Origin of the sequence: Sharpea porci, assembly GCF_009695655.1 — a bacterium.
Classification (GTDB): domain Bacteria; phylum Bacillota_I; class Bacilli_A; order Erysipelotrichales; family Coprobacillaceae; genus Sharpea; species Sharpea porci.
On sequence record NZ_VUNM01000018.1, the window covers coordinates 1 to 48,425 of the forward strand.

General features: G+C 36.5%; 46 protein-coding genes, 3 tRNA genes, 1 rRNA gene, 1 pseudogene and 1 riboswitch. Of the genes and pseudogenes, 17 read left to right on the top strand and 34 right to left on the bottom strand.

Annotation, left to right across the window (positions count from 1 at the left end):
• From FYJ79_RS08025 to FYJ79_RS08050, 6 genes are all read right to left on the bottom strand, one after another.
• A partial coding sequence (locus FYJ79_RS08025) for an Hsp20 family protein (protein WP_154516575.1) occupies positions 1-265 on the bottom strand: 265 nt, incomplete at its 3' end.
• A 37-nt stretch (positions 266-302) separates the two neighbouring features.
• Positions 303-710 carry an Hsp20/alpha crystallin family protein gene (locus tag FYJ79_RS08030; RefSeq protein WP_154516579.1) on the bottom strand — a complete coding sequence of 136 codons (408 nt, stop codon included), beginning with the start codon at positions 708-710 and terminating at the stop codon, positions 303-305.
• A 158-nt stretch (positions 711-868) separates the two neighbouring features.
• The gene (locus tag FYJ79_RS08035; protein ID WP_154516582.1) at positions 869-2,023 is read right to left on the bottom strand and encodes an alanyl-tRNA editing protein; all 1,155 of its coding nucleotides are present in this window, start codon (positions 2,021-2,023) and stop codon (positions 869-871) included.
• Positions 2,007-2,402 carry a metal-dependent transcriptional regulator gene (locus tag FYJ79_RS08040; protein WP_154516585.1) on the bottom strand — a complete coding sequence of 132 codons (396 nt, stop codon included), beginning with the start codon at positions 2,400-2,402 and terminating at the stop codon, positions 2,007-2,009. The genes FYJ79_RS08035 and FYJ79_RS08040 overlap by 17 nt, the downstream gene beginning before the upstream one ends.
• Positions 2,403-2,404: 2 nt before the next feature.
• Positions 2,405-3,562, bottom strand: coding sequence for a nickel pincer cofactor biosynthesis protein LarC (gene larC, locus FYJ79_RS08045; RefSeq protein WP_154516588.1), 1,158 nt, complete (start codon positions 3,560-3,562; stop codon positions 2,405-2,407).
• A gap of 93 nt (positions 3,563-3,655) precedes the next feature.
• A complete protein-coding gene (locus FYJ79_RS08050) occupies positions 3,656-3,934 on the bottom strand; it encodes a hypothetical protein (RefSeq protein WP_154516591.1) in 279 nt (92 codons plus the stop codon).
• A gap of 65 nt (positions 3,935-3,999) precedes the next feature.
• Positions 4,000-4,099, top strand: a riboswitch (TPP riboswitch).
• A gap of 66 nt (positions 4,100-4,165) precedes the next feature.
• Here FYJ79_RS08050 and FYJ79_RS08055 point away from each other — a divergent pair.
• Positions 4,166-4,678 carry an ECF transporter S component gene (locus FYJ79_RS08055; RefSeq protein WP_154516594.1) on the top strand — a complete coding sequence of 171 codons (513 nt, stop codon included), beginning with the start codon at positions 4,166-4,168 and terminating at the stop codon, positions 4,676-4,678.
• A 38-nt stretch (positions 4,679-4,716) separates the two neighbouring features.
• Here the strand turns inward: FYJ79_RS08055 and FYJ79_RS08060 are convergent, their stop codons facing one another.
• A complete protein-coding gene (locus FYJ79_RS08060) occupies positions 4,717-5,718 on the bottom strand; it encodes an SPFH domain-containing protein (RefSeq protein WP_154516598.1) in 1,002 nt (333 codons plus the stop codon).
• A gap of 118 nt (positions 5,719-5,836) precedes the next feature.
• Between FYJ79_RS08060 and FYJ79_RS08065 the strand changes: the two genes are divergently transcribed.
• Positions 5,837-6,295, top strand: coding sequence for a hypothetical protein (locus FYJ79_RS08065; protein WP_154516601.1), 459 nt, complete (start codon positions 5,837-5,839; stop codon positions 6,293-6,295).
• A 30-nt stretch (positions 6,296-6,325) separates the two neighbouring features.
• Here the strand turns inward: FYJ79_RS08065 and FYJ79_RS08070 are convergent, their stop codons facing one another.
• Positions 6,326-7,744, bottom strand: a complete 1,419-nt coding sequence (locus FYJ79_RS08070) for a radical SAM protein (RefSeq protein ID WP_154516604.1) — start codon at positions 7,742-7,744, stop codon at positions 6,326-6,328.
• A gap of 388 nt (positions 7,745-8,132) precedes the next feature.
• On the opposite strand from FYJ79_RS08070, the gene nrdD (FYJ79_RS08075) reads away from it, so the two are divergent.
• The 3 genes from nrdD (FYJ79_RS08075) to FYJ79_RS08085 all read left to right on the top strand — a co-directional run bounded on the left by nrdD (FYJ79_RS08075) (position 8,133) and on the right by FYJ79_RS08085 (position 11,685).
• Complete coding sequence (nrdD, locus tag FYJ79_RS08075) at positions 8,133-10,298, top strand: anaerobic ribonucleoside-triphosphate reductase (protein WP_154516607.1); 2,166 nt, start codon at positions 8,133-8,135, stop codon at positions 10,296-10,298.
• Between the two features lie 388 nt (positions 10,299-10,686).
• A complete protein-coding gene (locus FYJ79_RS12880) occupies positions 10,687-11,097 on the top strand; it encodes a transposase (RefSeq protein WP_456114924.1) in 411 nt (136 codons plus the stop codon).
• 45 nt (positions 11,098-11,142) lie between these two features.
• Positions 11,143-11,685 (top strand): transposase, encoded by a 543-nt coding sequence (locus tag FYJ79_RS08085; RefSeq protein ID WP_195837044.1) that lies wholly within the window; start codon positions 11,143-11,145, stop codon positions 11,683-11,685.
• Between the two features lie 68 nt (positions 11,686-11,753).
• On the opposite strand, the gene FYJ79_RS12835 is transcribed toward FYJ79_RS08085, so the two are convergent.
• Positions 11,754-11,933 (bottom strand): helix-turn-helix domain-containing protein, encoded by a 180-nt coding sequence (locus FYJ79_RS12835; protein WP_407695592.1) that lies wholly within the window; start codon positions 11,931-11,933, stop codon positions 11,754-11,756.
• 160 nt (positions 11,934-12,093) lie between these two features.
• Between FYJ79_RS12835 and FYJ79_RS08095 the strand changes: the two genes are divergently transcribed.
• The 6 genes and pseudogenes from FYJ79_RS08095 (at position 12,094) to FYJ79_RS08115 (ending at position 15,463) form a co-directional block, all read left to right on the top strand.
• Positions 12,094-12,345, top strand: coding sequence for a helix-turn-helix domain-containing protein (locus FYJ79_RS08095; RefSeq protein WP_195837045.1), 252 nt, complete (start codon positions 12,094-12,096; stop codon positions 12,343-12,345).
• 110 nt (positions 12,346-12,455) lie between these two features.
• On the top strand, positions 12,456-13,526 hold the full coding sequence (locus FYJ79_RS08100) for a type I restriction endonuclease (RefSeq protein WP_154516620.1): 1,071 nt from the start codon (positions 12,456-12,458) through the stop codon (positions 13,524-13,526).
• 166 nt (positions 13,527-13,692) lie between these two features.
• Positions 13,693-14,658 carry an Abi family protein gene (locus tag FYJ79_RS08105; RefSeq protein ID WP_154516623.1) on the top strand — a complete coding sequence of 322 codons (966 nt, stop codon included), beginning with the start codon at positions 13,693-13,695 and terminating at the stop codon, positions 14,656-14,658.
• An 80-nt stretch (positions 14,659-14,738) separates the two neighbouring features.
• Positions 14,739-14,921: pseudogene (locus tag FYJ79_RS12705) on the top strand (tyrosine-type recombinase/integrase); the annotation flags it as partial.
• On the top strand, positions 14,915-15,082 hold the full coding sequence (gene nrdD, locus FYJ79_RS12595) for an anaerobic ribonucleoside-triphosphate reductase (protein ID WP_407695593.1): 168 nt from the start codon (positions 14,915-14,917) through the stop codon (positions 15,080-15,082). The pseudogene FYJ79_RS12705 and the gene nrdD (FYJ79_RS12595), both read left to right, overlap by 7 nt.
• Positions 15,083-15,250: 168 nt before the next feature.
• The gene (locus FYJ79_RS08115; RefSeq protein ID WP_154516629.1) at positions 15,251-15,463 is read left to right on the top strand and encodes a hypothetical protein; all 213 of its coding nucleotides are present in this window, start codon (positions 15,251-15,253) and stop codon (positions 15,461-15,463) included.
• 449 nt (positions 15,464-15,912) lie between these two features.
• Here FYJ79_RS08115 and FYJ79_RS08120 read toward each other — a convergent pair whose 3' ends face one another.
• The 9 genes from FYJ79_RS08120 to FYJ79_RS08160 all read right to left on the bottom strand — a co-directional run bounded on the left by FYJ79_RS08120 (position 15,913) and on the right by FYJ79_RS08160 (position 32,086).
• Positions 15,913-20,580 carry an EAL domain-containing protein gene (locus FYJ79_RS08120; protein ID WP_195837046.1) on the bottom strand — a complete coding sequence of 1,556 codons (4,668 nt, stop codon included), beginning with the start codon at positions 20,578-20,580 and terminating at the stop codon, positions 15,913-15,915.
• A 22-nt stretch (positions 20,581-20,602) separates the two neighbouring features.
• The gene (locus FYJ79_RS08125; RefSeq protein WP_154516638.1) at positions 20,603-21,091 is read right to left on the bottom strand and encodes a hypothetical protein; all 489 of its coding nucleotides are present in this window, start codon (positions 21,089-21,091) and stop codon (positions 20,603-20,605) included.
• Positions 21,092-21,137: 46 nt separating this feature from the next.
• Positions 21,138-21,950, bottom strand: a complete 813-nt coding sequence (locus FYJ79_RS08130; protein WP_154516641.1) for a class C sortase — start codon at positions 21,948-21,950, stop codon at positions 21,138-21,140.
• Positions 21,950-22,444: a signal peptidase I gene (gene lepB, locus FYJ79_RS08135; protein ID WP_154516644.1), complete on the bottom strand. Its 495-nt coding sequence runs from the start codon at positions 22,442-22,444 to the stop codon at positions 21,950-21,952. The genes FYJ79_RS08130 and lepB overlap by 1 nt, the downstream gene beginning before the upstream one ends.
• Positions 22,445-22,484: 40 nt before the next feature.
• Entirely contained in the window at positions 22,485-23,204 is a 720-nt protein-coding gene (locus tag FYJ79_RS08140) for a Cna B-type domain-containing protein (protein WP_195837047.1), read from the bottom strand.
• Positions 23,205-23,316: 112 nt separating this feature from the next.
• Positions 23,317-24,813 carry an isopeptide-forming domain-containing fimbrial protein gene (locus FYJ79_RS08145; protein WP_154516650.1) on the bottom strand — a complete coding sequence of 499 codons (1,497 nt, stop codon included), beginning with the start codon at positions 24,811-24,813 and terminating at the stop codon, positions 23,317-23,319.
• 55 nt (positions 24,814-24,868) lie between these two features.
• Positions 24,869-28,516 (bottom strand): SpaA isopeptide-forming pilin-related protein, encoded by a 3,648-nt coding sequence (locus FYJ79_RS08150; RefSeq protein ID WP_154516654.1) that lies wholly within the window; start codon positions 28,514-28,516, stop codon positions 24,869-24,871.
• Between the two features lie 231 nt (positions 28,517-28,747).
• Positions 28,748-29,488, bottom strand: a complete 741-nt coding sequence (locus FYJ79_RS08155) for an SWIM zinc finger family protein (protein WP_154516657.1) — start codon at positions 29,486-29,488, stop codon at positions 28,748-28,750.
• Between the two features lie 3 nt (positions 29,489-29,491).
• Positions 29,492-32,086, bottom strand: a complete 2,595-nt coding sequence (locus FYJ79_RS08160; RefSeq protein ID WP_154516660.1) for a DEAD/DEAH box helicase — start codon at positions 32,084-32,086, stop codon at positions 29,492-29,494.
• A 265-nt stretch (positions 32,087-32,351) separates the two neighbouring features.
• On the opposite strand from FYJ79_RS08160, the gene nrdG reads away from it, so the two are divergent.
• Both nrdG and FYJ79_RS08170 read left to right on the top strand, forming a co-directional pair.
• Positions 32,352-32,888, top strand: a complete 537-nt coding sequence (gene nrdG / locus FYJ79_RS08165) for an anaerobic ribonucleoside-triphosphate reductase activating protein (RefSeq protein ID WP_154516663.1) — start codon at positions 32,352-32,354, stop codon at positions 32,886-32,888.
• The gene (locus FYJ79_RS08170; RefSeq protein ID WP_154516666.1) at positions 32,875-33,342 is read left to right on the top strand and encodes an S-ribosylhomocysteine lyase; all 468 of its coding nucleotides are present in this window, start codon (positions 32,875-32,877) and stop codon (positions 33,340-33,342) included. The genes nrdG and FYJ79_RS08170 overlap by 14 nt, the downstream gene beginning before the upstream one ends.
• A 26-nt stretch (positions 33,343-33,368) precedes the next feature.
• On the opposite strand, the gene FYJ79_RS08175 is transcribed toward FYJ79_RS08170, so the two are convergent.
• Positions 33,369-34,526, bottom strand: coding sequence for a hypothetical protein (locus FYJ79_RS08175; protein WP_154516670.1), 1,158 nt, complete (start codon positions 34,524-34,526; stop codon positions 33,369-33,371).
• A gap of 231 nt (positions 34,527-34,757) precedes the next feature.
• On the opposite strand from FYJ79_RS08175, the gene FYJ79_RS08180 reads away from it, so the two are divergent.
• On the top strand, positions 34,758-36,074 hold the full coding sequence (locus FYJ79_RS08180; protein ID WP_195837048.1) for a L,D-transpeptidase family protein: 1,317 nt from the start codon (positions 34,758-34,760) through the stop codon (positions 36,072-36,074).
• Positions 36,075-36,133: 59 nt separating this feature from the next.
• On the opposite strand, the gene FYJ79_RS08185 is transcribed toward FYJ79_RS08180, so the two are convergent.
• From FYJ79_RS08185 to FYJ79_RS08210, 6 genes are all read right to left on the bottom strand, one after another.
• Complete coding sequence (locus FYJ79_RS08185; protein WP_154516676.1) at positions 36,134-37,153, bottom strand: hypothetical protein; 1,020 nt, start codon at positions 37,151-37,153, stop codon at positions 36,134-36,136.
• A gap of 9 nt (positions 37,154-37,162) precedes the next feature.
• Positions 37,163-38,740, bottom strand: a complete 1,578-nt coding sequence (locus FYJ79_RS08190; RefSeq protein WP_154516679.1) for an MBOAT family O-acyltransferase — start codon at positions 38,738-38,740, stop codon at positions 37,163-37,165.
• The gene (locus FYJ79_RS08195) at positions 38,740-38,967 is read right to left on the bottom strand and encodes a phosphopantetheine-binding protein (RefSeq protein WP_033163658.1); all 228 of its coding nucleotides are present in this window, start codon (positions 38,965-38,967) and stop codon (positions 38,740-38,742) included. Before FYJ79_RS08195 ends, FYJ79_RS08190 begins: the two co-directional genes overlap by 1 nt.
• Before the next feature lie 2 nt (positions 38,968-38,969).
• Positions 38,970-40,088: a diaminopimelate decarboxylase family protein gene (locus FYJ79_RS08200; RefSeq protein ID WP_154516682.1), complete on the bottom strand. Its 1,119-nt coding sequence runs from the start codon at positions 40,086-40,088 to the stop codon at positions 38,970-38,972.
• The gene (locus FYJ79_RS08205; RefSeq protein ID WP_229771401.1) at positions 40,066-41,580 is read right to left on the bottom strand and encodes an AMP-binding protein; all 1,515 of its coding nucleotides are present in this window, start codon (positions 41,578-41,580) and stop codon (positions 40,066-40,068) included. The genes FYJ79_RS08200 and FYJ79_RS08205 overlap by 23 nt, the downstream gene beginning before the upstream one ends.
• Before the next feature lie 385 nt (positions 41,581-41,965).
• Positions 41,966-42,048 (bottom strand) — tRNA-Leu (locus FYJ79_RS08210).
• A gap of 268 nt (positions 42,049-42,316) precedes the next feature.
• Here FYJ79_RS08210 and FYJ79_RS08215 point away from each other — a divergent pair.
• A complete protein-coding gene (locus FYJ79_RS08215; RefSeq protein WP_154516689.1) occupies positions 42,317-43,312 on the top strand; it encodes a methionine ABC transporter ATP-binding protein in 996 nt (331 codons plus the stop codon).
• Positions 43,312-43,977 (top strand): methionine ABC transporter permease, encoded by a 666-nt coding sequence (locus FYJ79_RS08220; RefSeq protein WP_229771405.1) that lies wholly within the window; start codon positions 43,312-43,314, stop codon positions 43,975-43,977. Before FYJ79_RS08215 ends, FYJ79_RS08220 begins: the two co-directional genes overlap by 1 nt.
• A 25-nt stretch (positions 43,978-44,002) precedes the next feature.
• On the opposite strand, the gene FYJ79_RS08225 is transcribed toward FYJ79_RS08220, so the two are convergent.
• Both FYJ79_RS08225 and FYJ79_RS08230 read right to left on the bottom strand, forming a co-directional pair.
• A complete protein-coding gene (locus FYJ79_RS08225; protein ID WP_154516692.1) occupies positions 44,003-44,332 on the bottom strand; it encodes a putative quinol monooxygenase in 330 nt (109 codons plus the stop codon).
• Positions 44,333-44,342: 10 nt separating this feature from the next.
• Entirely contained in the window at positions 44,343-44,756 is a 414-nt protein-coding gene (locus tag FYJ79_RS08230) for a hypothetical protein (protein ID WP_154516695.1), read from the bottom strand.
• 266 nt (positions 44,757-45,022) lie between these two features.
• On the opposite strand from FYJ79_RS08230, the gene FYJ79_RS08235 reads away from it, so the two are divergent.
• Entirely contained in the window at positions 45,023-45,817 is a 795-nt protein-coding gene (locus FYJ79_RS08235; protein ID WP_195837049.1) for a hypothetical protein, read from the top strand.
• A gap of 7 nt (positions 45,818-45,824) precedes the next feature.
• Here the strand turns inward: FYJ79_RS08235 and FYJ79_RS08240 are convergent, their stop codons facing one another.
• From FYJ79_RS08240 to rrf, 7 genes are all read right to left on the bottom strand, one after another.
• The gene (locus FYJ79_RS08240) at positions 45,825-46,529 is read right to left on the bottom strand and encodes a DUF554 domain-containing protein (protein WP_154516702.1); all 705 of its coding nucleotides are present in this window, start codon (positions 46,527-46,529) and stop codon (positions 45,825-45,827) included.
• Position 46,530: 1 nt separating this feature from the next.
• Positions 46,531-46,938, bottom strand: coding sequence for a GNAT family N-acetyltransferase (locus tag FYJ79_RS08245; RefSeq protein WP_154516706.1), 408 nt, complete (start codon positions 46,936-46,938; stop codon positions 46,531-46,533).
• Between the two features lie 11 nt (positions 46,939-46,949).
• The gene (locus tag FYJ79_RS08250) at positions 46,950-47,357 is read right to left on the bottom strand and encodes a PTS sugar transporter subunit IIB (RefSeq protein ID WP_154516709.1); all 408 of its coding nucleotides are present in this window, start codon (positions 47,355-47,357) and stop codon (positions 46,950-46,952) included.
• 1 nt (position 47,358) lies between these two features.
• Positions 47,359-47,937: a sugar O-acetyltransferase gene (locus FYJ79_RS08255; protein ID WP_154516712.1), complete on the bottom strand. Its 579-nt coding sequence runs from the start codon at positions 47,935-47,937 to the stop codon at positions 47,359-47,361.
• A 53-nt stretch (positions 47,938-47,990) separates the two neighbouring features.
• Positions 47,991-48,073, bottom strand: a tRNA-Leu gene (locus tag FYJ79_RS08260).
• A 6-nt stretch (positions 48,074-48,079) separates the two neighbouring features.
• Positions 48,080-48,155, bottom strand: a tRNA-Lys gene (locus FYJ79_RS08265).
• Between the two features lie 167 nt (positions 48,156-48,322).
• A 5S ribosomal RNA gene (gene rrf, locus FYJ79_RS08270) occupies positions 48,323-48,425 on the bottom strand; the annotation flags it as partial.

Genomic DNA, 48,425 nt, shown 5'->3' on the forward strand with positions numbered 1-48,425 from the left:
GATATCTTTCACTACGAATCATATGGCCCTTCTTGTCTTTTTCTTCCCTGTCGTCCTGATGCACTGCCGATACATTCAGATAGCCATCTTTCAAGCTGACCTTGACATCTTCTTTATTGAATCCAGGCAATTCCATATTTAAGACATAACTGTTATCCTTTTCGGAAATATCTGTACGCATTGTATTGATACCCTTTGCAGGTGTTAAGAAATCAGAATCAAATATATCATCAAACAAATTATCTAATGTAGGTAAGTAACGCATAATAACATCTCCTTTTCATTGCTTGTCTTTTCATGCATTAACCAATTGGAATAAAGTGTTTCTCTTCAACAGCTTTTTCATCAGCCTTTGGTAAGGTGATGATCAATTCACCATTATCGAATTTCGCATTGATATCACTTTCCTTGATGCCATCACCAACATAGAAGCTACGGCTGCAAGTGCCATGATATCTTTCACTACGAATCATATGGCCCTTCTTGTCTTTTTCTTCCCTGTCGTCCTGATGCACTGCCGATACATTCAGATAGCCATCTTTCAAGCTGACCTTGACATCTTCTTTATTGAATCCAGGTAGCTCCATGTTTAAGACATAACTGTTATCCTTTTCGGCTATATCAGTGCGCATAGCATTGGTACTAGGGGCAAAGAATCTGTCATCAAAGAAATCATCAAATACATCATTCATTCTAGGTAATAACCTCATAAATAACATCTCCTTTTTCCTAATCAACTATCTTTCTTGTAATCCTTTCTTTTTTGATTACACCTACATTATAGCCCTTCTTTTAGCAATGTCAATAGGTGAGTGCTAATTTTTAGCATTTTCTTTATTAGAGTGCTAAAACAGAAAAATCAGCAGATTTACTGCTGACTTTTTATAATATCTTCAATTGTATCTCGGGTTGCTTTCAAATAGCCCTGTACCATTAAGGCATTACCGCCACCTTTTGCCCCAAGTTCTTTTAATTTATCAAAGAGCTTGGTTGTATCATCGGTGTGGGAAGCAAGAATGAAACGGTAACCTGCTTGATCATTACCAACAAAGACTCCGACATATCCCCCAACCCTTTCTGCAAGACTATTGACCATTTCTCTTTGTAAATTCTTATCAAGCTCTTCGATGAAGAAATAACGATGGCTGTCATCAGCTTCTTCAATAAGCCTTTGTATTTCTTTTTTGTTAAGATGGAAAATTTCTTGTTTTAGGGCATTATTGGTATCAATGAGTTGTTGGACATATTTCACAACTGAAGTATCATTGGCTGAAAGCATATGATAGATGGCATTCATGTTGTCATCCAGCTTTAAGACATAGTCAAGAGCTCTTTGCCCACAGAGAATAAAGATACGTACACCACCCTTATAATTCATCATATGAACAGCCTTAAAGAGTCCTACTTCTCCTGTATGCATGACATGTGGTGCACAACACGCACAGACATCGCAATCTTCTATTTCGACAATTCGTAATGGTGCATCGACTTCTTTCTTTGAACGATATTCCAGTGTCGCAAGTTCTTCATCACCTGGATAATAAGCACGAATAACTCTATTTTCATAGATAACTTGATTGACTTCTTTTTCTATTCTTATTAGATTGCTTTCATCAATCGGTCCGTTAAAATCCACACTCACAACATCCTTGCCTAGATGAAAGCCAACATTATCATAACCATATTCTCTATGCACTATGCCAGAAAAGATATGTTCCCCAGAATGATTCTGCATATTACTAAAACGCAAGGCCCAGTCTATTTCTCCTTGTACTTCATGACCGACTTCTAGCTTGACATAGCCCTTGAGGATATGCTTAATGACACCTTGTGAGATCTGAACATCAATAACTTCATGTCCATTGATTGTTCCTCCATCGGCACATTGTCCCCCTTCTTCAGGAAAGAATAATGTCTGATCAAGTATCAGTGTTGTATTCTTATCATATTCAATAGCTTGTATGGTAGCACAGAAAGTTGTGTCATAGGGATGGAGATCATAGAGCTTAACTGTTTCCATCATTTCTACCTCTTACATAATTCACAATCTTATGAAAAGTGTCATTGCACATGGCATGTTCCATACGACAGGCATCATCATAGGCTTGTTCTTCTTCCACGCCTAAAGACCTTAGCCAGTTCAAGAAGAAGTTATGACGTTCAAGTATATCATTCGCAAGTCTTGATCCTTCTTCCGTTAGTTCCAACATGCCATCTTCTTCTTTAATCACATAGCCTTCATGAGTCAGTTTAGAGATGGCAATGGACACACTTGATTTCTTAAAATCCAATCTCTTCGCAATATCAATAGAACGACAATATCCTTTCTCCTGTTTAATCATGAGAATGGCTTCTAGATAGTCTTCTGTTGACTGATACATTTTCATTTCATGTTTAGACATACTTACACTTCCCTTTGGAATCTCTTATATAGTTCCTTTAATGGAATTCTTGTTTCTTCAGATAAGCTCTTCAAGCTTTCATATTCAGGATAAATATAGCTCTCCTGTTCAAAGTCAACCTTCTTTCCTTTTACAACACCTTCCGGTAACTTCACATCAACAATTTCTCGATTTAAAACATGACGTTTCTCTTTGCGGTAACGAAATCCTATTGTCGTTGTATTAAGGAAAAGCAGTTCTTCCATTCGTTTCATATGTTCTTCATCCGTCACAACTGTAATACGATAAGCAGGACGGTTCTTTTTCATGAAGATTGGTGTAAAGAAGACATCACGTGCTCCTTCATGCATCATTTTCTCCATCACAAAGCCAAGCATTTCCCCAGTACAATCATCTACATTGCTTTCCATGATAATGACTTCATCAGGATGCTGTGCTATTTCGCCCAATGTCACCTTTAAGACATTAGGTATCTTCAGCTGCTTTGTCCCAATGCCCCAGCCAATCTTGTTGACTTTCATTGCCGGCATAGGACCATAACTATCGGCAAGCTGGGCAATAATAGCAGCACCAGTAGGAGTCACTAGTTCTGTATTGATATCAATTTGTCGCATAATGGCATCACTTGAAGCAAAGATTTCACTTGTTGCAGGAACGGGTACAGGGATAATCCCATGAGCACATTCAATAAAACCATAGCCATCATTGACAACGGAAGAATAGATTGCATCAGGATGTAAATAATCCACAAGCAAAGCAACACCAATAATATCAATGATACTATCTACTGCTCCTACTTCGTGAAAATGCACATCTTCAATCATCATATTATGGACTTTCGCTTCAGCTTTCGCTATGCGGTAAAAGATGGCTTTGGCAAGCGTCTTAGCATGTTCTGGTATTTGTGCTTCTTCTATAATTTTATAGATATCACTTAAATGTCTTTCTGGCTGAACCATCTCTTCGTCAACCTCAACATCAAAATATGTCCCCGAAATACCATTACGTATTTCCTTGGAAATATGAATTGTACAATGCGTTAGCGGTAAAGCCAGCATGCACTCATAGAACCATTTCTGATCATCACATAATTCCAACAGAGCACCAATTGTCATATTCCCAGAAATACCACTCATGCAATCAAAATATAAAACGTTCATATTAGCTCCTTTCCGAAGTTACTTTACTTTATCTTACCACGCTCCAAACCAAAAATCATAATTAATGACCAACATGACAAAAAAGCACCAAGTTTATCTTGATGCTTCCTTAATATTGTTGATTTGTATATTGAGAGATTCAATCTTTTCTTTATGCTCATCTATTTCACGTACTAAATCCTTAACTTCATCAGGCATATCACGCCCTTGTAAAGCAACATCATAATAGTACTTACCAATCTTCGCATAAGCCCTATTCATATCTCTTTCTTCAAGAACAACTTCACCCTTAAGTTTCGTTGCCTCAAGCGTATCTTTACCTAGTTTACCAGCTGTATTCGCAGCTGTCTTTAAATCATCCAAAAAAGCCATAACCTACCCTCCATCCCCATTATACCATATTTTTCTTGCATAAAGACAGATATCGTTTATACTTATAGTTAAGCCAGGGGTGCGTAATGCTGAGATAGGTTTCACCTAGTCCCTTATCATCTGAACTGGGTAATGCCAGCGTAGAGAGAGCATGATAGAAACAATAAAGGCTTCTTCCTAAAGGAAGGAGTCTTTTTATTCCCACTGGCAATTTATTATGGGAGGATTTTTATGTTTGAATTTCATTTGAATGTCAAGACCATGACATACATGGCCATGTTTGCCGCACTGCAGCTTGTCCTTGAATTTTTAACGCAGTTTACCCCAAGCATGCCACAGGGAGGCAATGTTGCTTTTTCATTAATTGCTATCTTCTTGTGTAGTTATTTGATGGGGCCTCTTTATGGTGTCATTGTCGGACTTGTATGTTGTGGACTGCATTTTGCCTTAGGCTTCGCGACATTCTATGGTCCATTGTCTGTGATTTTTGACTATGTTTTGCCTTTAGGTGTTTGTGGACTTGCCGGAATGTTTAAGGACATCAAGAAGTTTCCAATTGGCATCGTGATCTGTATGGTCATCAAGACAATCAGTCATTTAATTTCTGGCTGGTATGCATTCCATACACCATTAGCTGGTAACCTTGCTTACAACTTACCTTATAATATAGCGACATGCGTAGCTTGTGTTATTCTCTATCTATTGATTAAACCAAGTCTCTCTAAAGCTATTCATCTTCAATAAGAAAAAGTTCTTCCTGGGGATTCCCAAGAAGAACTTTTTTATTTCTTTTCAACATGTGCATAATAATCATGTGTTTTAGGATTGTGGGCACTTGGTGTCCCTGCTTCAGGCTTTTCTACTTGATAAATATCAATTTCTGGATCCTGAGGTGTTTCTGTTAAGATTTCCTTAGCACTTGCTAAAGTGCCAGCTAGTGAAGAAAGATTACTTGGAACAATAATCTTTGTCGAACGTCCATCAGCCAGCTTCTCAAGAGCCTTAAAGCCCTCAAGTTCAACATAGGGCTGACTTGGATTTGCATCATTAATCATCTTAATAGAAGCTGCTCTTGCTTCATTGAGAAGCTTTACAGCCTGTGCCTGACCTTCAGCCTTGGCAATAGCTGATTCTTTTTCGGCATTGGCACGAAGAATCATCGTCTCCTTTTCACCTTCAGCACGTAAGATAGAAGACTGTTTTTCTCCTTCGGCAACAAGAATAGCTTCACGCTTCTGACGTTCAGCACGCATCTGTTTTTCCATGGCTTCCTGAATATCACGTGGAGGAATAATATTTTTAACTTCCACACGATTGACTTTAATACCCCAGGCATCCGTTGCTTCATCAATAATGGACTTCATCTGAGCATTAATAGTATCTCTTGATGTCAATGTATCATCAAGATTAAGATCACCAATAATATTACGTAATGTTGTTGAAGTTAATGAATCCACGGCATTAATCGGATTCACAACACCATAGGTAAAGAGTTTAGGATCAAAGACTTTAAAATAAACAACCGTATCAATCTGCATTGTTACATTGTCTTTTGTGATAACAGGCTGAGGATCAAAGTCCATCACCTGTTCCTTTAAAGAAACACGATTTGCGACCCTTTCCACAAAAGGCACTAAAATATGCAGACCTACATCAAGTGTACGATTATAAGCCCCTAGACGTTCAATGACAAAAGCCTCTGACTGTGGAACAATCTTCACAAAACTGCTTATAAAAAGCACCAACACTACAACAAAAATAATAAACATTAGAATACCGGCCATATCAATACCTCCCCTTTATTTTATTATAGCAGTTATAATTTTGACAATCAAACCAATTGTGTAAACTTGAGTTTCATAAGAAGAAAATGATATAATAGGAAGGAAATGGAGTGATGCTATGTTTAAAAAGTTTATCAGTGTAGTTGGGGCTCTTCTTCTTGTTGTGGCCATCACGCTCACAGTCTTTACCAATGCATCACCAATGGCATTACTCAACAACTACCAACTCAATTACAATCTCACTCATCCTAAACACGACACCATCTCCATCAACAACGTTATCCCTTTCCAATGGGATCATGCCTATTACTTCTCACCCTATGTAGAACTTAGTGATATCAAGAAGCAAATCAATGTCAAACACTTCCCTGATAAGCTCTATAATGATGATCAAGCCCATATCATCTATGTTTATAAAGGGCATGTTGAATCGATTGTGAACGGGTTAGGAAGAAGCCGTGGATATTGGTTCTATTTTAGCCTTTCTCAGGTTTACAGTTTCACGCCTCAAGATGATCTCTCATTTACAGTTCGTAAACAAACGAATGGTATATATGAATATGTCCTTAAATCCTAAAGAAAAACGATGCTTGCGCATCGTTTTTCTTTAAATATCACGTTTTTGTGGAGCGTAGTTTTCATAAGAAGGCTTTGAATGCTTTTCTTCAGCCCATAACTTATCAGCTACTGGTTTCCATTCCTTAGCATAATCAACTGTCTTGCTGATTAAATGTTCTGCTGATTCTTCTGATTCATAGTTTGTACCATGAGCATGAGTTTCATGAACCATTCTAGTTAAATAAGCTGGATTTTCAAGCATTGGACAAGGACGTAAATGGTTCTTGTTGAAAGGCTGTTCGTTATGATAAGCCATGAATAATGGTGACTGGAGCATTTCTAGGATAGAATGATCCTTGATATTAGTGTTGGAATAATGAATGAATACACATGGTTCTGCATCACCAGTTGCATTGATATGGAAGTAGTTTCTACCACCAGCAATACATCCACCAACATATTCACCATCGTTCTGGAAGTCCATTGGGAAGAATTTAATATTCTGGTCACCACGTACTTCTCTAATACGATGAACCATTTTAGCTCTCTGTTCTACTGTAGGCATTAATTCAGGAGCAGCATTGTTTCCTACTGGCATATAGTGGAAGTAGAAGCCAAAACGAGCACCTTTTTCATCAAGTAATTTGAAGAAGTCATCACTTGTAACAGCTTCAATATTCGCTCTTGTATAGCAAATAGATGTCCCAAAGATAATACCATATTTCTTAAGTAAATCCATTGCTCTCATAACATTGGCATAGTGACCTTCGCCACGTCTTGCATCATTTGTATCAGGTGTACCTTCAATAGAAAGCATGAATGTGATATTACCAAGACGTAATACTTCCTTACATAATTCATCATCAATAAGAGTAGAGTTTGTATAAAGAGCAAAGAAACAATCATTATGCTTTTCTGCAAGCTTTAAGATATCTTTCTTTCTTACAAGTGGTTCCCCACCAGTCATCATATAAAGATAAGCACCTAATTCCTTACCTTCAGTAACAATCTTATCCATCTCTTCGAATGATAAATTATGTTTATGTCCATAAGTACCACTCCAACAACCTACACAATGCATATTACATGCATCAGTTGGATCAAATAAGATTAACCAAGGAATATTACAGTTATACTTTTCACGATTAGCACGAATTGTCTTTGTGCCACGTAAGAAAGCTTCATAACCTAAGTTCAATGCCATCTTTTTCGCATAACCAGGATCAGTTTCATCAATAACACTATTGATGATTTTCATCCATTTGTTGTTAGGATCTTTAATACCAGCACGAGCAGCATCATATTGTTCATCAGTAAAGCCAGAGCCATAGAACTGCTGAGCAAGATCCACTAATTTCAAATACTCTCCTTCACGATCCTTATCAAGATCTTTCAGTACTTTGTCAATCATTGCACCCATAGCCTTACGCTGTACTGCATGGGTCATATTTGTTAAGGTCTTATTCATACTTTTATCTCCCTCTTTTCAAGTAAGAACAAGATAGTTATCCGCCTACCTAACTATCTTTTTCTCAAAGTTCATTCTAACGCTAGAATGACCAACAGTCAATAATTGTGCGTTATCAAAACTGTAGAGCTATTCTCATTTCTTTGAACATCAATATAGCCTTGACTTCCCCATTATAGCACTCCTCAATTCTTTTTAAAACGTTTATTTTCTCTTGACATAAGAAATTATATTGATGTTTAGATAATAATTTAAGTTTTTTATTTTTGAAAGCTAATTTAGTTGGACTTTCAACTATTTTTGCATATAATGGATTTAGACCTCCTTTGGGAGGCTTAATTATTGTTATATTTAATTTTTAAATAAAATATATTTTGGAGGAAGAAAAATGCAGGTTAAGAAAAGAGATGGCTCTTTAGTACCATTTGATGCAGGTAAGATTGAAAATGCGATTTTAAAAGCCATGAAGAATGGTAGTGGTATCGTTCATGAAGAAGTAGCTTATAAGATTGCAAAGGAAATCAAGGATTGGCATGAATGGAATGGTGATCAGACTGTTTCTATTTATCGTATTGAAGGACAGGTCTTTGAAAAGCTCATTGATAAGGGAGAAGTGCTAACTGCAAAGGCATATGAGGGTTATCGTAAAGTAAGAGAATTCCAGCGTGAAACAAATACAATTGATAGTGAAATCTATGGTATTGTCAAACAGACTAATAAAGAAGCTATGGATGAAAACTCTAATAAGGATGCTGCCGTACTTGCGACACAGCGTGATTTAATTGCTGGTGAATTCTCAAGAGACTACTGTCGTCGTTTGATGTTGCCTCCTAAGATTGTACAGGCTCATGATGAAGGACTTATTCATTTCCATGATATGGATTATTTCATTCAGAAAATGTTTAACTGCTGTCTTGTCAATCTGAAGGATATGCTTGCGAACGGTACAGTTATTAACGGTAAGCTTATTGAAAGACCTAAGTCATTCCAGACAGCTGCAACAATCGCTACACAGATTGTTCAGCAGATTGCCTGTGGTCAATATGGTGGACAAACCATCTCTATCGCTCACCTCGCACCTTTCGTTAGAATCTCCTATAATAAACATAAAGATGCTGTACGTAAGGAAGGCCAGGAAGTGGGTATTGATTATACTGATGCCCAGGTTGAAAAGATTGCTAGAAGTCGTTTAAAGAAAGAAATTGAAGCCGGTGTACAGACAATCCAGTATCAGATCAATACATTCTCTACAACAAATGGACAGGCTCCATTCCTTTCTGTCTTCATGTATTTAAATGAAGAACCTGAATACACACATGAAACTGCCATGTTGATTGAAGAAATCTTAAAACAGCGTTATTTAGGTATGAAGAATCCTGTTGGCGCCTATATTACACCAGCCTTCCCTAAATTACTTTATGTCTTAGACGAGAATAATGTACCTGATGATTCAGAATATCGCTATTTAACTGATTTAGCTGTTAAATGTGTATCTAAGCGTATGATGCCTGACTTTATCTCTGCTAAGAAGATGAAAGAAAACTATGAAGGCAATGTCTTCCCTTGTATGGGTTGTCGTTCATTCCTTATGCCTTGGCAGGATGAAGAAGGCAATTATAAGTGGTATGGTCGTTTCAACCAGGGTGTTGTAACATTGAATTTAACTGATGTTGGTTTATCAGCTAATAAGGATATGGATGCTTTCTGGAAGATTCTTGATGAGAGATTACAATTATGTTATGAAGCATTAATGTTAAGACATGAAAGCTTAAAAGGGACTTTATCCGATGTATCTCCTATTCATTGGCAGTATGGTGGTATTGCTAGATTAAAGCCTGGGGAAACAATTGATAAGTTATTATATGGCAACTATTCAACAATCTCTTTAGGCTATATCGGACTATATGAATGTGTTGTTGCCCTTACAGGTAAATCTCATACTGATCCTGAAAATGAAGCTCTTGCAAGAAAGATCATGCAGAAGCTTAAAGACCAGTGTGCAATCTGGAGAGAAAAAACAAACATCGGCTTCTCAGTCTATGGTACGCCTGCAGAATCTACAACATATACATTAGCACGTGCTCTTAAGAGAAGATTTGGCGAAGTGCCTGGCGTAACAGATCATGATTACATTACAAACTCATATCATGTCAATGTACGTGAAGAAATCGATGCCTTCTCTAAGTTAAAGTTTGAAAGTCAGTTCCAGGATCTTTCTACTGGCGGGGCAATCTCTTATGTTGAAGTCACAAATATGACAAATAACTTTGAAGCAATGAAAGAACTCATCAATTACATGTATGACACAATTCAGTATGCTGAAATCAATACAAAATCAGACTATTGTCAGGTATGTGGTTTCGATGGTGAAATCTTACTTGATGACAATGGTGAATGGTATTGTCCAAACTGTGGCAATAGAAACCACAAGACACTCAATGTATGTCGTCGTACATGTGGCTACCTTGGAGATAACTTTTGGAATAAAGGCCGCACTCAGGAGATCAAAGAAAGATTTGTTCACTTAGATAACAGAGTGTATAACGATAAATAGATGAAATTAAAAAGTTAATATTTAAATTCAAAAGTTTACATTTATAAGAATCAGTGGCATTAAACGCCACTTTTTCTTTTAATTCAAAAGTTTATATTAAATCAATTTTAATCTTTCAAGTTTGAGTATTGCAATGTTACACGATAAGGACTGATTCAAGTTTAATTAAAAAGAACTGATTCTTGATAAATAGAAAGACGGGTTATAAGTCCCGCCTTACTATTTAACAAATATTTTTAAAAATAAATCCCCATTTGCACAGTAGTTCTATATGCTATAGAATAATTATGCATGTAATGCAATTATGCTTTGGTGGGTGACTGTGCTATTGTGATTTTGGCGATCCTCTGTATGGTTATCCACCAAAGCAAAGAGGATCGCCAACCTTATGAAGAAAACTAAATATTTTGCATCTAGACGAGAGACACCTTGGGACTCGACTCTACGTGATAACGTCCAGGAATTCATAAGAAATGAATATCTGGACGATTATTATGAGAAGCATCCTGCCCTGAGCGATTCCAATGAAGCTAGTCTCCTGAACGCATTTGTTCCTGTATGCTGTCCGAACTGCAGGTCATTGCGGTTTACCAGAAAAGGATTTACTTCCAACGGAATTCAGCGATACTGCTGCAGGGACTGTGGAAAGAGGTTCAACATACTTACTGGCACGCTGCTTGACAACCACAAGATTTCCATCAGTGAATGGATTGGATTCTGCCTCAACCTTTTCAGGCATGACATCTTCTCATCAACGTCGGCTAATAACAAGAACAGCACAACAACTACTGCGTACTGAACAAAAAAGCTTTTTTTGCTTCTTGAGGACTATACGGAAGGCATAGTGCTAACGGGAAATGTGTACATTGACGAGACGTACTACAATGAAAAAGCCTTGAATCGTACCCTCAGAAATGGAAAGGAGCTCCGTGGAATCTCCAAAAACAAGTACTGCATAGCTATGGACTTTGATAGAGAGAATGTCTATGCATTCCTTGAGGGGATGGCAAAGCCAACACGGGAAAGGACGCGTGATGCCTTTAAGGATCACATAGCAAGGGGCTCGCACCTCATTCATGACAGGGAGAAGAGTCATAAAGTCCTTGCGGAGGAACTGGAGCTTAGCGAGGAAAGATACGATGCCCGTGAGATTGAAAAACTGCCAGAAAAGAAGAATCCGCTTGCGCCTATAAACCGCCAGTGCTTCATGCTTAAGGATCTCCTCAACGCTCATCCAGGATTTAACAGAAAGGACCTGCAGGGAGTCCTCAATCTCTTCTGTTTTATGCAGAACCCGCCTCATGATAAGCTTGAGAAGGTTGAAATGCTTTTGCGAGCGATAGTGTATTCGCAAAAGACGCTAAAATATCGAGATGCATGGAAGTGAAACGTTGAAATATCAACGTTTTTTTCTTCTTATATGGGTCCACTGTGCAAAAGGGGATTTTAAAAAAATTAGCTTTTAACTGCAATATTTTCATATGGAATATTAAACACTTTATGAATTGCAATAAATTCAACAGCCAACATTTTTGATGACCCAGTTGCAATTCTGTTATATCTATCTACTGAAATCCCTAACAATTTAGCTGTTTCTTCTCTAGATTTTCCAGCATTAATGCGTATAGCTTCGATATAAAGTTTTTTCCATTTTTATCCCTCCTAGTCCTGTAATTTAGGGATGTTCCTATCATATAGGACTTTATTGTATACTGCAAGCTATTTTTACAATATTATAGGATTTATTACTAGACTTTGGGAAATTTTCATTTAAAATATGATTAAGGAGGAAAATATGACCTTAAACGAAAGAATTGGCTATGAATTACGAAGTCAAAGATTATTAAGAAGAATGACGATTCAACAAGTTGCCAATAAATTAGGCAAAAGTAAAAATACTGTCTCATATTATGAACTTGGAAAAATCAAAATTACTATTAATGATTTAATTGATTATTGTAATGTCGTCGGATGTGACTATATTGAAATATTAAAAAAAGCTAATGGTGAATGGGATAACACCATTCACCAAGATATAAAAGAATAAGAGCATATATTTTAACATCAAATCCAATAACTAATAACCCTTAATCAATAATCAATAAATCACTAATTAGACAAAATGTATGTCATTGAATGCAAAAAAAGGAGTTAATCATGGAATTACAAGAGAAAATGTATCAATTGAGTGAAAGAATCAAATCATTAAAGGACAATATCGAAACAGAAGAAGCAACCAAACAATCATTTATTCTTCCGTTTTTTCAAGTCTTAGGTTATGACGTTTTTAATCCACTTGAATTTGTGCCTGAATTTACAGCTGATGTAGGCATCAAGAAACATGAAAAAGTTGATTATGCAATACTGAGGGATGGTCAACCAATAATTTTAATTGAAGCAAAATCATGTAATGAAAAACTTGAGAAACATGATTCTCAGCTTTTTAGATATTTCGGTACAACAAAATCTAGATTTGCTATTTTGACCAACGGTATTGAATATAAATTTTACAGTGATCTTGATCAGCCAAATGTAATGGATTCCAAACCATTTTATATTCTGAACATGGAACAGTTGAATGACCAATCGATTGATTATTTAAAGAATTTTATAAAGGATAATCTTGATATTGATAGTATCCTAGGAACAGCCTCAGATTTAAAGTATATGGGGTTATTAAAATCTGCATTTAAAGACATAATAGAAAATCCAACTGATGATTTTGTTAGGATGATTTTAAATGATGGAGTATATGATGGTTTAAAGAATCAGCGTGTACTAGATAAATTTAAACCGCTAACGAAAAAAGCCATCAATCAATATATAAATGAACGAATGTCTAACAAATTTAAAGAAACGCTTGCTAATTCTGAAAGTGAATCGAATTCTGATACTGATGAAACCGTTGATGATAATGAAATAGAACAAGAAACTAGTAAGATTATCACTACCTATGATGAGCTCAATGCTTTTGCTATTGTGAAAGCGATACTCAGAAAAAATGTGTCTGTTGATCGTATCGCCTATAAAGACACTGAAAGTTATTTTGGTGTATTGCTTGATAAAAACACACGTAAATGGATATGCAGAATTAATTTGGATTCTAGAAAAAAGCATATATTGATTTCAGACGAAAATAAGAAACCTGTTCGATATGATATCAATACACTTGATGATATCTATGATCTAGAAGATAAATTAATAGAATCATTACAAAAGTACCTATAAACGATAGACGAAACGCCCTTATATAACGCCCTTATATATGTTAAGGCGGTAGCCTTACAGAGCAACGTAAAATAAGGGGGGGAGGGGAAAATGGATGAAATAATAACTATTAGCGTTATTTAATATGGGTATGATAAAAAACCTATTGAATAAAGGGTGTGGATAAATGAAAACTAAATTTACAATTGACGAACAGATTGAACACATGAAAAAGAAAGGTGTAAAATTTGAATTATTTATAGCAGATCAAGCAAAACAATTTTTGCAATACAATACATACTATTTCAAATTTAAGTCTTACGCTAAATCATTTGAGCGAAAAAAAGACGGAACATTTGTAAATCTTGATTTTGCCTACTTAGTTGAATTGTCAAAACTAGATGCTCATTTACGCTATTTTATAATTCATTTAAGTTTAGATATTGAACATATGTTAAAAACAAAATTGATATGTGATGTTACTAATAATCGAGATTGTGATGGATACCATGTCACTGAATTATTTTTAGAAAGGTATCCATTAATTAATCAAAGTATTAAACGAAAAATGAATGATTCAGCTAGTGCCGATTTGATTTATAAATACGATAATCAATGGCCTATATGGGCATTGATTGAAGTGCTATCATTTGGAGAGTTTATAAAATTGTACTCAATGTATTATGAAATCTATAAAGATGGAGCGTCAAAAGAAATAATAAGTTTATTAATTCCGCTGAAGTTTCTAAGAAATGCCGCGGCTCATAATAATTGTCTGCTCAATTCTTTAAGAATTCCATATGAACATACTCATTTAAAAGATATAAAAACAATAAATAAAACAAGGGTCCTAACAGAAAAGGTTTCTAAGATAAAGAGCATTGGAAAAGCTTCCAGAAAAAAGAAACTTACTAATCCAATCATTCATGATTTTGTTGCATCACTATTTTTGTTTGATCAAATATGCACAAGTATTCCCATTAAAAGAGATACTTATACTAGGCTTGACAAACTATTCAGAGCACGAATGATTCAGCATAAAGAATATTTTTCAAAGGATTTAATATTTACGTCAACTTATGATTTTATGATTAAAATAATTGATTTCCTAGAAAGTGGCATGTATAATACCGTTAGTGAACAAAAACAATAGTTTTTAGCGGAGTACAATGCCTGCGTTGTACTCCGCTTTTTTATCAAATATCCAAAGAAAAAAGATAACCCCAGGCGCATATGAGCCGTACTCGTCTAGCACGCAAGCTTGAAATGTATATCAATATATCCGGAGTTAAACGTATTACTCCTCATGGCTTTCGACATAGCCATGCATCGTTTCTTATAATGAACGGTATTGATGACAGTCTGATTGCAGAACGGCTTGGTCATACGGTCGCAGAGCTAAGGAAAACATATGCTCATGTATACAAATCAATGCGTCAAAACATGAAATCGATACACTCAATGTATGTCGTCGTACATGTGGCTACCTTGGAGACAACTTTTGGAATAAAGGCCGCACTCAGGAGATCAAAGAAAGATTTGTTCACTTAGATAACAGAGTGTATAACGATAAATAGATGAAATTAAAAAGTTAATATTTAATTTAAAAACTTAATATCTATAAAATGAGGCATAAAAAGCCTCATTTTTTGTTATATTTAAAAACGTAATATTCGTTCCACCTATAGCATCTTATATGATACAATTAAGTTGTAATGCAGAGCTCTTACACATGGAGGTAAAACATGAAAATTTTTAATCATTTTTGCTTAAGCCAAAAGACTTTAACTAAGTTAAAAGGCTTAACAATAGCTGTTGCAGTCTATATGATTTTTCGAATCATATTAGGAAGCAAGCATCTACTTTTAGATTTTCTTCTTTGTACTATCGGAGCAGTGCTTATTGAGACAATAAAAGCGTTGATACGAAAGAAAACGGAAGGTAATTCAAAAGATTAGTTTTAAATACCATATAGATAAAATGGATAAGTTAATATATGTTCTATTTGTAGTATCCTATATGATACAATTTAGAAGCAATTATTACTTAAAGCAGGTGAACAAATGAAAATCCAAAATTTCTTAAACAAAGATACCTTAAAAAAATTTAAAAATTATACAACTATGATTTTGCTTCTCATGATAGGTCGAGTCATAGTTGGCAGCCATAATCTACTATTAGATTTCGTATCCTTCGTTGTCATGACCATGATTTATGAAATTTTAGTATTCTTGGCAAGAAAATTCAGACAAAGAAAATCAGAAAGCTATTCAAAAGATTAGTTTTAAATACCATATAGATAAGTGATGAGCATATTTCAATAGTGTGGCTCATCACTTTTTCATATACTGGAGCCAAAATTAAAAAGAGGATACCAAAGGTATCCTCAAACAGCTTCAAAGTGTATTTATTCGTCACTACGTCTTCTACGGAAGCTATGTCCTTTATCCTGATACATATTGAAATCTGCCTTCGTAAGAAGTGTATCAAAGTTCGTAACTTTACCACGTGTCCAGGCAAAGCCAATAGCCATACTAATACCATTAATATTAGCACTATCACGCATATGTTGGATCAAGAGATGGATATCTCGTTCTTCAAGTTCTTCAGTAAGCACGATGAATTCATCTCCACCTGTTCTAAAGACATAATTCTCTCCTGCACATTCCATAAGTATTCTTGCAGTTTCATGTATCATCATATCACCCGCATGATGACCTTTTGTGTCATTGGTATTTTTCAAGCCATTCAAATCGATGGAAATAACACCAAGTACACCATCACCCTGCCATTGACTAATACGTTGTTCTAATGCACGACGGTTGCCTGCACCAGTCAGCTGATCTATCATACTTTGTTTTTCTAGCTCAAGCAAAATATTTCTATTTCTTACCATTACAGCAATAAAATCTGTAAGTGTCGAATAGATTACACTGCCTCTTGAAAAGCTTTCTTCAGACGGGTTGATGACGAGGGTAAAGCCCTCTGTTTGATTCTGTAATAATAGCTGCCCAGATATAAAGCTATGGACACCATGTATTCCAAGCTTGAAATCTGGATGTTCTTTTTGAAATGCATCCATATCATGAATCATAACGAGATGTTCTGATATGAACCTTTCGTAGAGTGCTCGTAATTCTGTTTTTGAAATGCTTTGTAGTTCTTCTTTAAGTGGTACTACACCTGGCATTGTCCATTCATAAGTGGCACTGACAGTATTATCATCTCGTTCTTCAAAAATAAGGAAGCGTTCTGGCTGCATATCTTCAGAAATACTAGATATCGTCTGTTCAATAGCTTTCTCTGGATCAGCTTCCTGCATACCACGGGATATAGCATCATTAGCACGTATTTCATTATAAAAGAATTCATGATTACCCGCCATTGTTTCAATATACTCATTGATATCAAAGGCAATGGTAACCTTCAATATACGTTTATCCCATGTCATTAAAAATGATCGTACGATAAAGTTTTTTCCTTTTTTATGACTCTTATGTTTTGCCCCAAATACACGATCCATACGCAACATCAGATTAGGGCAATCTTTGCATGGTTCATTGAACCCTTCAAGCATTTTATAACACTTGCATCCCTTTAAGCTAAACTTTTCATCAATACCAAGATCTTTTCTTGCAGATTGATTCAAATAGACTAATTCATATGTCTTTGGATCACTGATAATTACATGTTCTGGAAGAGTATTCAAGATCTCCTTACTAACATAAATACGATCTTCTGTATATGGCTTTTCACCATAAGCTTCTTTTTCTGCACTATTCATTCTACGAATCAAAAGCTGCAGCATTTCATCAAGACTTAATACTTCTGATCCATAAGCTACAGCATGCATCATTGCAGAATTTGTATGAATGCCAAGCTGTCTCCATAATACCGGAAGAACTCCAGATACTGCTGAAAGCTGTTCTTCAATACGATCTGCATTCTCTCTTTGACAGAAACAAAGAAAACAGCATAAGCCAATTCTTGCAATAGACCAGCCGAGTGTAAATGTATTTTTCACTGCTTCCGAGAATTTCATCAATATCGCTCTCGCATTTTCTCCACTCTCTTGCATTACTTCAGCATAAGCAGGAACATCAATAAGAACACCAACATAATCTATCTTATTTGAACGATATTGATCAGAGAAAAGCAAGCCCGCTTCAATCGCACCACGGAAACTCAAAAGACCAGTATCAGGATCTATTAACCCCAATCTTGATTCCTCATTATTGTCTTCCATCTTTTTTGTGTTGATCATGGCAAGTGTGCCTGCCAATTCTTTTTCTAGATACCATGGTTTACGTTCAATACTCAGCTCGCTCACCCTGCCTTTTGACAATACGAGTTCTTCTTGAATATTGACATGTCGTGGTTTTATTTCATCATTCGCAAAATGAGTGCCAATTTCCTTCTCTGTTTTCCCTATAAATTCTGACGGATCTTTGACTCTTTCTTGTGCCTGAAGGCTTTTGCTGGCTCCAAGAATATGTCCTTTTTGATCTTCCCAATAGAATAAATAAGGGGAATCTTCGCACAATGTACGAAAGAGACTACTTTCAGCTTGGGTTTCAGGCTGAATGGCGTTATATCCTGATATTCCAAAAGATCGACAAAATACTGGTAGAAGTGCATCTCTGTCACTCTTTCTTTCCCAGATATCTTCTCGCTCACAAAGCAAGATATTCTTTGTTGTACTTTTATAAATAATTAATGCTTCAAAGACTTCCCAGCGATATGTTCCATCAACATTTTTTATACGAAAAAGTTCAGACTGAGAAACACCATTCATTTTTGTTTTTCTTTCGATGTTTTCAGGATGAATAAAGGTAAAAAAGCGTTCTCTGTCATCTGGATAAACAAGATTATCCGCAAAAAAAGCAATAAAGTCATTGATTTTATGAGGAATCTTCTTTTGATTGAGTTCAGGATGGCTGGATTGTAGAATTGTTACTTCCTTTTTCCCACGTTCAAACATATAGAAGCCTTCATAGAACTGAAAGATATCACGTAATGTATTATCCAGTGTCTTCGCCTGATTAATTTCCTCATTGTTGCTGATATTGTAGATATGTGCTTCTCCAATCCAATAACTTTCATCTCCCGCAATCCATTTAGCACTCACTCTCATGTACTGCCCATTATCCACATAAGTCATTGTCTCTTGTGCCTTTGATTGAAAAGACTTGATCATGAAGCGTTGGAATCTTCCACGGAATGGATATCCTGAATCACCAAGATTCTTATTAGCTTCAGCCATTCCCTGTGTTCCTGTGCTTCTCAATTCTCTTTTATAGGCATCATTTTCAATAAGAAGGGTAATATTTGAACCATCAAAACTGAAAAGAGCTGTTGGGGAATCAGAAACAACATTAACACGCTCAGCTATATTCATTAAATGTGCTTCTTCAGGCGTTTCAAATCGGAAATTCTTGCCATGTATAAAGGAAAATGTATCTACATAACGCATGGGCTTACCATAGTAATAACCTTGAATACGTCCACAACCAATTTTCTTTAAAAAAGAAACCTGTTCCTTTGTCTCCACACCTTCTGCTAAAGTCTTTACGCCTAGCATTCTTGCCATTGTAACGACGGAAGTAATAATCTGTCGGCTTCGATCATCGAAGTGGCTAAAAAATCCCATATCAATTTTAATGACATCAAAGTGATAATTATGAAGTGAATTCAATGAAGAATACTCACTCCCAAAATCATCCATCCAAACCTCATAACCAGCCTGCTGAAACGCATGAACAGTATTGGCCATACTCATATGATTTGAAAACATGACACGTTCAGTAATTTCAAAATGTAATACTGTTCTTGGAATATTATAACGTTTCACCATCTTTTCAATAGTATCCAACGGATTAGAAACATCAAAATCATAAGCCGAAAGATTCAATGATACTGATACTATAGGTAAGCCATTATCAATACGATCCCGCAACATCTGACAAACCTGTTCTAGCACATAGCAATCAAGACGATTAATAAGTTGTGCATCTTCAAGCACTGGAATAAAGACATCAGGATAAATCATGCCTTTCACAGGATCTTCCCAACGTGCTAATGCTTCAAAGCCACTAAGCTTACCTGTTAATGTTCGAATAACAGGCTGATAATAAACTTTAATATAATGTTTTTCCATTGCTTGGGTGAAATGACGTAAGACATAGGACTTATCGGCAATGGTTTCTCCCATTGATGTACAGTAAATAGCAATACTGCGATTACCATCTTCCTTGATGCTATCACAGGCAATTTTGGCTGCATCAAAAGCATGTCGTAAACTATCAAGAGTATCCTTCTCGGTTGGTTTATAAATACCTACCTTCATTCGTATACCATCATCATTGATATAGTGATTCACTTCATTACAGACATGTTCTAGCTTTACTTCTAAGTCTTTAGAAGGCAGAAGTGCTACAAAACGATCTGCTGTCAAATGTCCTATAAGTGCCCCAGGAAAGTGTGTTGTGATCGTTGTAGCTATTTTCTTTATACACAAATTTCCCTGATGCATTCCATACAATCGGTTATATTCCTTAAAACTCGTTAAATCAAAAATCACCGGACAAAATGAACGAATATCATAGCGTGCCACACGTTTTTCTGCTTGTTTAAGTGCTAGTTTTAAGAAATCATGCATACCTAGCACGCCTGTTTGGTCCTTTGTCCGCATATCACTTGAAATTTGTTCTACTGAAAAAAGTAAAAGCACATAAGCTTTCCCAAATCGTGTATCTTTCAGTGTACCAATTCCCTGAGCTCTACGAAAATGCCCATTTTTCGTCTGGTAATCAAAAGAAATAGGAATATGATTCAAATGACCATTACCTAGTGCAGAAAGAGGCTGATAGTCTTCCTCCTCCATAAGGTTACGATAGTTTGCAGAACAAAACTGCATGAACATTTCAACAGTATCACATTCATATAATGCTGCAATTTTCTTATTTGCGAAAACAATGCGTTCACTACCATCTGCAAGAACAAAACAAACACCACCTTCAATAAGATCAAAATCTTCTTTGTATTGTTCTTGTCCATTCATATCATCTTGCTTCATGTGAATCCCCTCCCCTGGTTCATCAAATCGAGCCATACATCTCCCCGACTCTTTTTGCATTGATATAAAAACATGTTTGTCCATAAGTACAGATCACAAGATCTGCATGCGTTATGTTGTCATAAGGTAATGTCCCTATATCAACGATTTGATAATATTGGATCTCTCCTGATGTCAGATGCAGTTGCAGTACTTCATCAATATTAAGTGCTTGCAGGTCTTTTTTAAATGCATCATCAACCTTGATCACATGATCATTATAGAACGGTAGAGGTTGTTTTCCAAATGCAAGTTTAAAATGCTTACCTGTGATGACACCTTTGACTTGTCTATCATCAATAACAAGATAGCCATCCGTTCCCATATAAGTCTTAGGAAAAAGCTTGTATGCTTGGTTGTAGATGGATAGGTTATTTTGACGTATTTGATATTGTTGGTAGAAAGCATAGCCCTGCATACATCCAGCTATAATAATCAAAACACATCCTAATCCCATAACAAGCTTCTTCATAAATATATCACCTGTTACTATTTTAACACATGATTAAATAACAAGACTAGTTCTTTTCCCTAAGCTTACTTTTCTTCAACTGATGAATACCTAAAAGCAATAACACAACCGCAACAACACCCCAACAAATATCCCATATAACTGGATCAGCTGTTGTTAAATCAGGAGCAACACGTACAGATTGATTAGGAACACGATGACCTCTTACAAGTAAACGATGTGTATTGACACCATAAGGTGTACATGTGACAAGTGTACAATAGTCTTGGTAAGGATCTATCTGCATTTTAGATGTATCTTGTGGAAGAACCGTACTGATTTGATCAACCTTGTAAGTCAATGTATTATCCATAACTTGAAGCATGAAGAGATCACCTTTTTTCAATTGATCAATATCGGTAAAGAGTCGCGCACTAGGAAGACCACGGTGGCCAGAAAGCACACAATGCGTTCCCTTGCCTCCAACAGGTAATGAAGTTCCAGGAATATGTCCAATCGCAATCTGAAGTATGGATTGTTCATCGCCATGGTAAATAGGTAAAGACACATTAATCTTAGGGATTTCAACATAACCCATAATGCCTGTATTGGTGATATCAAGAACCTTTTTATACTGCTTTTCTTCTTCATGATCTAAGCTAAAGGTATTAACATGATGTTCTGCATTATATTTTTTAGCATCCTGCCATAAATGTTTATATTCTTTTTCACTTAAAGAGGCCACCTTCTTCTCATAAGAAGCAATAGCTTGTGAACGATGCTGCTGGTTCCACCAGTTAGAAAATGATGGATAAACAAGTAATCCTACTCCCACAACAAAGATGACAGCAACAACTATATTCAGCAATTTCTTCACCATTAGGAAACACCTCCCAAACGCTGTAGCGGCCACACTCTCATTTTCACCACACCAATAATATCCTTCCTCTTGACAACACCAAAATGCTTTCTTCTCGAATCAACACTAGCTGATCGTTGATCACCAAGCACAAAATAACAATCTTCACTTACTTTATAGGGATAGACAATATCATGATGATCATCATATCTATCTTTGACATAATCTTCTTTCAAGAGCTTGTTGTTGATGTAGACTGTTCCTTTTGAAGTAATTGTCACAACATCATTGCCTGAAGCAACAATACGTCTAACTAAGATCTTGTTGTTGTAATAGAAGGCAATAACATCCCCTTGATGAACATCTTTTGTCTTATGCACATAGACAAGATCATTGTCCTTTAAGCCATTCTCCATTGCCTTACCATGCATGAAGTAGAAAGACCCAAATGTCCCTACAACCATCATCACAATACAAACAACAATTCCAATCCCATAACCAACAATTCTCTTCATAAAAATCCCCCTAACAAGAAAAATGGTACATGAAGCACCATTATTTCTCAAGTCTCTTTCCTATCAAGATAAGTGCAAGACCACTTAAAGCTAATAAGAAAATATAAATTGTAATATGTGTAGAATCTCCACTCTTGACTACTGGTGGCTGTTCTTGATTCTTTGTGTTAGTCAGCACAATTGTCACTAAGCCATCATTTTGAGCCATACTTACTGTATTCTTATAGCCTTCAACATGATGTTCAACAACACTATAATCCTTATAGCCATCCGTTTCCCAGCTATATGTATAGTTCTTTTCTTTTTCAAGAACCACACTACGCTCTATTTTCCCATTAACATAAAGGTCTACGGTAATACGATCAGGCGGATTAGAAGTCCCATTCCATTGTTTAATCAGCTTATAATCAAAATACTCATCATCAACACGTTTCGTCAATGATATTGTCTTTGCATCATTCATATCAATAAGAATAGGACTGTATTTCCAGAGTCTACGACCTTCACGATAATTATCAACCACCAACAAATATAAACCATTACTCAAATGTTCGTATTTCACAACATCCCCATCAGCAATCCGATGATCATTTTCTTTATTAACGGCATATCCTTTTAAGGTTGTTGCAGCAATCAGTGTTTCATTCGCATTTTGAAGTTTGTTGATATTGATATTGGCATTTATAGCATCCTGGAAAGCTTCAGTATACTTATAGCTACCAAACTTTCCCTCAGCAATCTTATACAAGTGAAGACTCATTCCACTCCCACAATGATCAATTGTAAGAGGGAATGACTCTTGAGCATGGACAGCACTGTTATCCATGATTAGCAGCAAGGAAAGAATAATAACGCATACTTGAAATAACTTATTAAGCTTTTTCATGTTTCTTTGTATAGATGACATAAGCTGCTGCTAAAGCTACTAATACACCACCTAATACATATAATACCGTAGTACCCATACCACCAGTTTCAGGTAATATAGAACCTGGTTTATTGACAACATTAGTAGTTAATGAACCAGCACCTTTATCAGCCGTGAATGTAGCTTCACCAGCTGTTTTATTACCAGATAAGGTCAGTAACTGAGGATCATCTGATGTTTCATTATGTGTAGCTGAAATTGTGAATTCGATTGGAGTAATTCTGTTATATCCAGCTGGAGTTGTTGATTCGATTAACTTATAGTCACCATCATCTAAGCCTGTGAATTCGAAAGTTGTAGTATCGCCAGCAGTGAGTGATTTAACATTTGTGTATGCACCATTAACTTTCTTCTGTAATGTGAAGCCTGCACCTTTTAATGGAGTTTTACCATTCTGATCTACTTTGTTAACAACTGTCTTGTAAGTGAAGACGATATTCTTGTCATCTGGAGTCTTACCAGTGTCACCTTCGCCGCCCTTGTTAGGGTTGTTAGAATAAGTCAAGTTCACTGTATTAGGGTTACCTGCAGAACCGATAACTGCATTCTCATTTAACTTAGCAGTGTAATTTACAACAACTGTTGTATTAGCATCAAGAGTAACACCTTCAATACCTTTTAAGTTGGCACATGTCCATGTTACAACTGTAGAACCATCATCCTTTTCTGTAACTGATTTCTCGAATGAGCCTGTTACAACTGTATCACCAATTTTGATTGTTGCATCATCATTGAATGTTAAGCCTTTGCTCATTGTATCAGTGAAGATATATTTGTAAGATTTGTAGTTGGCAATGTTAGCTGGCATAGAACCTGTGATCTGGTAAGGAATTTCATCACCGATATCATAGTCAGCTGAATCCTGCCAACCAGAAGTTTCACCATTTGAATCATTTGTATCTTGAACTTTCTTTTCAACAGTAGGAATATCTAATTTAGTAGTTGCTGTAGTGTCTTTTACAACTTTTAAGATATATGAAGTATAAGCACCCTCTGTTTTGTTCTGAGAGTCAGCTTTATCTTTTACTAAATAGTAACCAGCAGCTAAACCTTCAATGTATGCAGAATCATTTGCTGCAACTTCTTTTTCAGTACCATTTTGAAGGTATTTCTGTAAATCTTCAGCAAAAGTCTTAACAGGTAAAGAGTTGTCAGTTGATTTTGCTAAATCTTCAGCTTTTTTAGCAGCATCACCAAGAGCAGTCTTACCTTCTTCTGAAACACCATTACCCCAGTGAACGTTTGATAATATACCTTCACTTAAATCACCAGTGAAGATCTGATAAACTTCAAAAGTATGCGTTGTTTTACCTTTGTTTTGTAATGAAAGTTGGTATGTCTTTGCGTTTGCTGCATTAACAGCACCACCGGCAAAGGCAGTTAATGTGAAGATCATTGCGATCGCAACGATATAACTGAATAATTTCTTAGTTAAATTCATAGTTTTCCCCTTTTTCTTTAGTATGTTTTATGAGTGTTGTATGTCGAATGTTTGTCTATTCCACAACCCTCCTTTTGATATAGCGTACTAATATTACTAGCAAGCCTAATGCTATTAAAACAAAAGCTGCTTGGTAAAATTGCTCTATACCACTGCCACCAGTATCAGGCAGTTTGTACTTGATTGATGTATTCGTTATTTCTGTAATGAATACATTATCATTTTTATCATTTTTTTCTAATTCTTTTTCTTTTCCATTTCCTTCTTTAACAAATGTATGAGAGTCATTTCTTGTCAGAGTTGTTGTATTTTCATTCTCTGTACAGTCTGCATCATAGAACTTAGCTGTTCCAGCTTTATTGACTCCAGCTTTATTGACTTTTATAACCCAAGGACCAGATGTTTTATATTGATCCGGTGCTTTTGTTTCTTTCAAATAATAGAGTTGTCCACCTCTTAATGAGGTAAATGTCAACTTACCATCATTATTTGTTGTCAGTGTTGCAACTTCACTAATATCGATTGAGTTGATACTTGTATCCTCATAGTTATCATCGAATTGATAGAGCTTAAATTCTGCTCCAGCAAGAACATGACTATTTTCCGCATCCTTCTTTGTAATCTGTAAGCCATAGGACTGCTCTGTATTCGTAAAGGCTTCTTTTTTATTGTTGAAGAGTGTTAGATTTGAATTCGTATTGTTTAATGTATAATCACTAACATCATTTTCTTTTCCGTTAAAAATATGCTTTACTTTTACATCCTTAATTGAATATGTTGTTGTTTCAACTTTATTTACAAGTTTCGTACCTGAAGCATAAACCGTAAATTGAATCTTGTAGATTGTATGATCATAAGTAATACTTGTATCTTCCGCATCTTTTTCTACAAGATAGAATGTATAATCACCAGCATTATCATAGATGAAGCTTGGAATTGCTGCATATATTCTTCCAAGCTGGTCTTGGCTTGCAGTCTCATTACCCACTTCGGTAACAAGTGTATTAGTGCCTGAACCAGCAGTAAATTTACTGCCATTCCATTGAGGTGGAGTTGTTGAATCACCAGTATGTTTATAGATCGCAAATTTAAACTGGTTGTTATCCATTGGCAGATTTGTACCCGTATTATGCAGATTTGTATCCGTATTATTAAGTGCTGATTTTAACTTAAAAGCTTTATAGGCTTCTACATAGAATGATGGATAAATCTCATTTGATTCACCCAAAGTCAACATACCATTAGTCATAATACCACCACCATGGTTATGGGAATGGTTACCACTAATATATGTTGAGGCCTTAGCTAAAGCATTGTCGATATGATCACGGCTCGGTCTGGCAGTTAAGCCAATGAATTTTGCTCCACCAGCTTCAGGAGATTCTTCTTTAGACTCATTACCATCAAAGGATCCTTGGTAATTTTCACTACCACCACCTAGCATTCCATTCGTGATTGTATAAGAGCCAACATTAGCTGCATGGGCTAAGAAATAATCCTGATAATCAGTGCGATTTTTATTTATATAGAATTCATGAGCTACATAGTCTTCGTTCTTCTTTTCACTTCCAGCACCAGAGCCTCGTGAATAGTGCTCCCCTTTGGCTTCATTACCATAGATAGCAGCACCTTGATCAGTATTGATACTTGTGTTCCCTGTTGGACAGGCACTGACACCACCACCAAAGCCATCGGCATGGTTTTCTGTAATAATGGCATTCCTGATATTGAGCTGCCCATTCTCCTGAACGAAAATACCGCCACCACCCCAGTCACCTGTTCCATTAGTTCCTTCATTAAGACCGGTATATGTTTTATTGTTTGTGATATAAATTGTGTTACTACTTTTTACGGCACTTATGCCACCACGACCAGAGCCACCAATTCTTATGCCTCCGCCTTCACCAGTCTGTGCGACATTTGAAGCGATAATACCACCAGTCAATGTCAGATTTGCAAGACCATCTTGTGTAAAGTAGCCAATATAGAGACCACCACCTGCTTCATTCGAATAGTTACCAGTGACATATCCACCAGACATATTGACCTGTGAATCATTGTCAGCGGCAACACCGCCACCACCATGAACACTGAAGTGATCAAAAGTTGAGCTACCAAAGGATTTTTTATTATTTGTAATGTAAGCATCACCAGAAATATTCAATATCCCTGATTTCATATAAATGCCGCCACCACTAAATCGGTTATCTTTAGAATCTTTACCATCATTACAAGCTTCATTACCGGTAATAATACCGCCAGTCATATTGATGGTTCCACCACCAGTAGCGCCATTGTTTGTACCATTATTGTAGATGCCACCGCCATTTTCAGCACATCCATTTGTAATAACACCACCACTGATATTTAGAACATTTCCGGCATTATTCCATATAACATTACCTTTATGATTACCAATAAGATAACCACCTGATAAATTCAATGTTCCTGTTCCTGAGCCATTACTACCATGTGTCGCGACGACATGAGGTCCAGTATTGTTGTAGGCAACACCACTCTTGAAATCAAGTGTGCCACCTTTTTCAATCATGAACGTACTGTCCTCTCCACCATTTTTGGTTGTTTCACTAAAGATACGTCCGGCTTTGGTGAAATCAACTGTATATTCCTTTGTGGTATCCGTCGTATCCGTTGTTTTTGTACTATTCACATTAGGTTCTGTGACATAGTAATCAAGGGCACTAGGAATATTTCGATCATCTTGTGAGTCTTTTTCGGTTGTTAGGCTGCTGGGATTGCCAACGCCAGCTGCATTAGTAGCAGTAGGATTGTCTGCATTAGTAGTAGGCTTGTATTTGTCAGCTTGTGAATCAATAATGGTAAGACGCTTGCCTGATTTAATATAGAAATAGGTTTGATCATAGAGTTGTAATTTATTCCCATTTAAATCAATTGTGACATCATTATCAATATTGATTGGTTTACCAATATCCTTATCCACTGCTGTTTTATCAGCTAAAATGTTCTTATCCACTGTTGTTTTACCAACTAATTTATAAGATCCTGATAAGCCTTTTATTACCTCATTATTGATATTGCCGCTTATCTCATTATTGCCGCTTATCTCTTTAGGAACATCAGTGTTAGAATTAGCTTTTAATGGTGCTCGCTTAACTGTTTTAGGTGTTGTTTGTGCTTCAGCTGTTTCAGCTGCCTTCTTAATAGTGATTGTTGTTGAAGGTGCACTGAATGCTAGTGTTACTTCATTATTTGTAAAAGTAAGCTGATTTATAGTTGTATTGATTTGAAGATATACATATAAGGTATCATCCTGTGGATTATTGATTGTCACAGTCATTTGGTGATCCTTAACTGTATATGAGCCAATTGGTCCATCATGACTATAATCATGACTTTCACCTGCATAACTATAAATGGCACTAACTGGTGCAACAGTATCCTCAAGAGCAAGATGATCAGGCATAGTCAGACGAATACTATTGTTAACGACCAAAGATGACTTAGGAAGTGCTGCCGTGATATTAAAGCGTAGCTTTGTCTGATCGGCTAAAGCTGATTGGTCATAAGCTATGTAACTTCCATCCTTTTCATATTCTAATGCAACTTGAGAAATATATTGGGACAAATCATAATCTGTAGCCTTTGTTGAAAGTGTGAAACTCAAAAAGACCATTATGATTGTCAGTAAGCAAAGGGTGATTTTTCCTACTTGCTTCTTCATGTTCGTATTCCCCTTTCCCAAATACATTTTTGCTTTCCAAATGCATAATACATGATACAAGAAAGCTCTTACATATGAGAAATTCGTCTTTTATGTCATTTTTGTAAGACTAATGTTTCTTTTATCTATATTTTTTAATGATGCTATTTTTATTGACATGATTAGTATATATAACTATATTATTGATATATATTAGACATAAAAAGAAGAGGACAGTTCATTCTGTCCTCTTCATGCATTCATAATATCGATACCAAATATAGCCTTGATATCATCATCTTCAATAATACGATCACTAGGATCATGAGCATGTTCCAACATATGATCAACATGGCTTTCTATAGCTACATCAATCAGACGATGGACATCAATGCCCCTGAGTTCGAAGAATAGAAAGGGGTTTTCATCAAACTTAGCTCCTATTCCATACATCACCGCTGCGACATGCTTACACATGATAGCCCAATCCGGACAGCTGCAGGAGAAACTGATTTCTCTTGACGATGGAAAGAGACCATTACTGCTTGTAAAGAGTTCCTGCAAGTCTTCAGGGAAATCGCCATTGATGAGTGTTTCAAGAGTAGAGATTTTGTGGCTACATTTTTCAACTAAGGCATCCATTTCTTCAGCCTTGAGCGGGCTGATATGAATATCAACTTTGTAGGGAGCTGCTCTTCTGCCTTGGACAAGCGCTTTGACACGGCCCTTGGTAATATGTAGATCTATAACTGTTCCACTACGTACATAACGTTTGCCTCTTTCAAGACGTGAACCATAGTCGGCATAGTTTTCTATGACATTGCACCAGGCTTGTCCCCACCAGCTTTTTGCTATTTGTCTGCCTTCGATATGAATGGGCTGATACTGTTTGCCTTTCTTGTTGGCTTTATTATTGGAGCTTGCTATTTTAGATTGTAGCTCCTTGATGGTTGGCTGGGAATAATGTATGGGGGAATTCCAGTATTTGGTCATTGCTTACACCTCCAATTGGAAAAGGTTAATGAGTTCATCATTACTCATTTCTGTAATGTTGATCTGGTCGTTGGTTGAAAGGATGTTGTTGGCAAGGGATTGTTTAGATGTAATCAGTTCATCTATCTTTTCTTCTATTGTGCCAGTTGAGACTAATTTATGGACAAAGACTTTCTTCTTCTGGCCAATACGGTAAGCTCTATCACTAGCCTGATTTTCAACAGCTGGATTCCACCATCGATCAAAATGTATGACATGATTAGCGGCAGTGAGGTTAAGGCCTGTACCTGCTGCTTTGACTGTTAAGACAATATAGGGAATATAGTGTTCGGATTGGAATTTATTGACAATTTCTGTACGTTTCTTAATTGGTGTTGAGCCATTAATGATATAACCCTCTTTATGGAAAATAGAGGCTAGATATTGTGACAATGGTTCACACATTTCACGATATTGTGTAAAGACAAGTACACGTTCTCTCTTTTCATAGATTGTTGTACAAAGCTCTTTCAACATCTGATACTTCCCACTATCAATGGCTTTAAAAGAGATATCATGGTTGAATTGATCAGGATGATTACAGATTTGTTTAAATTTAGTGATATAGCTTAAGACAATACCACGTCTTTCCATACCTTGTGCTGTTTCAATGTCTTCTTTGAGTTGTTCAACCTGTTTCTTATAAAGCACAATCTGTCTCTTTGAAAGATTGACATGATCAACAATCTCAATCTTATTTGGTAAATCACTGATAATAGATTTATCCGTCTTTAAACGACGTAGGATGAATGGTGAGACAAGATTTCTAAGTTTTGTTGTATTCTCAGGATAATCTTCTATTGTCTTAGAGAAGCGTTTGAATTGATCAAAGGAACCAAGCAAGCCTTTATTTAAGAAATCAAAGAGTGACCATAAATTAGAATAATCGTTTTCAATAGGTGTCCCCGTCATAGCAATACGGAATCGTGCAGGAATCTTTTTCATGGTTTTGGTTTGTTTTGTGATTGGATTCTTGATGGCCTGTGCTTCATCAAGTATTAATACATGCCACTCTCTTTGACTTAAGCCCTCAATCTTGCTTGCCATACCATAGGTTGTAATAGTGAGATAGGGATTATCTTCTTGATAGGCTTGATAGTCCTTGATTTTGGAAGAATGGAGAATAGAGTAATGGAGATCTGGAGCAAATTTCTTTATTTCACTTTCCCAGTTACCCAGTAATGAAGCAGGTACAACCAATAAGCACTTAGCATCAGCGTCTTCTTCTCTAAGTTTTTCTAAGAAGGCGATAACCTGAATGGTTTTCCCAAGTCCCATATCGTCCGCTAAACAGGCCCCAAAGCCAAATGTATACATGATATTTAGCCAGTTGTAGCCCTCTTGTTGGTAATGGCGCAAAGTGGCATCAAAGTCTTCAGGCAAGGATTGTTTTTGTATATGACGTGGCTGACGCATTTCCTGCATCATGTTCCTTAACCACTTTCCATTGGTGATTTCAATTCCATTATCTGGATCATCATCAATATCTTTCACAAAGTCCTTTGTCAGAGCTTCTTTGAGGGTGATGGTGCCATCATAGTGTTCCATCTTTTGAAGAAGTTCCTGAAGTTTTTGATGGTTGACTTCAACCCATTGTCCCTTCATGAATGTCAAACCTTCTTCTTGCTTAAGAAGATAGTTGATATCATCTTGTGACAACATACGACCATTGATTGTCAAAGATGGAGTTAAGGCAATTAAGGTCTCTAGTCCAAAGAAAGATGGTTTCTTTTCGCCAGCACTGACATTGAGATGCACACTTGCATAATGCTTTTTCCACCAGTTGGGCACTCTGCACTTAATCCCACTCTTCTCAATAAGAGGTATTGCCTTCAATAAGGTATAGGCTTCTTTAACGTTTAACTTGATAGGATGAAAGAGTTCTCCTGTATCCATCAAATACTGCATATATTCAACTTCATCAGCTACCTTATTCAATGATGACAACAACGATAATAACTCTTCTTGATGATCTTTGTATTCAATCAAGGCATGGGCTAAAGGCATATGACGGACACGTCCTGCTTGATCCTTAGTGGCATAAGTTGCCATAAAGGCAAATGGATTATCTTCATCTAGAGGATTCTCTACTAAATGGAAATAAATACGCTGAGCTGTTTGCAGATTCTGCGAAAGACCTTCAAAATAAAGCTGCATTGTTCCTTCAAAGCTTGTTGCTTCTTTTTCAAAGACATGTTGGAGTTGATCATATTGTAGTTTTAGCCACTCTTCATCCACAAACTCCGATCCCAAGGCAAAAGGACATAAAGCTAATAAATAATCGAGTTGATCATCATCTAGTACTGCTTTCGTTTTTTCCCTAGCAATTTCTATTTCTGGTGAAGATGAAAGACTTCTTACAAAGCTTTGTACAACTTCTTTAAGAAATTGAGCAGTTGGGGAATCTTTACTGGTGTCCTGGAAAGTCATATGATAGAGCGTTCCATACTTATCTTCTTCAAAAAGTGTTGCGATTTGTGCATCACTGGCATTCTTAACAGAGACCTCATCAATGACAAAACTCTCATTTGTATAAATAAAGGCAATCTTCAATTTCATCACCATCCTTTAGGCTATTATACCAAAAATATATTTGTCCCCATATGATTATTTCAAACAACTTATTGCCCGGGAAACAATCGTTTATACAGTTCATTTGATGGGTTCTCTCCTTCGATCATCAATAGCTTTGTTCTTGAAGAGTATTGTTAAAAAGTGTAAGAAAAATATCAATTTTGAACAAAATATACAAAAGAAGCGTATTATCGCTTCTTTTTTCGTTAAACAATGTTAAAATAGTACAATATGAAAGAGAGGGAAAAACATGCACTATGCACAAATCAGGGAAATTGATGTAGCGAACGGTGAGGGCATACGTGTTTCTCTTTATACACAGGGCTGTCATATTCACTGTCCTGGCTGTTTTAATGAAGAAACATGGGACTTCAACAAGGGTAAACCTTTTACCCAGAAGGAAGTTGATGTGCTCGTAAATCTCATCAATAAGCCTCATATCAAAGGCTTTACACTCCTTGGAGGAGAACCAATGAGTCCTGAAAATAAAGATGTTATTGATGATCTTTTAAGACAAATCCATGAACGTTGTCCTGGTAAGGATATTTGGGTCTATTCTTCTTATACATGGGAAGTTCTTTTAGAAAGAAGACCTGAAGCATTATCTTATATGGATATTCTTGTGGATGGGCCTTTTATTGAAGATTTGAAATATGCATCATTGAAATTTAGAGGTTCATCAAATCAACGTATTATTGATGTTCAAGAAAGCTTGAAGATACATTCCGTAGTACGTCATCCGATTTATGATCCGGATTTAGGAGAAAATGAATATGGAAAGAATTAAAAGTTTTAGTGTTGATCACAGACAATTAAAGAAAGGTATTTATGTTTCAAGAACTGATGATGATATCTTAACTTTAGATGTCAGAATGACAGAGCCCAATAATGAGCCAGCTATGGATCCTAAAGCAGCCCATACCATTGAACATATTGGTGCAACATGGTTGAGAAATAGTGAGATTGCACGTCATGTCATCTACTGGGGACCAATGGGATGTATGACAGGCTTCTATCTCATTGTAAGAGACTTAGATTTTGAAGCAGCTATTCCCTATGTCAAAGAAGCCCTTTCTGTCGTAAGAGACTGGGAAGGCCCTATTCCTGGTGCTGCTCCTGAAGAATGTGGCAATTATACTTATATGGATTTACCAAAGGCTAAGGCAAGCGCAAAGCATTTCTTGGATGCCGAGCTTGAATATGAATATCATTATCTTGAAGGCAATGAAAATGCCAAATAAAAAAGCAGTACAAACTGCTTTTTTCTTTACCAGGAAGTGGCAATATCAAGCTGGGTTGGATTATCTAAGGCAAACGTCCCTGTATCACAGACAATCCCAAGTCCTAATGATGTCTTTACTAAAGATCCACGAGGATGAATATCAAGATTAGCAGCAACCATCACATATTGACCAAGCATCTTGACACCATCACTACGTACCCAATAAGCATCATGATTCCCCTGCTGGCGCATGATGCGTACAACACCATCCATTGGTAAGTTATACCAAGTTTCTTTTCCACTTGGTCCATCATTGACACCTTTGCCTTTTGTCATTGTCTGTCCCTTATCCTGGACATTATTGCCCGATGTCAGCTTTTGACCATGATAGACATACATTTTCACATGATAGCCTACTTGCATACTCGCAACATTATTTTCATCATCAATAGCCCGTACTACAACTTGACGATCTCCTGGTATTGACGTATCAACATCACTTGCTTCAAGACGTGCCTGATGTCCATTGACATCCTTGGCTTCAAAATAGTCTTCAACATGGAATGATGCTTCATAATCTAAATCAATAGCCTTCTTTTGAGTGAGCGTTGGTGGCGTGATATGGGCGATGGAAATTGTCACCTGACGTTTAGTTTGATTATGGTGATGATCGAAAGCATAGACTGTGATGGGATAATCTCCCATCTTTGAAGTATCCACTTCACCTTCATAATACAATGACGTACTCACATCCCCATCTTTGCCATCCATTGCCTGAAAGACCTGATGTATGTCAAAAGGCTGATTATAGGCATAACGAATATGATCATCACTGATTGCATTCGCTACAAGCGTATCCTGTGTTTTTAAGACAGGTGGGATTTGATCAGCAATCGTGATTATCAGCATCTTTGTCTCTTTATTACCATAAAGATCAGAGATTGTTGCTTTGACATGTTGTTGGCCGAGTTTTGTCGCATTGTAGTTTGGTGCATCAATGAGGATTGAAGGGGCATTTTTAAGACCCAGCTTATGAGGAGTAAGCAGTTCTCCATAAGCCATCTTGATATGTGTCTTGGTGATATGAAGTGGATGGGCAGGTGTATAGATCAACATCCCAAGCATGATGATAAATAAAATATGTAATGTAAAAAGGGTTATGACAATGATGTGTTGAATGAATAAATCTCTTTGTGTTCTCATGTGCTTATACTAGCACTTATCTTCTTATATGCAAGGGAAATTATCTTGATTTTATCGCATAAATTAAGATATTCTTAAGAATTAGAATAAGCTATGAAACAAGGTATGAAAGTATTTACGCAAATGTATTGTAAATAACAAAATACATGTTATAATTCGAGTTGTCATATAGAATATTGCATCTCAAAACAATATTTTAGAAATATGATTTGTTGGAATTTGGAGGTCAATATGAAAAAAAGGTATATCGCCGCAATTGCTGCTGGAGTCGTTGTTGTTGGCTTAGGTGCTTATTTATTTGCCTATAAAGACAAATATTACCCAGGTACAACAATTGACAACATTAACGTAAGCGGGCTAACGGTTGCTAAAGCAGAAGCGAAACTGCAGGAACACTTCAATGATACAAAGGTCACAATTAAGACATCAGGAGAACCTCTTACAGTCAATATCTCTGATATTGCTTCTTATTCTTCATCTACTGCAAAAGACATTATGAAGAATAAAGGCTTCCTTGTTGGAAAAGACTACAAAGACAAGAGTTCTATCACTTTTGATGCAAATAAGCTCAGTGATTACTTAAAGAAACAGAATGTTCTTTGGGAAAATAGAACGAATACAGCTGATGCATCCTCTTCTTATGATCCAAATGAAAAGAAGTTTGTGATTCATAAAGAAGTTTATGGAACAGAATTTACAAGTCTTGAATCTCTTACAAAAGAAATTATGACTGAACTTAACAACAAGAACTATAATATTAATGTTGAAACATCTCAATATTATAAACAGCCTGCTGTTAAGAGTACGGACATGGAAGAAACTGTAAAGACTTTAAATAACTATGTTGGTAAGACGATTACTTTAAAAGATGATGATCAGACATATACATTAACATCTGATGACTATGCCCCACACTTAAGTGCTCAAGGCAAAGAGATATCTGTTGATGAATCTTGGCTTAGGAATTATGTTGCGAACCTGGCCAGCAAGGTCAATACGCGTGGCAAAGCGACTTCCTTCACAGCCCCTAATGGACAGGTTGTGAATGTCAAAGGTGGTACTTATGGTAAAGTCCTATCTACAAAGACAGAAAGAGAACAAATCAAGAAAGATATTCTCTCAGGTAAAGATGTCACAAGAAATCTTAATATCACTTCTTATGGTGATAAGACATTGAATTCTAATGTTATTATTGTCAATATTGCTGCTCAGACTGTTACAGCTTTCAAAAATGGACAACAAATTCTTAATGCTTCCGTTGTTACAGGTAAGATGACACCTGATCGTATGACAGATTATGGTCTCTATTACATCTTCCATAAACGTTCACCTGCTGTATTAAAGGGTGATGACTATCAGACACCAGTTAATTTCTTCGCTGCATTCCATAATGGTGAAGGTTTCCATGATGCTGATGGCTGGCGTAAAGCTTATGGTGGTAACATCTATATCAATAGTGGTTCTCATGGTTGTGTCAATATGCGTTATAATGACGCTAAGACAATTTATGACAATTTCGCAATCGGTACTCCTGTAGCCGTTATCTAAAATGAAGATAGCTATCGTTATGATGGCTATCTTTTTTTAATCAAAAAAAACGAAGAACTTTATTGTCCTTCGTTAGATATAAGATCCTGATTTTGTTGGTTCTGATCATCGTTGTCCTTAGTTTTCTTTTCTAAGTTAGATGCCGCGTTTGTTTTCATCTCTTTCTGCTCTATTCTCTGTTTATAGAGAACAAGGGAGAGTTCATAGTTGGCATATTGTGGATCTCTACGATGATCTTTTAAGTGATAGTTATCTTCGAGATATTGCCCAAAGTACTTAGAGGCTTTTTTTGCGCCATTGTAGTTCAAATGGTCACCACCATCACGACTATCCGTATTCCAGTCAATCCCAAGTGGTAATGTATTGAAGTCGACAAAGTCATACCCTTTTTCCTTAAAGAATTTTTCAAGCTGGTTATGTCTTTCTAAGCTCCATGTCTTTGCACATGGTAAGCTCATGAAGACAAGCTTAGTATTATGTTCTTTTGTAAGGGCCATAATCTTATTGAGATAAGAAAGAGCGTAGGGTTGAAGTTTAGCTTTTGGCTTCTTATGCTTCATGAGAGGAACAACCTTGTCATAATAGCGGAAGCCTTTTAAATAATCACGATTGGATAATTGATATTGTGTTGAGAAGTCCTGTAAAGTAAGATTCTTCCAACGGTTGTGATAGCGCAATATAGGAATATTAACGCCAATACGATTCTGCATATCGTCACTAAAGGAATAACGACGATAGAGTGATTCAGCTTCAAAGAAGACATATTGAGGTTTTTGCGTCTTATAGATTCTCTTAAGTAAGCTATAGGACTGATAGATACTTTGTGCTGGTGTTGAAGCATCATAAATTGTATAACCATGCTTCTCATAGATCAACATCGGAGAGAGTGATGAATAGACTAAGGAATCCCCTAAAGCAACAGCATCCACTGTATTCTTTGCTTCAGAAAAGATTTTATTGCTGGTGACATAGTCTACACCAAAAGCTTTCTTGTTTGTCTTTGGTGTAAAGACAACAGAACCTATCAATAATGCGACAATCAGGATCCCATTAAAAATAATAATCTTAATATATTTCATATGATCCCCCTAGAAATCCGCATAGATAGGTGCAACTGGTAAATAACCTACACCATAAGCACCAAAGATCAGTACAGCAATAATAAAAGCATAATAAATAGACCATCTTAAGACAATTGGCTTTGAAGCAATAGCCTCTCTGACATTAATCTTCTTTTCTTTAAGCATACTGATCACAAATAAGATAATTAAAGCAATAATCAAAACACCATAATCATACTTATCGATACCAAGCTTTAAGAGTTCTTTTCCATTAAATGTAAAGTCTCTTAATGTCTGCGAAAGCATCGCAAAGCCCTGACCTACAGTTGGTGCTCTAAAGAACATTTCACCGACAAAGATAAAGATACAGAGTTTGAATGACTGAAAGATGCGATAAGGCTTACTTTCACGATTAATATGCAGTTTCTCACAGCCATTGACAACAAGCTGTTCAGTTAATGATTCACTTAGGATAAAGAAGAAGTGGTACATCCCATAGAATAAGTATGTCCATCCTGCTCCATGCCAGAGACCATTGCAGAACCATACAACAAATAACGCAATAGCACCCGTCACAAGTGGACCATAATGATTACCGAGCTTGGCACGGGTTTTCTTTGTCAAGGCCTTAAGTGGCTTAGAGAGAGACATCGGATAATAGATATAGTCTCTAAAGAATGCTCCAAGAGTTATATGCCATCTTGTCCAGAAGTCTGAAACGTTCTTGGCGAAGAATGGCTGACGGAAGTTTTCTGGCAATGTGATATTGAAGATCTGGGCTGTACCAATGACAACATCCATTGTTCCTGAGAATTCGCAATACAGCAGCATTGTATAACCGATCATGCCAAGAAACAGCGTTCCGCCATGATAATGAGCATAGTTCGTAAATATAAGTGTGACAGGAATATTCAGTCGATCAGCGATGACATACTTCTTAAAGAAGCCCCAGCCGATACGCTGAATGCCATAAGTCACATTGTGATAGTTCAATGGCTCACCATTTGTCAGCTGTCCTAATGTATCTGTCGCTCTTACAATTGGTCCTTCCATAATACATGGGAAGAAGGCAAGATAGAGTGCGAGCTTGAAAAGATTACGTTCTGCCTGAATTTTACCCAGATAGATATCGGATAAATAAGCAATACATTGCAATGTATAATACGAAATACCTATTGGCGCAATCATCTTATGATATTTAATAAAAACAGGCACGGATGTTAGTGAAAAGATATCATTTAAAATAGAGACAAAGAAGCCCACATATTTGAACGCAAAGAGCACAGCGACAAAGAGCACAATCGCAAATATCAAGATATGCCATTGTTTTTTCTTATAGCCTGCCTTAATCAGCTTACGTTCACTACGTTCAACATCCTTTATGGCTGCTTTCTTTTCCTTCTCAAGGTCATCTAGCCACATGCCAAAGTAATGCACTCCTAGTGTAGCAAGCCAGATAAAGACAATGAGTTTATTCGATGCAAACCAAATAAACATATAACTCGCCAACAACAAGATCACTGGTCGCGCTTTACTGCTCGCTAGCTGATAGACAGCCATGAGAAGAGGAACCATCACCAGATATAATGGTGAAAAATATGACATTATTCTTCCTCTAAACGTTCAATAAGCGCATAGATTTTTTTCGCACTATTGAAGTTATCAGGCACAATATCAACAGCAGGAATAGAAATATCAAATTCATCTTCAATTTCAGAAATAAGCGAAAGAATAGTCAATGAGTCAAGCTTATGACCATCAATCAAATCTTCACTATTTTCAAAATCTACTTCTGGTTTTAATTCTTCTAAAATATCTAATAACTGATCCATAATTATTTCTCCTCCATATTCAATGACCATGTATATGTATGGTCTCTCAGTTTCTTAATTTCATCTTTTCTTTGAAGCAGGACAGCAGGTAAGTCTCTTGATAAAAACAAAGCAATACCTTCCGTAATCGAATACGCTCCCGTATTCTTAAAGACAATCAAGTCCCCTACTTCCAAACTTCTCAATGGCATAGCACGCACAACTAAGTCATTCGTTGTACAAAGTGAACCACAGATAGTCCACAGCTCTTCTTTACCTTCACGATGAGGCAAATGTTCATAAACAGGATTCTTCATCCCCATCATGCCACCATAATAGACAAGCTGGTGAATTCCACCATCAATAATCGCAAAATGCCCTTCTTTGTTTGTCTTGAAATCTTTGACACTTGTGACATATTGCCCACAACTAGCAACAATACTACGCCCACTTTCTAAATAAAGCGGTAAATCAAATGACAACATACTATTTAGTTCATCGAGATAGCTATCTTCATCAAATTCTTCATGGAAGTAATGCACCGGTAACCCTGGCCCATATTCTATTTCCGTAAATGGATAGGCAAGTTCCTCGATGAAATTCTTAAGATAATCAATTTCTTTTTTGATTTTCTTGAGTGAACGCTTTTGTGTTCCACTGAAATATTCAAGGCCTTCAATAGTCACTTCCTGATCATGTCTTAAAAGAATATCTTTGATATCTTCTTCACTCATACCAAACTGATTACCACTTGTCAGTCTCAACAATAAGTGATAATGCGTTTGATATTTCTTCGCAAGAGCGATAACAGCATCATATTGATGAAGTGATTCAATCGTCACTCTTAAGACATTCTTAGTCGCAATTGCTTCTAAGAACTCTTCATCCTTATTGACACCGGAGATGACCATATGGTCATATGGAATACCACTCTTTTGGGCAATACAGAATTCCCCATACGAACAGATTTCATATCTAGCTACCTTGACATAAGGCGTTAGGAAACCATTGGCTTTAATCGCATAGACAAGTTCGCCATTTGTGAGATGTTGATGAAGATAATCTATACGTTTTTGAAGAGTCTCTTGATCAAAGAGATAGAATGGTGTGTGATAGGTCTTAACGATGTCTTCGATTGGCATTCTTATATACCTCCATTAATGCTTTACGATCTATTTTGCCATTCTTGTTGAGTGGCATGTCTTCAACTTGAATCATTTTTGTTGGAATCATGAAACGAGGGAGACGATCAATCAAGGCAATTTTCAAGCTACGTTTATCGATATCACCAATATAGAATGTAATCAGCTTTTCTTTTTCCTGGTCAAAGAGTGAACAGCTCCGTGTCACATGTTCATCTTCTAGAATCGCATGATCAATTTCTTCTAATTCAATACGATGACCTAAATACTTAATCTGGAAGTCCTTGCGTCCTCTAAAGACAAATTCACCCTGTTCATTCATATAAGCCAAATCACCCGTACAATACATCATTTCATGATAACCATCAGCTAAAGGATTCTGACGGAACTGGGATGAGGGTTGGCGGTAATAACCAATGGCCAAGGCTGTCCCGGTAACGCAGATTTCTCCTGGTTCATTAGTTTTAGTGACAAGCTTGTCATCTTTAAGCAAGAAGACACGTTCATTTGGGAACGGCTTGCCCGCTGGTAGATAAGTGCTGTAATCTCGTTGAGGATCAATAATATGATAGAGACAGTTGCATGTGATTTCTGTTGGTCCATAGAGATTGACAAACATTGTATGAGGCATATGATCCATATAATTCTTTAAATGTTTATAAGGCATTACTTCCCCACTAAAGAGAATCTTGTTGACATGGGCAGGAACTTTATAATCCAAGGCTTTATAGACACTAAGTAAGCATAGAGCACTAACTGCCCAGATCATTGTTGTTACTTTCTGTTCATCCAAGAAATCAACAAGCTGTGCTGGCTGTGAGAAGTAAGCTCTTGGTACTAAAACGAGTGTTGCCCCTACATTTAGTGTGGAATAGATATCTTTGACAGAAACATCAAAATCAAATGGTGCCTGGTTGGCTAAGATATCATCATGTGTAATATGGAATAAATCATCAAAGATAGGAATAAAATCAATAACACTACGCTGGCCAATGAGGACACCCTTTGGTACACCGGTTGAACCACTTGTGAAATTTAAATAAAGTGGATCTGTATCAATTGTCTGATTACGAATAGAAGAAAGCAAGTCTGCATCTTCTTCCCCAGCTACAAGTTCCTCAAAAGTAACAACGTTTTCTTTAGTAAACAGTGCTGTGGCTTCTTCTTTGTGATGAGCATCCGTTATCACAAGATCAGCTTCGAGCGTATCAGCCATGATACGTAAGCGTTCATCAGGCAATTCACTATTAAAGAAGCTATAGAAGTCGTTCGCATAGACAATACCTAAGAAAGCCACAATACAATCCAAGGAATGATCCATATAAACAATGACTGGTTTTCTTACCGATGTTTGAGATGCAACAGCACTACCAATAATTCTTGCCTGTCTTGTCACTTCCTGATAGCTTAAATACGCTTCACCCGTACTTAAGGCAGGATGTTCTGGATAAAGTGCTGTCGACTTCTCCAACATTTCTAATATATTCTTCATTCTTCCCTCTCCCATAAAGTCAAACTATTTCCATATCAATTATATATTAATATTCAAAATAAATCACGTATAACTGATTTCATGAAATATTTTCATGCATAGGATTTTCTTTTTCATTTCGCATATTACCTTTTAAGTTTTAAGAAAAAACGTTGATATTTCTTAAAAAAATCTAAACTTTTCCCACATTTTCACTTTAAATCACATTATTCTTTTCACCTATTCATTAATTACTCTTCATATGACTCACCCACCACTATCATTATATTACAACCCCTTTACATAAAAACAATAGCCATGACATCAATGTACAGAGATGATCCATGAATGGTTCATTGAATTTGGTCAAAGAAGAAAAGAGGCTTTCGCCTCTTGAATAAAATAATGGTGCTCGAGATGGGATTTGAACCCACACGGCATAACCACCAGTACCTGAAACTGGCGTGTCTACCATTCCACCACTCGAGCATTTCTGAACGCAAAACAATGGTAAGGTATTTAGGAGGATTTGTCAATAATGATTGATGAATACTTTACTATATGGATTGACGAATAGAGCGTTTTATATTAAGATATACCCAATTGATAGGTAGGTATATGGAGGTATTGGTATGATGATGTTCATGTGTGCATTCAAAACAAAAGCATAGAGGACTTCTTTCATTACGCAACAATAACCTTATCGATACAGACAGGTATTATTCGTAATACCTGTTTTTTATTAAGGAGGAACAGTATGTCAGAAATAGAAATACGTGATGTTTCCAAAGTCTTTGAAACGGACGAAGGAAAAGTACAGGCATTAAGCCATGTCAATATTAATATTGAAAAAGGTGATATCTTTGGGATTATCGGGATGTCAGGTGCAGGTAAATCAACATTAGTACGCTGCTTGAATTTCTTAGAGCAGCCAACAAGTGGTGAAGTTATTGTACGTGGACAAAATCTTAAGGATCTTAATGAAAAACAATTACGCCAGGCGCGTACAAAGATCTCTATGATTTTCCAGAACTTCAACCTTCTCATGCAGAAAACGGTATTGGACAACGTTTGTTTTCCATTAAAGCTTGCCGGTATTAAAGGTGAAGAAGCGAAAAAGAAAGCAAGAGAATATCTTGAAATTGTTGGTTTGGCAGATAAAGCAAAAAACTATCCAGCAATGCTTTCAGGCGGTCAGCGTCAGCGTGTAGCAATCGCTCGTGCTCTTGCCAGCAAGCCAGAAATTCTGCTTTGCGATGAGGCAACGAGTGCCCTTGACCCTGCTACAACATCTCAGATCTTAGCTTTGTTGAAGCGTATTAATAAGGAAATGGGCATTACAATCGTCATTATTACTCACCAGATGTCCGTTATTCAGGATATTTGTGATAATGTCGCTATTATGGAAAATGGCCAGGTTCAGGAAATTGGGAATGTTGAAGAAATCTTCGCTCATCCAAAGAGTGCTGTTGGTAAGCGTCTTATTCTCAATGTTGAAAACAAAAATACTGCTGCTTCAATCGAAAGCCATCATGCTTATCGTATTGTCTTTAACGAACAGTCTGCTTTTGAACCTGTGATTGCGAATATGATTCTGACATTCAATAAACCCGTCAATATCTTAATGGCTGATACAAAGAATGTCGGTGGTCAGGCTAAAGGGGAAATGATTATTGATTTTGGTGATGGTGATCATCTCGAACAAATTCATTTCTTGAAAGAACGTGGTTTAGATGTTGAGGAGGTAGAATAATGAATAGTATGTCACTTACAGAAATTCTCAGTATTATTGGTCCTGAAACTGTGAATACATTAATAATGGTTATTGTATCAACAGTCCTTGGTTATGTCTTTGGTATTCCTCTAGGCATCATTCTCACTTTAACAGATGAAAGAGGCTTAAAACCAAATAAAACCATCTACTTTATTCTTGATTTTATTGTCAATGTCTTCCGTTCTATACCATTTATTATCTTATTGGTATGGATTCTTCCATTTACTAGAGCCATTGTTCATACAACATTAGGTGTTCCTGGGGCCATCGTTCCATTAACAGTCTCAGCTATTCCTTTTATCGCTCGTATGATCGAACAAAGCTTAAAAGAAGTTGATCCTGGTGTTATTGAAGCGGCCAAATCAATGGGCGCAAATACATTCCAGATTGTCATTCATGTCTTACTCGTCGAAGCAAGAAGCTCACTTGTCCTTGGTACAACAATTGTCTTTGCTTCAATTGTCGGTTATGCGGCTATGGCTGGTACAGTTGGTGCTGGTGGTCTTGGTGATGTCGCTATTCGTTATGGATATCAGCGTTATATTGCCAGCATGATGTATGCTTCTATTATTGTCACTGTTATTATTGTCCAGCTCTTCCAGCTTGTTGGTAACTATCTTGCGAAACGTGTTGATAAGAGGTAATGAAAAGGATCCTGCGGGATCCTTTTTACTTTCTTATAAACTGCTGATCTGTTTCAGGTAATGCTTCATCAGAAACAAAGCGTTCAACATGCATATGTAAATCATACTTCTCTCTTAATTGGGCAATCTCATTCATCATGCTTGATGCATGATGTAAATCAATAGCTTCCTGATTCTCCCAGCTATCAACAAGAAGAATCGTTTCAGGATCATCTAAAGACTGGAAATAACGATAACCTAAATTACCTTTTTCATTTCTAATTTTATTGGCTACACCACTACTTTCCATTTCTTCGACAAATTTTCTAGCACTACCATTTTGACCTGTATAATAAAGATTTAATGTAATAGCCATATTTTTCCTCCTATAATTTGATATCTGCTACGTTGTAGATATCTTTTTTCTGTTTGGCATTTTCTTTACTTAGGATTGTATTTTTATCAAACTTCAAATACATTGGACGATAAGTCTTTTGATCCTTAGATAACCAGTAATCAACCTTTACTTTATTTGCCCAGACCATCTCACTTGATTCAACTGTCCCACTAAAGCTCACATAATAGCCTTCCTTACCATTATTCTTATAGGCCTTCTTTTCATAGTTTGATGAACTTAATTCAAAGCGTGAAACGTCATACTGAGTGACATGATCACTCATGATCTTAAAAGCAATACGTTCATAGACATCCAATTCATTCACATTCTTGCTTGAAGAAGAACATCCAACAACTAAGCAGGATACCATTCCTGCAATCATAATTTTCACTAGTTTACTCATATCATCCCTCAATTTCTACGAATAATTATACCATACATATTTGTTCAAACAACCCTATTTATGAAAGCCCTTTTAAAACGAATTAGTATTTTCACACAAAATACTATTTTTCTTGTGCTATATAAATTCATATGACATATTAATATTAATATTAGAGTTCTTCAAACTAACAAAATATTTTACACTATGAATAAGATTGATAGAAAGGAAAAGTATATTGTAATTGACTACTTGGAAGTGCCAATTACAATATACGAAGATATTATATGCGTACAAAAATATCTCAAGCATTACTACCACTTATTGATTATCTTATTATTTTTATCTATTCCTATATTAATAACTGTGTTTATTCCTGGCTTCTTGATCCTCTCTATACACCCGTTTACTTTTATCAGAATGTAGATTATCGCTATATTGTCATGATTCTTACAGAGATTGTATTTGGTATTATCATCGGCATACCTTTCTACTTCTTTTATAAAAATGCCAAAAAACTTTCAAAAAAAGAAACCCTATCCCTTTCTATAATTCATATCATTATGGCGATACTGCTTTACATCATCATTCACAATAATCCAAATTATTACAGACAACTAAGTTTCGCACTTCCTCTTCTTGCTTTCTGGTGTGGGTGCTTTGTCATCACACTCGTTAGATGTTTTTATACACTCTCTATTCAAAAGCCTCTAATCTTTTATATAAGCACATTTTTATCACTGATCATTCCTTCTTTGAGTGCGATATTTGTTTTTATGTGCAGAAAGCACTACTCTTTTGATAATATTTCTCAATACTATCTCAATTATTTTATCATCTGGTTTATTGGTTCAATTGTCACTCTTTGGTTGATCTATCATGCTTTAGACTTCATTCATACCCATTCTAAGCAGCGTTTTTCATTAATTTTAGGATGTGTCATAATTGTTTTGATACTTGCTTTCTTTTTAAAGTCCCCTCTTCGCATGCTTTTTTCTTTCTTGGCAATTGCTCACTATATTTTGCTTGCTTATGCAACGATGTTGATATGTGCATTTATTGATTATAAAAAGGAGCCTTAGCTCCTTTTTATAATAGATAGGTAAGTGGAATAACGACAAGGATGGCAGGAAGGAGATTAGCGACTTTAATATGATAGGATTCCATTAAATTTACTCCCACACCAACAATGAGAATATTACCAACCATCACCATATTATTAATTACTGCTGTGGTCAGAATGCCATTTAATGCCCCCGCAAAGAGTGTTAAAGAGCCTTCCAAGACAAGAATAGGCAAAGCGGCAAAGATGGATCCAACGCCCAGTGTTGAGGCAAAGATAATGACAATAATAAAGTCCAACAATGACTTTGTATAAAGCATACTTGGATCATGGACAAGCCCATCTTGGATACTTCCGACAATCGCCATAGCCCCAATACAGACTGTTAAAGAAGTACTCACAAAGGCTTCTGTAAACTTTGAATCATTACTTTTAGCTTTGGATTTAAGCCAGCGTCCAAGACGTTCAAATTGATATTCGATATCAAAGAATTCACCAATCAGTGCACCCACGACAAGTGATATCGCTATCAACAAGCTTCCCTGTGATGACAATTCTTGGTGTTTGACAAGAAGGATTTTCTCAAGCGCGCCACCTAAGCCAATAAAAATTGTCGATAAGCCAAGTGCCTGCATGATCGTATGTTGGTACTTTTCTTTGATGCCTTTTGAAAAGAATAAACCAATCAACCCACCTGCAATCACGGCTAGTGTATTAACGATTGATCCCATTTTAAAGTTCCTTATACATTAAGACATGGCTGACGCCTTCATCATCACTGATGATATCTGTTTTCTTATACCCTAATGTTTCATAAAAATGACTAGCTCTTACTTGCGCATTGAGATAAAGGCGGTTTGTTTGATCATGCAGTTGCTTTTCTGCTTCCTGCATAACTAATGTTCCATAGCTATGTCCTCTAAATTCCTTAAGCGTACAGACACGGCCAATATACCACTTTCCTTTTTCTTCATAATAACGGCATGTCGCTACGGGCATATCTTCGATATAGAGCACAACGAAGGAACAATGTTGATCTATTTCATCAAATTCATTCATGAATCCTTGTTCTTTCATGAATACCGTTTCACGAATAAATTGGATATCGCTATTCATAGAATAATAGACTCTTATATCCATAAATTTCCCCCTTACTTCTTCATATAGGTTTTACGATAAGATTGATGACGTTGAATTCTCAACAAATTCTCTTCCCCAGGAAAGACAACAGGATTATGATGATCACTTTCAAATAACTGGATGATATCTTCACCATCTTCAATAATCGCATCTAACGTCATCATACCATAGATTCTAGGTGGTAAGAGATAGATAGGTTTATCAAGTGAATGTGTTTTTAAAAGCTTTGCAAGTTCCATTTTAAGATGGGGACAAAGCATAATCACATCATACTCTTCAAATTTCTCTAAAATAAGTGAAAAAGGCAAAAAGTCCACCTGATATTGATTTTCAAGATTTCGTTCATTTATTTCTTTCTGCATACGCATAGCGACATAGCTCGAAGAAAAGCCACCTCCACAACATATCAGAATCTTCATTCTAATCCTCTAATTCTCCATCTTGATCAATGACTTTAATGACTTTTGCCGGCACTCCTGCAACAAGACAATTATCAGGTACATCCTTTGTCACTACACTACCAGCCCCCATCACACAGCCATTGCCAATCTTTACACCAGGCATGACAGAGACATTGGCTCCAAACCAACAATTATCACCAACGGTAATCGGACTTGCCTTTTCTAAGCCTTGATTACGATATTTATAAGCTAAGGGATGACTAGCAGTATAAAAGCCACAGTATGGCCCAATAAAGACATTATCTCCAATAGTGATCTTTGCACCATCCATGAAATAACATGAAGCATTCACAAAGACATTTTTTCCAAAAGAAATATTATAACCATAATCTACAGTTAACGGAGACATAATTGTTAATGCTTCTGGATCATCATTAAATAACTGTTTATATAAAGCACGGATTTCTTTTCCATCTCTTAATGGTGTTTGATTAAATTTTAAAAGAAGCTCCTGAGCTTTTAATCGATGTTCGATAAGTTCTTGATTATTATTGGCATCATACCACATGCCTGCCATCATTTTTTCCTTCTCCGTCATCTTTGTTCCTCTTAAGAAAAAAACACCGATTTCTCGGTGAATGATATTAAGTATGGTGCGGGTGACAGGACTTGAACCTGCACGCCGAAGCACTAGATCCTAAGTCTAGCGTGTCTGCCAATTTCACCACACCCGCATTAGATGGTGACTCGCAGGAGATTCGAACTCCTGACCCTCTGATTAAAAGTCAGATGCTCTACCGACTGAGCTAGCGAGTCATTATAATGTCCTTTGAAAGGACCATGGTTACTATACCATTTATCAGTATAGTGGTCAACAATTATTTACACGAATTATCATGTTCATAATATGTCAACTTATATTTAAACAGCCAATTAACTCACTGTTATTTGAGGCAAAGAAAGGACCTTCCGGTCCTTTGCCTACCTGGCAGAGCGCTATTGTCGCACTTGCGCACTATCGTCGCCGCTGCGGCGCTTAACTTCTGTGTTCGGGATGGGTACAGGTGTGCCCGCCGCGCCATTTCC

Bases quoted from the DNA above. Each gene is read 5' to 3' on its own strand.
- FYJ79_RS08030 (WP_154516579.1), bottom strand. From the start codon at position 710: ATGAGGTTATTACCTAGAATGAATGATGTATTTGATGATTTCTTTGAT.
- FYJ79_RS08035 (WP_154516582.1), bottom strand. From the start codon at position 2,023: ATGATGGAAACAGTTAAGCTCTATGATCTCCATCCCTATGACACAACT.
- FYJ79_RS08040 (WP_154516585.1), bottom strand. From the start codon at position 2,402: ATGTCTAAACATGAAATGAAAATGTATCAGTCAACAGAAGACTATCTA.
- larC (WP_154516588.1), bottom strand. From the start codon at position 3,562: ATGAACGTTTTATATTTTGATTGCATGAGTGGTATTTCTGGGAATATG.
- FYJ79_RS08050 (WP_154516591.1), bottom strand. From the start codon at position 3,934: ATGGCTTTTTTGGATGATTTAAAGACAGCTGCGAATACAGCTGGTAAA.
- FYJ79_RS08055 (WP_154516594.1), top strand. From the start codon at position 4,166: ATGTTTGAATTTCATTTGAATGTCAAGACCATGACATACATGGCCATG.
- FYJ79_RS08060 (WP_154516598.1), bottom strand. From the start codon at position 5,718: ATGGCCGGTATTCTAATGTTTATTATTTTTGTTGTAGTGTTGGTGCTT.
- FYJ79_RS08065 (WP_154516601.1), top strand. From the start codon at position 5,837: ATGTTTAAAAAGTTTATCAGTGTAGTTGGGGCTCTTCTTCTTGTTGTG.
- FYJ79_RS08070 (WP_154516604.1), bottom strand. From the start codon at position 7,744: ATGAATAAGACCTTAACAAATATGACCCATGCAGTACAGCGTAAGGCT.
- nrdD (WP_154516607.1), top strand. From the start codon at position 8,133: ATGCAGGTTAAGAAAAGAGATGGCTCTTTAGTACCATTTGATGCAGGT.
- FYJ79_RS12880 (WP_456114924.1), top strand. From the start codon at position 10,687: ATGAAGAAAACTAAATATTTTGCATCTAGACGAGAGACACCTTGGGAC.
- FYJ79_RS08095 (WP_195837045.1), top strand. From the start codon at position 12,094: ATGACCTTAAACGAAAGAATTGGCTATGAATTACGAAGTCAAAGATTA.
- FYJ79_RS08100 (WP_154516620.1), top strand. From the start codon at position 12,456: ATGGAATTACAAGAGAAAATGTATCAATTGAGTGAAAGAATCAAATCA.
- FYJ79_RS08105 (WP_154516623.1), top strand. From the start codon at position 13,693: ATGAAAACTAAATTTACAATTGACGAACAGATTGAACACATGAAAAAG.
- FYJ79_RS08115 (WP_154516629.1), top strand. From the start codon at position 15,251: ATGAAAATTTTTAATCATTTTTGCTTAAGCCAAAAGACTTTAACTAAG.
- FYJ79_RS08120 (WP_195837046.1), bottom strand. From the start codon at position 20,580: ATGAAGCAAGATGATATGAATGGACAAGAACAATACAAAGAAGATTTT.
- FYJ79_RS08125 (WP_154516638.1), bottom strand. From the start codon at position 21,091: ATGAAGAAGCTTGTTATGGGATTAGGATGTGTTTTGATTATTATAGCT.
- FYJ79_RS08130 (WP_154516641.1), bottom strand. From the start codon at position 21,950: ATGGTGAAGAAATTGCTGAATATAGTTGTTGCTGTCATCTTTGTTGTG.
- lepB (WP_154516644.1), bottom strand. From the start codon at position 22,444: ATGAAGAGAATTGTTGGTTATGGGATTGGAATTGTTGTTTGTATTGTG.
- FYJ79_RS08140 (WP_195837047.1), bottom strand. From the start codon at position 23,204: ATGAGTCTTCACTTGTATAAGATTGCTGAGGGAAAGTTTGGTAGCTAT.
- FYJ79_RS08145 (WP_154516650.1), bottom strand. From the start codon at position 24,813: ATGAATTTAACTAAGAAATTATTCAGTTATATCGTTGCGATCGCAATG.
- FYJ79_RS08150 (WP_154516654.1), bottom strand. From the start codon at position 28,516: ATGAAGAAGCAAGTAGGAAAAATCACCCTTTGCTTACTGACAATCATA.
- FYJ79_RS08155 (WP_154516657.1), bottom strand. From the start codon at position 29,488: ATGACCAAATACTGGAATTCCCCCATACATTATTCCCAGCCAACCATC.
- FYJ79_RS08160 (WP_154516660.1), bottom strand. From the start codon at position 32,086: ATGAAATTGAAGATTGCCTTTATTTATACAAATGAGAGTTTTGTCATT.
- nrdG (WP_154516663.1), top strand. From the start codon at position 32,352: ATGCACTATGCACAAATCAGGGAAATTGATGTAGCGAACGGTGAGGGC.
- FYJ79_RS08170 (WP_154516666.1), top strand. From the start codon at position 32,875: ATGGAAAGAATTAAAAGTTTTAGTGTTGATCACAGACAATTAAAGAAA.
- FYJ79_RS08175 (WP_154516670.1), bottom strand. From the start codon at position 34,526: ATGAGAACACAAAGAGATTTATTCATTCAACACATCATTGTCATAACC.
- FYJ79_RS08180 (WP_195837048.1), top strand. From the start codon at position 34,758: ATGAAAAAAAGGTATATCGCCGCAATTGCTGCTGGAGTCGTTGTTGTT.
- FYJ79_RS08185 (WP_154516676.1), bottom strand. From the start codon at position 37,153: ATGAAATATATTAAGATTATTATTTTTAATGGGATCCTGATTGTCGCA.
- FYJ79_RS08190 (WP_154516679.1), bottom strand. From the start codon at position 38,740: ATGTCATATTTTTCACCATTATATCTGGTGATGGTTCCTCTTCTCATG.
- FYJ79_RS08195 (WP_033163658.1), bottom strand. From the start codon at position 38,967: ATGGATCAGTTATTAGATATTTTAGAAGAATTAAAACCAGAAGTAGAT.
- FYJ79_RS08200 (WP_154516682.1), bottom strand. From the start codon at position 40,088: ATGCCAATCGAAGACATCGTTAAGACCTATCACACACCATTCTATCTC.
- FYJ79_RS08205 (WP_229771401.1), bottom strand. From the start codon at position 41,580: ATGAAGAATATATTAGAAATGTTGGAGAAGTCGACAGCACTTTATCCA.
- FYJ79_RS08215 (WP_154516689.1), top strand. From the start codon at position 42,317: ATGTCAGAAATAGAAATACGTGATGTTTCCAAAGTCTTTGAAACGGAC.
- FYJ79_RS08220 (WP_229771405.1), top strand. From the start codon at position 43,312: ATGAATAGTATGTCACTTACAGAAATTCTCAGTATTATTGGTCCTGAA.
- FYJ79_RS08225 (WP_154516692.1), bottom strand. From the start codon at position 44,332: ATGGCTATTACATTAAATCTTTATTATACAGGTCAAAATGGTAGTGCT.
- FYJ79_RS08230 (WP_154516695.1), bottom strand. From the start codon at position 44,756: ATGAGTAAACTAGTGAAAATTATGATTGCAGGAATGGTATCCTGCTTA.
- FYJ79_RS08235 (WP_195837049.1), top strand. From the start codon at position 45,023: ATGCGTACAAAAATATCTCAAGCATTACTACCACTTATTGATTATCTT.
- FYJ79_RS08240 (WP_154516702.1), bottom strand. From the start codon at position 46,529: ATGGGATCAATCGTTAATACACTAGCCGTGATTGCAGGTGGGTTGATT.
- FYJ79_RS08245 (WP_154516706.1), bottom strand. From the start codon at position 46,938: ATGGATATAAGAGTCTATTATTCTATGAATAGCGATATCCAATTTATT.
- FYJ79_RS08250 (WP_154516709.1), bottom strand. From the start codon at position 47,357: ATGAAGATTCTGATATGTTGTGGAGGTGGCTTTTCTTCGAGCTATGTC.
- FYJ79_RS08255 (WP_154516712.1), bottom strand. From the start codon at position 47,937: ATGACGGAGAAGGAAAAAATGATGGCAGGCATGTGGTATGATGCCAAT.